The organism is Viridibacterium curvum (assembly GCF_039544165.1).
Taxonomy (GTDB): Bacteria; Pseudomonadota; Gammaproteobacteria; order Burkholderiales; family Rhodocyclaceae; genus Viridibacterium; species Viridibacterium curvum.
In genome coordinates, this window is the sequence record NZ_BAABLD010000011.1 from 57,672 (window position 1) to 114,000 (window position 56,329).

At 61.5% G+C, this 56,329-nt stretch carries 53 protein-coding genes, 3 tRNA genes and 1 pseudogene (2 of these 57 only partly in view); 27 read left to right on the top strand and 30 right to left on the bottom strand.

Annotation, left to right across the window (positions count from 1 at the left end; genetic code table 11):
• From ABEA02_RS14760 to ABEA02_RS14785, 6 genes are all read right to left on the bottom strand, one after another.
• Nucleotides 1–2,385: the 5' portion of a methyl-accepting chemotaxis protein gene (locus ABEA02_RS14760; protein WP_345533860.1), read on the bottom strand. The gene continues 15 nt to the left of window position 1, outside the view; only the first 2,385 of its 2,400 coding nucleotides appear in the window; it begins with the start codon at nucleotides 2,383–2,385; its stop codon lies beyond the left edge, outside the window.
• Between the two features lie 173 nt (nucleotides 2,386–2,558).
• Complete coding sequence (locus ABEA02_RS14765; protein ID WP_345533861.1) at nucleotides 2,559–3,614, bottom strand: VWA domain-containing protein; 1,056 nt, start codon at nucleotides 3,612–3,614, stop codon at nucleotides 2,559–2,561.
• Nucleotides 3,611–4,567: a DUF58 domain-containing protein gene (locus ABEA02_RS14770; protein WP_345533862.1), complete on the bottom strand. Its 957-nt coding sequence runs from the start codon at nucleotides 4,565–4,567 to the stop codon at nucleotides 3,611–3,613. Before ABEA02_RS14770 ends, ABEA02_RS14765 begins: the two co-directional genes overlap by 4 nt.
• On the bottom strand, nucleotides 4,551–5,555 hold the full coding sequence (locus tag ABEA02_RS14775; RefSeq protein WP_425584682.1) for an AAA family ATPase: 1,005 nt from the start codon (nucleotides 5,553–5,555) through the stop codon (nucleotides 4,551–4,553). Before ABEA02_RS14775 ends, ABEA02_RS14770 begins: the two co-directional genes overlap by 17 nt.
• A gap of 16 nt (nucleotides 5,556–5,571) precedes the next feature.
• Nucleotides 5,572–6,579 carry a S1C family serine protease gene (locus tag ABEA02_RS14780; RefSeq protein ID WP_345533863.1) on the bottom strand — a complete coding sequence of 336 codons (1,008 nt, stop codon included), beginning with the start codon at nucleotides 6,577–6,579 and terminating at the stop codon, nucleotides 5,572–5,574.
• 173 nt (nucleotides 6,580–6,752) lie between these two features.
• Nucleotides 6,753–6,971 (bottom strand): DUF2789 domain-containing protein, encoded by a 219-nt coding sequence (locus ABEA02_RS14785; protein WP_345533864.1) that lies wholly within the window; start codon nucleotides 6,969–6,971, stop codon nucleotides 6,753–6,755.
• Nucleotides 6,972–7,252: 281 nt separating this feature from the next.
• Here ABEA02_RS14785 and ABEA02_RS14790 point away from each other — a divergent pair, with 281 nt between their 5' ends.
• The 4 genes from ABEA02_RS14790 to aroG all read left to right on the top strand — a co-directional run bounded on the left by ABEA02_RS14790 (nucleotide 7,253) and on the right by aroG (nucleotide 10,680).
• On the top strand, nucleotides 7,253–7,651 hold the full coding sequence (locus ABEA02_RS14790; protein ID WP_345533865.1) for a YkgJ family cysteine cluster protein: 399 nt from the start codon (nucleotides 7,253–7,255) through the stop codon (nucleotides 7,649–7,651).
• A 1-nt stretch (nucleotide 7,652) separates the two neighbouring features.
• Complete coding sequence (locus ABEA02_RS14795; protein ID WP_345533866.1) at nucleotides 7,653–9,128, top strand: alpha/beta fold hydrolase; 1,476 nt, start codon at nucleotides 7,653–7,655, stop codon at nucleotides 9,126–9,128.
• Nucleotides 9,125–9,364, top strand: a complete 240-nt coding sequence (locus ABEA02_RS14800) for a DUF1653 domain-containing protein (RefSeq protein ID WP_345533867.1) — start codon at nucleotides 9,125–9,127, stop codon at nucleotides 9,362–9,364. The genes ABEA02_RS14795 and ABEA02_RS14800 overlap by 4 nt, the downstream gene beginning before the upstream one ends.
• Nucleotides 9,365–9,597: 233 nt before the next feature.
• Complete coding sequence (gene aroG / locus ABEA02_RS14805; RefSeq protein WP_345533868.1) at nucleotides 9,598–10,680, top strand: 3-deoxy-7-phosphoheptulonate synthase AroG; 1,083 nt, start codon at nucleotides 9,598–9,600, stop codon at nucleotides 10,678–10,680.
• 55 nt (nucleotides 10,681–10,735) lie between these two features.
• Here aroG and ABEA02_RS14810 read toward each other — a convergent pair whose 3' ends face one another.
• Genes ABEA02_RS14810 through ABEA02_RS14820 form a run of 3 tightly spaced genes read right to left on the bottom strand, consistent with a single transcriptional unit; the run spans nucleotide 10,736 to nucleotide 14,136 of the window.
• Nucleotides 10,736–11,740 (bottom strand): hypothetical protein, encoded by a 1,005-nt coding sequence (locus ABEA02_RS14810; protein ID WP_345533869.1) that lies wholly within the window; start codon nucleotides 11,738–11,740, stop codon nucleotides 10,736–10,738.
• An 11-nt stretch (nucleotides 11,741–11,751) separates the two neighbouring features.
• Complete coding sequence (pgi, locus tag ABEA02_RS14815; protein WP_345533870.1) at nucleotides 11,752–13,386, bottom strand: glucose-6-phosphate isomerase; 1,635 nt, start codon at nucleotides 13,384–13,386, stop codon at nucleotides 11,752–11,754.
• 39 nt (nucleotides 13,387–13,425) lie between these two features.
• On the bottom strand, nucleotides 13,426–14,136 hold the full coding sequence (locus ABEA02_RS14820; protein ID WP_345533871.1) for a type 1 glutamine amidotransferase: 711 nt from the start codon (nucleotides 14,134–14,136) through the stop codon (nucleotides 13,426–13,428).
• 72 nt (nucleotides 14,137–14,208) lie between these two features.
• Here ABEA02_RS14820 and ABEA02_RS14825 point away from each other — a divergent pair, with 72 nt between their 5' ends.
• From ABEA02_RS14825 to ABEA02_RS14835, 3 genes are all read left to right on the top strand, one after another.
• Nucleotides 14,209–14,802: a retropepsin-like aspartic protease family protein gene (locus tag ABEA02_RS14825; protein WP_345533872.1), complete on the top strand. Its 594-nt coding sequence runs from the start codon at nucleotides 14,209–14,211 to the stop codon at nucleotides 14,800–14,802.
• Between the two features lies 1 nt (nucleotide 14,803).
• Nucleotides 14,804–15,397: a CoA pyrophosphatase gene (locus ABEA02_RS14830; protein ID WP_345533873.1), complete on the top strand. Its 594-nt coding sequence runs from the start codon at nucleotides 14,804–14,806 to the stop codon at nucleotides 15,395–15,397.
• 85 nt (nucleotides 15,398–15,482) lie between these two features.
• Entirely contained in the window at nucleotides 15,483–16,409 is a 927-nt protein-coding gene (locus tag ABEA02_RS14835; RefSeq protein ID WP_345533874.1) for a CobD/CbiB family protein, read from the top strand.
• Here the strand turns inward: ABEA02_RS14835 and miaA are convergent.
• Entirely contained in the window at nucleotides 16,390–17,352 is a 963-nt protein-coding gene (gene miaA / locus ABEA02_RS14840) for a tRNA (adenosine(37)-N6)-dimethylallyltransferase MiaA (RefSeq protein ID WP_345533875.1), read from the bottom strand. The genes ABEA02_RS14835 and miaA overlap by 20 nt on opposite strands.
• A 72-nt stretch (nucleotides 17,353–17,424) precedes the next feature.
• Between miaA and ABEA02_RS14845 the strand changes: the two genes are divergently transcribed.
• Complete coding sequence (locus ABEA02_RS14845; protein WP_345533876.1) at nucleotides 17,425–18,273, top strand: TraB/GumN family protein; 849 nt, start codon at nucleotides 17,425–17,427, stop codon at nucleotides 18,271–18,273.
• A gap of 65 nt (nucleotides 18,274–18,338) precedes the next feature.
• Here ABEA02_RS14845 and ABEA02_RS14850 read toward each other — a convergent pair whose 3' ends face one another.
• Both ABEA02_RS14850 and pmbA read right to left on the bottom strand, forming a co-directional pair.
• Nucleotides 18,339–19,430 carry a TRAP transporter substrate-binding protein gene (locus ABEA02_RS14850; RefSeq protein ID WP_345533877.1) on the bottom strand — a complete coding sequence of 364 codons (1,092 nt, stop codon included), beginning with the start codon at nucleotides 19,428–19,430 and terminating at the stop codon, nucleotides 18,339–18,341.
• A 115-nt stretch (nucleotides 19,431–19,545) separates the two neighbouring features.
• Nucleotides 19,546–20,904 carry a metalloprotease PmbA gene (gene pmbA, locus ABEA02_RS14855; RefSeq protein ID WP_345533878.1) on the bottom strand — a complete coding sequence of 453 codons (1,359 nt, stop codon included), beginning with the start codon at nucleotides 20,902–20,904 and terminating at the stop codon, nucleotides 19,546–19,548.
• A gap of 91 nt (nucleotides 20,905–20,995) precedes the next feature.
• Here pmbA and yjgA point away from each other — a divergent pair, with 91 nt between their 5' ends.
• The 3 genes from yjgA (at nucleotide 20,996) to ABEA02_RS14870 (ending at nucleotide 22,606) form a co-directional block, all read left to right on the top strand.
• Nucleotides 20,996–21,553 (top strand): ribosome biogenesis factor YjgA, encoded by a 558-nt coding sequence (gene yjgA / locus ABEA02_RS14860; protein ID WP_345533879.1) that lies wholly within the window; start codon nucleotides 20,996–20,998, stop codon nucleotides 21,551–21,553.
• Nucleotides 21,546–22,163 carry a molybdopterin adenylyltransferase gene (gene mog / locus ABEA02_RS14865; protein ID WP_345533880.1) on the top strand — a complete coding sequence of 206 codons (618 nt, stop codon included), beginning with the start codon at nucleotides 21,546–21,548 and terminating at the stop codon, nucleotides 22,161–22,163. The genes yjgA and mog overlap by 8 nt, the downstream gene beginning before the upstream one ends.
• Nucleotides 22,164–22,402: 239 nt before the next feature.
• Nucleotides 22,403–22,606: a cold-shock protein gene (locus ABEA02_RS14870; RefSeq protein ID WP_345533881.1), complete on the top strand. Its 204-nt coding sequence runs from the start codon at nucleotides 22,403–22,405 to the stop codon at nucleotides 22,604–22,606.
• 109 nt (nucleotides 22,607–22,715) lie between these two features.
• On the opposite strand, the gene ABEA02_RS14875 is transcribed toward ABEA02_RS14870, so the two are convergent.
• The 6 genes from ABEA02_RS14875 to ABEA02_RS14900 form a co-directional block, all read right to left on the bottom strand.
• Entirely contained in the window at nucleotides 22,716–23,630 is a 915-nt protein-coding gene (locus ABEA02_RS14875) for an SIS domain-containing protein (protein WP_345533882.1), read from the bottom strand.
• A complete protein-coding gene (locus ABEA02_RS14880; RefSeq protein WP_345533883.1) occupies nucleotides 23,563–24,531 on the bottom strand; it encodes a glucokinase in 969 nt (322 codons plus the stop codon). The genes ABEA02_RS14875 and ABEA02_RS14880 overlap by 68 nt, the downstream gene beginning before the upstream one ends.
• Nucleotides 24,532–24,538: 7 nt before the next feature.
• Entirely contained in the window at nucleotides 24,539–25,642 is a 1,104-nt protein-coding gene (locus ABEA02_RS14885) for an ABC transporter ATP-binding protein (RefSeq protein ID WP_345533884.1), read from the bottom strand.
• A gap of 3 nt (nucleotides 25,643–25,645) precedes the next feature.
• Nucleotides 25,646–26,518: a carbohydrate ABC transporter permease gene (locus ABEA02_RS14890; protein WP_345533885.1), complete on the bottom strand. Its 873-nt coding sequence runs from the start codon at nucleotides 26,516–26,518 to the stop codon at nucleotides 25,646–25,648.
• Complete coding sequence (locus ABEA02_RS14895; protein ID WP_345533886.1) at nucleotides 26,511–27,428, bottom strand: carbohydrate ABC transporter permease; 918 nt, start codon at nucleotides 27,426–27,428, stop codon at nucleotides 26,511–26,513. The genes ABEA02_RS14890 and ABEA02_RS14895 overlap by 8 nt, the downstream gene beginning before the upstream one ends.
• A gap of 75 nt (nucleotides 27,429–27,503) precedes the next feature.
• The gene (locus ABEA02_RS14900) at nucleotides 27,504–28,745 is read right to left on the bottom strand and encodes an ABC transporter substrate-binding protein (RefSeq protein WP_345533887.1); all 1,242 of its coding nucleotides are present in this window, start codon (nucleotides 28,743–28,745) and stop codon (nucleotides 27,504–27,506) included.
• 326 nt (nucleotides 28,746–29,071) lie between these two features.
• On the opposite strand from ABEA02_RS14900, the gene ABEA02_RS14905 reads away from it, so the two are divergent.
• The 12 genes and pseudogenes from ABEA02_RS14905 to ABEA02_RS14960 all read left to right on the top strand — a co-directional run bounded on the left by ABEA02_RS14905 (nucleotide 29,072) and on the right by ABEA02_RS14960 (nucleotide 42,341).
• Complete coding sequence (locus tag ABEA02_RS14905) at nucleotides 29,072–30,046, top strand: glucokinase (RefSeq protein ID WP_345533888.1); 975 nt, start codon at nucleotides 29,072–29,074, stop codon at nucleotides 30,044–30,046.
• A gap of 915 nt (nucleotides 30,047–30,961) precedes the next feature.
• Nucleotides 30,962–31,576: pseudogene (locus ABEA02_RS20180) on the top strand (methyl-accepting chemotaxis protein); the annotation flags it as partial.
• 33 nt (nucleotides 31,577–31,609) lie between these two features.
• Nucleotides 31,610–31,978, top strand: a complete 369-nt coding sequence (locus ABEA02_RS14915) for a response regulator (protein WP_345533890.1) — start codon at nucleotides 31,610–31,612, stop codon at nucleotides 31,976–31,978.
• A 12-nt stretch (nucleotides 31,979–31,990) separates the two neighbouring features.
• Entirely contained in the window at nucleotides 31,991–32,308 is a 318-nt protein-coding gene (locus tag ABEA02_RS14920) for an STAS domain-containing protein (RefSeq protein WP_345533891.1), read from the top strand.
• A gap of 2 nt (nucleotides 32,309–32,310) precedes the next feature.
• On the top strand, nucleotides 32,311–34,455 hold the full coding sequence (locus ABEA02_RS14925) for a chemotaxis protein CheA (RefSeq protein WP_345533892.1): 2,145 nt from the start codon (nucleotides 32,311–32,313) through the stop codon (nucleotides 34,453–34,455).
• 35 nt (nucleotides 34,456–34,490) lie between these two features.
• The gene (locus ABEA02_RS14930; RefSeq protein WP_345533893.1) at nucleotides 34,491–36,134 is read left to right on the top strand and encodes a methyl-accepting chemotaxis protein; all 1,644 of its coding nucleotides are present in this window, start codon (nucleotides 34,491–34,493) and stop codon (nucleotides 36,132–36,134) included.
• 60 nt (nucleotides 36,135–36,194) lie between these two features.
• A complete protein-coding gene (locus ABEA02_RS14935) occupies nucleotides 36,195–38,126 on the top strand; it encodes a HAMP domain-containing methyl-accepting chemotaxis protein (protein ID WP_345533894.1) in 1,932 nt (643 codons plus the stop codon).
• 21 nt (nucleotides 38,127–38,147) lie between these two features.
• Nucleotides 38,148–38,702, top strand: coding sequence for a chemotaxis protein CheW (locus ABEA02_RS14940; protein ID WP_345533895.1), 555 nt, complete (start codon nucleotides 38,148–38,150; stop codon nucleotides 38,700–38,702).
• A 22-nt stretch (nucleotides 38,703–38,724) separates the two neighbouring features.
• Entirely contained in the window at nucleotides 38,725–39,522 is a 798-nt protein-coding gene (locus ABEA02_RS14945; RefSeq protein ID WP_345533896.1) for a CheR family methyltransferase, read from the top strand.
• Between the two features lie 4 nt (nucleotides 39,523–39,526).
• A complete protein-coding gene (locus tag ABEA02_RS14950; protein WP_345533897.1) occupies nucleotides 39,527–40,054 on the top strand; it encodes a chemotaxis protein CheD in 528 nt (175 codons plus the stop codon).
• Nucleotides 40,051–41,121 carry a protein-glutamate methylesterase/protein-glutamine glutaminase gene (locus tag ABEA02_RS14955; protein ID WP_345533898.1) on the top strand — a complete coding sequence of 357 codons (1,071 nt, stop codon included), beginning with the start codon at nucleotides 40,051–40,053 and terminating at the stop codon, nucleotides 41,119–41,121. The genes ABEA02_RS14950 and ABEA02_RS14955 overlap by 4 nt, the downstream gene beginning before the upstream one ends.
• A gap of 5 nt (nucleotides 41,122–41,126) precedes the next feature.
• Nucleotides 41,127–42,341, top strand: a complete 1,215-nt coding sequence (locus ABEA02_RS14960) for an EAL domain-containing response regulator (protein WP_345533899.1) — start codon at nucleotides 41,127–41,129, stop codon at nucleotides 42,339–42,341.
• 49 nt (nucleotides 42,342–42,390) lie between these two features.
• Here ABEA02_RS14960 and ABEA02_RS14965 read toward each other — a convergent pair whose 3' ends face one another.
• A complete protein-coding gene (locus tag ABEA02_RS14965; protein WP_345533900.1) occupies nucleotides 42,391–43,500 on the bottom strand; it encodes an aromatic ring-hydroxylating oxygenase subunit alpha in 1,110 nt (369 codons plus the stop codon).
• A gap of 195 nt (nucleotides 43,501–43,695) precedes the next feature.
• On the opposite strand from ABEA02_RS14965, the gene ABEA02_RS14970 reads away from it, so the two are divergent.
• The 4 genes from ABEA02_RS14970 to folE2 all read left to right on the top strand — a co-directional run bounded on the left by ABEA02_RS14970 (nucleotide 43,696) and on the right by folE2 (nucleotide 47,672).
• Nucleotides 43,696–43,968: an exodeoxyribonuclease VII small subunit gene (locus ABEA02_RS14970; protein ID WP_345533901.1), complete on the top strand. Its 273-nt coding sequence runs from the start codon at nucleotides 43,696–43,698 to the stop codon at nucleotides 43,966–43,968.
• Entirely contained in the window at nucleotides 43,965–44,867 is a 903-nt protein-coding gene (locus ABEA02_RS14975; RefSeq protein ID WP_345533902.1) for a polyprenyl synthetase family protein, read from the top strand. Before ABEA02_RS14970 ends, ABEA02_RS14975 begins: the two co-directional genes overlap by 4 nt.
• Before the next feature lie 50 nt (nucleotides 44,868–44,917).
• Nucleotides 44,918–46,783, top strand: coding sequence for a 1-deoxy-D-xylulose-5-phosphate synthase (gene dxs / locus ABEA02_RS14980; RefSeq protein ID WP_345533968.1), 1,866 nt, complete (start codon nucleotides 44,918–44,920; stop codon nucleotides 46,781–46,783).
• Between the two features lie 73 nt (nucleotides 46,784–46,856).
• Nucleotides 46,857–47,672, top strand: a complete 816-nt coding sequence (gene folE2, locus ABEA02_RS14985) for a GTP cyclohydrolase FolE2 (protein ID WP_345533903.1) — start codon at nucleotides 46,857–46,859, stop codon at nucleotides 47,670–47,672.
• A gap of 138 nt (nucleotides 47,673–47,810) precedes the next feature.
• Here folE2 and rpsI read toward each other — a convergent pair whose 3' ends face one another.
• The 11 genes from rpsI to phaC all read right to left on the bottom strand — a co-directional run.
• Entirely contained in the window at nucleotides 47,811–48,206 is a 396-nt protein-coding gene (gene rpsI, locus ABEA02_RS14990; protein WP_345533904.1) for a 30S ribosomal protein S9, read from the bottom strand.
• A 14-nt stretch (nucleotides 48,207–48,220) separates the two neighbouring features.
• Nucleotides 48,221–48,649 carry a 50S ribosomal protein L13 gene (gene rplM, locus ABEA02_RS14995; protein WP_345533905.1) on the bottom strand — a complete coding sequence of 143 codons (429 nt, stop codon included), beginning with the start codon at nucleotides 48,647–48,649 and terminating at the stop codon, nucleotides 48,221–48,223.
• Between the two features lie 616 nt (nucleotides 48,650–49,265).
• Nucleotides 49,266–49,342, bottom strand: a tRNA-Asp gene (locus ABEA02_RS15000).
• 78 nt (nucleotides 49,343–49,420) lie between these two features.
• Nucleotides 49,421–49,496, bottom strand: a tRNA-Glu gene (locus ABEA02_RS15005).
• Nucleotides 49,497–49,545: 49 nt separating this feature from the next.
• Nucleotides 49,546–49,621 (bottom strand) — tRNA-Ala (locus ABEA02_RS15010).
• A gap of 78 nt (nucleotides 49,622–49,699) precedes the next feature.
• The gene (locus ABEA02_RS15015) at nucleotides 49,700–51,121 is read right to left on the bottom strand and encodes an FAD-binding oxidoreductase (protein ID WP_345533906.1); all 1,422 of its coding nucleotides are present in this window, start codon (nucleotides 51,119–51,121) and stop codon (nucleotides 49,700–49,702) included.
• 11 nt (nucleotides 51,122–51,132) lie between these two features.
• Entirely contained in the window at nucleotides 51,133–52,491 is a 1,359-nt protein-coding gene (gene rimO / locus ABEA02_RS15020) for a 30S ribosomal protein S12 methylthiotransferase RimO (RefSeq protein ID WP_345533907.1), read from the bottom strand.
• 139 nt (nucleotides 52,492–52,630) lie between these two features.
• Nucleotides 52,631–53,185, bottom strand: a complete 555-nt coding sequence (phaR, locus tag ABEA02_RS15025; RefSeq protein ID WP_345533908.1) for a polyhydroxyalkanoate synthesis repressor PhaR — start codon at nucleotides 53,183–53,185, stop codon at nucleotides 52,631–52,633.
• Nucleotides 53,186–53,414: 229 nt separating this feature from the next.
• Nucleotides 53,415–54,155 carry a beta-ketoacyl-ACP reductase gene (gene phbB / locus ABEA02_RS15030; protein ID WP_345533909.1) on the bottom strand — a complete coding sequence of 247 codons (741 nt, stop codon included), beginning with the start codon at nucleotides 54,153–54,155 and terminating at the stop codon, nucleotides 53,415–53,417.
• Between the two features lie 87 nt (nucleotides 54,156–54,242).
• On the bottom strand, nucleotides 54,243–54,983 hold the full coding sequence (phbB, locus tag ABEA02_RS15035) for an acetoacetyl-CoA reductase (RefSeq protein ID WP_345533910.1): 741 nt from the start codon (nucleotides 54,981–54,983) through the stop codon (nucleotides 54,243–54,245).
• Between the two features lie 77 nt (nucleotides 54,984–55,060).
• Nucleotides 55,061–56,329, bottom strand: partial view of a class I poly(R)-hydroxyalkanoic acid synthase gene (phaC, locus tag ABEA02_RS15040; protein ID WP_345533911.1) — the 3' portion only. It continues 480 nt past the right edge of the window; only the last 1,269 of its 1,749 coding nucleotides appear in the window; its start codon lies beyond the right edge, outside the window; the stop codon is at nucleotides 55,061–55,063.

Consider the following 56,329-nt stretch of genomic DNA (forward strand, 5'->3'; position numbering starts at 1 on the left):
GTTCTTGCTGATTGCGTCGATCTCGGCCAGCACAGCGGCAATCTGGCTGGTGCCGCGTGCCGCCTCGTTGAGCACGTTGGAGATCTCGTTGGTCGAGGTCTCCTGCTCGGTGATGGCATTTGAGATGCCGGCCGACAGCTCGGACACCTTCTTCATGATCTCGTCGATGCTGGCCATCGAGGCATTCACTTGACGCGTGTTGTCCTGCACGCTCCCGATCATCGAACGGATGCTGCTCGACGAGGTAACCGTGTTGACGGCCAGGGTCTTGACCTCCTGCGCCACCACGGCGAAGCCCCGGCCAGCCTCGCCTGCCCGCGCCGCTTCGATGGCGGCGTTGAGCGACAGCATGTTCGTCTGCTCGGCGATCTCGGTAATCATGCTGAGGATCTTGCTGATCTCGGTCGCCTGCCTGTTGAGCACGGCGATGTCACGCCCCGCCGCCGTCGTGAGGTTCACCGCATTTTCGATGACACTCATCACCTCGCGGATGTGGCGCGAAATGTCGGCGATGCTGCCGGCGACGCCTTCCATGGCCGATGAACCGCCCTGCACACTGACGTTGATCTTCTCGGAGTTACCCGACACCTCTGACACCTTGCTCTCCATGATGCTGAGCGTGTCTTTGAGGGTCTGGCGCAGCAAAGCGCCATACAGCGAGCTCGACAGCTGAACCTTGATGGCCTCGTAGACACTGCCATCACGTGGCCCGAAACCGAACACTGCGATGCCGATCTGCGTTTCGTTGAAATGCAACGGCAAGGCCATCAGCGACTGCCGGTTGCTGGCCATCGCCACGATGCGCGGTATGAATTCACTTGAGGCGACGCCACCCTGTCCGTTGTCCAGACGAACCTGGCCCTGCGCATTGAACGCCGTAAGCACTTTGACGCGCGACGGAATACTTTTTCGATCCCAACCGTCTTCTGCCTCGTACACGCCGAGGTAGAACGAATGGATACCCAGCTTGGGCAGGTCGCTCTGCAGGATCTTCACGATGGCTGCCGTTTCATGCGTCGTCACGAGCTTTGCGCCCAACGCGCTGATGCTGCGTTCTGTTGCAACCGACTTGAGGTTGGCGGCATCGCGCAACCGGCCAGCGTGTTCGCTAAGCATCACACGGGCTTGCGCCCATATGTCTTCAGCCTTGATCACGCTGGAACGCATGTGGATCGTCGGCAGCGCATACCGACGCAGGTGCGAGATGTAGTTGTGCAACATCTCGACGGGCAGTTTTTCAGCTGCAAAACGCTTGATGGCAAGGGTCAGGGCCGCACCGAATTCGCCGGCATTGCGCCGCCAGCGCAACTCCTTGTAGAACGCCGTGATCAACTGATCCGCCACCTCGGCCAGCACGTCGTCCTTGATATGCCCCTTGAGGCTGCTCACAACTGACGCTTTCATGGCTTGCATGGCGGCACCGCGCCGGAACATGCCGAAGCGCTGCACCACGCTTGCCACGCGATCCAGGACGCCATAGGGCTGGCCGACCGGCACCAGGCCCGACACGGCCGCCTCGACCTTGTGCGAACGACAGCCGCAAGACTGACCCACCACCAACTTGGCAGGAAGTTTCGTCATGTCGGCAGGGCGCTGACCCGACGCGGCCTGATTGACGATCTCCAGTGCCTTGACGATCTGCTCGTCACTCGGCAGCGCCACGGTAGTCACCGGAGGTGTTAAGGCGCGCGCCTCGGTCACATCGTTGCAGCCCGTTACCGCCACGTCCTCAGGCACTCGGATGCCGCGCTTTTGCAGGTCTTCGATAAGTCCGATGGCGATGTTGTCATTTACGCAAGCCACCGCGTCGAAATCCCGACCGGGTTGCATGCCCTGTTCATCCAGGAGGAAGCGCGCCATCGCCACGCCTTCATCCTTGCCCCAGGTGCAATGGCGCGACACCAGCCGCTCATCAAGCGCCAAACCATTCTCGCGCAGCACGTCGCAATAGGCCTGGTAGCGTTCGCGCGCCAACACGTGACTCTCCGGGCCACGAATGAAGACGATCTTCTTCTTGTTGTGCACCTTGATGAGATGCTCGATCACGGCACGCATGCCGGCGTAGCTGTCTGTCGCCACCACGGGGAACGGCGGGATCTGCAGGGTCAGCGTCACCACTGGCACGTCGCCATAACGCTTGTAATAACTGTTCGTAAAGGCGTCAGCATCAGACGACGCCCAGGTGATCACACCGTGGTAACTGGTATTGACCAGGTTGTAGATCGCCGAGCCCGGATCCTTGCCCAGTTGCCCGCCACGGAACACAACGAGGTGCTGGCCTTGCGCCGCTGCCTCATCGAGGATGCCTTCCAGCATCATTTCCTGCGCGCTGCCGCCGGATGCTTCGCGGATCAGGAATGCCACAGGTTTGTTCGAGAAAGCCATTGTCCCCACCTTGTCGAGTACTGGTGCTTCACGCCCGCCCACCGATTCAGGGCGCAGACGCAAAGGTCGTCTCAGGGCGTAACGGCCTTGCAGGAAAAAACTTTACGAAAGAGGTAGAGACCCAGCATTGGCGCGGCCTTCCGCGGGTCTTTCCGGACAGCCTGGCGCGCGGATCAGAACACCCGGTGGTGCCACCACAGCGACAGGGCGGCCGCCAGCGTCGCCAGTAAAGCCGCCAGGGCAGCGAAGAGCGCCGTAACTTCGGTCTGGCGCTTTTCCATCGAAATGCGGGCGTTCAGGGTCTCATAGATCTTCTTCAGATCGACGGCATTGCCGGCATAGAAGTACTCGCCCCTGGTCATCTCGGCGATCTTCTTGAGGCTCTCCTCGTCGAGGCGCACGCGCATCGACCAGCCCTCGAAGCCGATGTTGCTGCCCTCCTTGGTGCCCACACCCACCGTGTAGACCCGCACACCACGGTCAGCCACCATCTTTGCTGCCTCCAGCGGGTCGGGCCCGGTGGTGCGTTGGCCATCAGTCAGCAGGATCACCACCGCCGAGGTATAGGAGCCAGGTTCAACCGGCGTGAACTCACGCTTGGGCCCTTCGCGGCTGCCCAGCGGTGCGTTGGCATCGTTCTCGTTCGACGCATTGGCAGCGCCGTAAATGAGCCGGCTGACGTCAATACCCGCGTCGGGAAAGATCGTCGCCAGCGACACGATCAGCCCGCTGCCGATGGCGGTGCCGCGTTGAAGCTGGAAGCGGTCGATGGCCGCCACCAGATCTTCGCGCGACGAGGTAGGCGCCTGCACGACCGAGGCGGTTGCGGCGAAAGACACGATGCCGACCTTGGTCCGCGCCGGCAGCCCTTCAAGGAAGGTCTTGGCCGCCGCCTGCGCGGCCTGCAGGCGGTTAGGTTCGACATCGGTAGCACGCATGCTGCCCGAAACGTCCATGGCGAGAATCACCGCATCCTGCTGGAGCGGCAGATACACCGTCGCCACCGGGCGCGAAATCGACGCAATCATCACGGTCAACGACAACAGGAACAGCAGCGGCGGCACGTGGCGACGCCACTGATGGCCCCGCCCCAGTGCCTCCTGCACCAGGCCCAGGCTGGCATAACGCACCGCTGCGCGCTGACGCTTGCGCAAAATCAGCCAGTACAACAGCACCAGGGCCGGCACCACCAGCAGCAGCCAGAGCATCAGGGGCCATTCGAAAGTCATGTGCGAGCCTCCGTCTTGTCGCCCGTTTGCAGATGAGAGAGATGGGCTGGCATGCCACCGCCGGTCGCCGCGCGGCTGCGCAGCGCCCGCAAATCGGCAAAGCGCAGCAGCGCTTCGATCAGTTCGCCTTCGGTCGACAACTCCAGCGCATCAACACCGGCCAGCGCGAACTGCTCGCGCAAGCTCGTCTCACGCGCCTGCGCGAGTTCGGCGAAGCGCCTGCGAAAGCCCTTGTCGTGCGTGTCGACGAAGAGTTGCTCACCCGTCTCAGCGTCCTGCAACAGCAGCATGCCTATGTCAGGCAGCTCATGCTCCAGCGGGTCGGACAATTGCACAGCCACCACCTCATGCCGCTGCGCCAGCCGCCCCAGCGCCTCACCCCAACCGGGTGCGCTGATGAAGTCGGACACCACGAAGATCAACGCGCGACGCTTCACCAACTGTTCTGCGTGCGCCAGCAAGGCATCCAGCTGCGTCGGCGCGGGTTTGGTGACAGGTCGCTCCAGCATCGCGTGCAACAAATGCAGCACCTGGCGACGCCCGCTGCGCGCCGGAATCACCTTGTCCACCGCGCTGCCGTAGCACAGCGCGCCGATGCGGTTGCCATGCCGCGTCAGCAGGCGCGCCAGCACACCGACGAACTCGGCCGATACGGCCTGCTTCTTGACGCGCGCGCCGAAGTCCAGCGACGCCGAGAGATCCAGCAGGAACCAGGCTGTGAGGTCACGGTCCTCGTTGTACTCGCGCACATGCGGCACCTGGTGACGCGCCGTCACGTTCCAGTCGATGTGGCGCACGTCGTCGTGGTACTGGTACTCGCGCAGGTCAGCCAGATCGAGCCCGGGGCCACGGAAGAACGTGCGGTAATCGCCATGCAGCAGGCCGTCGAGCCGCCGGATGACGGTCCACTCCAGGCGCGTCAGCAACTGCTCCGGATCAGGTCGTTGCGACATGCTTTTCCAGCGCCTTGGCCGGTGCCGGCAGGTGTTTCATGATTTTGAAGATCAACGCGTCGGCATCCAGCCCCTCGGCCATCGCCTGATACGACAGCACGAGGCGGTGACGCAACACGTCTGGCACCAGATCGACCAGGTCTTCGGGCAGCACGTAGTCCCGACCACGCAGAAAGGCCAGCGCGCGCGCACCCTCGACCAGATGAATGCTCGCGCGCGGACTGGCGCCGAAGTTGAGGTAGGGCGCAATCTCCTTGAGACCGTACTTCTCCGGGTCGCGCGTCGCCGCGACCAGCTTCACGGCGTGCTGCATCAGCGCGGGCTCGACGAAGCCCTTGCGGCACTCGGCCTGCAAAGCCGCCAGTTCCTCGGGCGTGGTGATGGCGGCAAGCTGCGGCACCTCGCCCGTCACGCGCTGCACGATGACGAACTCCTCCTCCGGCGTCGGGTAACCGACCAGCACTTTCATCATGAAGCGGTCGACCTGCGCCTCGGGCAGCGGATACGTGCCCTCGGTCTCGATGGGGTTCTGCGTCGCCATGACGAGGAAGGGTGCGGGCAGACGGTGCGTCTCGCCGGCAATCGTCACCTGGCGCTCCTGCATCACTTCAAGCAGCGCGCTCTGCACCTTGGCCGGCGCGCGGTTGATTTCGTCGGCCAGCAGCAGGTGCGTGAACACCGGCCCCAGCGTGGTCGTGAATTCCCCCGTCTTCTGGTTGTAGATGCGGTTGCCGACGAGGTCGGCCGGCACCAGGTCGGGCGTGAACTGGATGCGCCGGAAGCCACCGTTGATGGTGTTGGCCAGCGCCTTGACGGTCAGCGTCTTGGCCAGCCCCGGCACACCTTCGACGAGCAGATGACCCTGCGCGAGGATCGCCACCATCACACGCTCCAGAAACACGTCCTGCCCGACGATGAGCTTCTTCACTTCATACAGGATGCGCTCCATCAGGGAGGCGACTTCTTCACTGCTGCCGGCTTGCATCATCAGAGCTCCTGTCAGGTCAGAAAGGCGGAACACCCACGGCCGCCGCCGCATTCTCGATAGGCACCGCAAAACCCAGGCCGACGAAGAAACGCTGGTCGACCGGATTGAGAATGGCCGTGACGATGCCGACCACGGCACCGTCCATGGTCACCAGCGGCCCGCCGGAATTGCCGGGATTGGCCGCCGCATCGAACTGGATCAGGTTGGAGAGCACATTGCCCGTCGGCGAACGGAACTCGCGCTTGAGGCCCGACACGACGCCTGACGAAGTGGATGGCCCGAAGCCGAAGGGGAAGCCGACTGCAATGACCTCATCGCCGGGCCGAAGGTCGCGTGTCGAAGCGAGCGTGGCGGGCTTCAGATCATCGGGCAAGGTGCTCGCGCGCAATACGGCAAGGTCATTGCGTGGGTCGCGACCTACCACCATTGCCTCGGATTCGGTGCCATCGGCAAACAGCACCTTGATGCGCGAGGTGCCGCTGACCACATGGAGATTGGTAAGGATGGCGCCCTGCTCGGTGATCACCACGCCGGTGCCGATGGCGGTGCCCTCCTCGCGCTCGTCGGACGACTCGTCTTCCCCGGCCTTGCCCTTGGCTGCGTCCTTCTTCGCTTTGTCGACAGCCTTGCGGACGGGCTTCACCTCATCAGCCTGTCCATAGCCATACACCCGCACAACCGAGGCACTGACGGCCTCGTAGGCCTTGGCCGCACGCGACGGCAGAGGATGCTTTTCCAGGGACTGACGCACGGCGTTGTCTATGTCGCCCTGGGTCACGCGCCAGGGCGCCGGTTGCGCGAACAGCGCCAGCACAAAGCCCAGCCCGCCACACAGCAGCAAGGCAAGCCCGGCAGAAACGCGCGGATGCCGCGATAGCCAGCCCAGCAGACGGGGACGCTTCGGAGACGGAAACGGAGAAACCGTGGATGCCGCATCCGCTGCGGTGGGCGCGGGCTCCGTCGTCACCGTTGCCACTTGCGGCAACGAGGTACGACTACTGCTGTACAAGGCAACCCGCTTCATGCGCCCCCCTTGCACCGCCCACCACAGACGGCTTCAAACCTGTGACAAGTCAGCCCGGACAAGTTCCATCACTGCCGCGATATATCAGTTCATGCTGGCACGAAATACTGGCGCCGGCCAGTGGCCAAAGCCGGCAAAACGCGGGCTTTTCGGGCCGGGGCCGCACTATTCCCTCAAGCAGCGAGAAGAACGTTGAGCTGATCGACAACGCCAGCCCAGTCGGCGTCAATGCAGATCTCGTTCTGCAGCAGTGCGCGTTGCGATGGGGTCCAGAAGTTGCCGTCCTGCAACAGGGTGCCCGGCGGCAGGGTATGGGTGCGGACGAAGCTGGCTATGGCCGCATCATCCGCGGGCAGACCGAGTTGCGCGAACAGTGCGTTCAGGGAATGCATCGGGGGTTCCATGGTCTCGACCTCCTGGATGAACCTGCGTCGGGGCAACGCGGACTTTCACGTTACCCGCCCGCCGATGACACGGCAAGCCTGCGCCTGGCTGGCGCCAGCAGCGCCTTGCGCAGGCTTCGCCTATACTCCGCCGCACCGCCACGAAGCGTGTTGAAGCGCCTTGATGTCAAGGCCGCCGGGTATTCCGTCCCCCTCGCAGGCGGCAGCTTCAATTTCTACCAGCGCGTGCGCATCAAGCAGGGGCCCCTGAGCACAGCCTACTGAGCAAAATGTCTGACGCTTACGATCGCGACAACCCCGACCTCAACCCTTGCCTCAGCTGCGGCGCCTGCTGCGTGCAGTACCGCGTGTCCTTCTACTGGGGCGAATGCGACGACGCTGGCGGCTGCGTACCCGCCGCGCTCACCGAACAACTGACACCGCACCGCCGCGCCATGCGTGGCACGCTTGTGCCCCCCGTGCGCTGCGTTGCCCTGACAGGTGAAGTGACGAAGCACATCGGCTGCAGCATCTACGACCAGCGCCCTTCACCCTGCCGCGAATTCTCGGTGTGGGAAGAAGACGGCACCCCCAACCCTCGCTGCACGCAGGCGCGCGCCAGAATCGGCTTGCCCGAGCTGGCGCCGATCCACGCGAATGCGTCCGACGACGAACGTCGCGTCAACTGACATGCCACACTCTATCGCCAGCTCCCTGCGCACGCTTGCTGCCCTGTTCATCCTGCTCGGCGCGACCGCGGCGAACGCCCAGACGCCGGAAGCCAGCGCGCCACAAACCAGCCCCGGCAATCTCGACGCGCTGCGTAGCCAGGTGCCGGCAGACTGGAACCTGCAACGCGTGCGCGAACCGATCTTCAACAGCCAGATCGTCACGCTCGAAGGCGGCCAGCCAGGCGCGCCGCTCATCTTGTTCGTGCACGGTCTTGGCGATGGCGGCATGAATGACTGGCTGCCAACCATGCGCCTGCTGGCCGAACGCTACCGCGTGCTGGCGCTTGATCTGCCGGGCTTCGGCCGTTCGGAAAGCCCGCTTGGCAAGTACTCGCCGACGCGGTACGCCGAACTGCTGAGCTGGCTGCTCGGCAAGTCGGCCAAAGGCCCTGTCACCGTGGTCGGGCATTCGATGGGCGGCGCCGTCGCGCTGCGTTTCGCCAATATGCACCCCGAACAGGTTTCGCGCCTGATCCTCGTTGATGCAGCGGGCATTCTGCATCGCACAGCCTTTGTCAAACATTCCGCCACCTTGCCGCTGAGCGTGGATGCCGCACCCGAGGCGCTCAAACCTTCCGTGGCGAGCCTGCGCAATTTCGGCGGCGTACTGGTCGAAAAGGTGCTGGGCATCCCGCTCGACCCGACCGAGGTGCTGCGTCGCAGTGACCTCGCCTGGAGTCTGTTGCTGCATTCCCGCAGCAACGTCAACGCGGCGATGGCCATGATCGACGAAAACTTCAGCCAGGCCGTCTACGAAACCCGCACGCCGACCTGGATCATCTGGGGCGAGGCCGATACCGTCACGCCGCTGCGTACAGGCCAGATGCTCGCTGCACGCCTGCCTCGCGCCAGTCTGGCCAGCATTCCCGGGGCCGCACACTCACCCATGCTGACAGCGACATCGCAGTTCATGCCCCTGTTCGAACGTGCGCTCACCGCGCCAGACAGCGAACTCCCCTCCGTAACCAAAGGCCCGGCAGCGAATGCCAAGCCCGGTACCCTGCGCTGCACGGGCGAGACCGGCAAGCTCTACACCGGCACCTGGCGCGAGATCATCATCGACGGCTGCACTGCCGTGCGTCTCGTCGATGTGCAGGCCGACCGCATCGTGCTGCGCGACGCCATTGTCGAGATGACACGCGTCAGCGTGCGTGGCGACAAGGTCGCGCTGGAAGTCACCAATGGTGACCTGCGCGCCACCGCCAGCGACTTCTCGGCCGCTACCGCCATCGTGGCCGACGGCGCACGTCTCGACTTTGCGGGCGTGCATCTGAAAGCCACGCGAGAACTCCTGCAGGCCAAACGCCACACGCGCCTGATCGCCTCCATCAGCCAGGTCGACCGCCCGGGCTGGCAAGGCTACCTGCACACCAGCGTCGAACTGGTCGATGCACCTCTTCGCCCCGACACACCCCCTGCACCGGACAAACCATGAGCGACGCCCCATTGGCCGATCTGCCCTCCCTGCCCACCGGGCGCTATCGCCACTACAAGGGCAAGGAATACGAAGTGCTGGGCGTCGTGCGCCACAGCGAGACCCTCGAAGCCCTCGTGCTCTACAGGCCGCTCTACAACGACAGCGGTCTATGGGTGCGCCCCTTCACCATGTTCTGCGAGAACGTGACGATAGAGGGCGTCGAACAACCCCGTTTCGCACGTGTGTCGGCATAACCTCCCTTTCCCCCACGTGCCCCATCCCGGCGGGTTGAGACCGGCCCTACGAAACCGGCACGACCCGGCTATGTAGGTGCGGATTGATCCGCACAACAGCACGCCAAAAACCGCCCGCGCCGCCCACGCCGCTCACGCAAGAGGCTGTCGCTATCGGCTGCATCGAACAGGCGGCAGGGCCTTTCCGCTAGAATCGGACTCCCTTTTGAGTGCCGAACACCGGAACCCCTGCCATGCCCACCGCCGCCCAAGCCCACATTGACGACGTCCGCATCCGCGAGATCAAGGAACTCGCCCCGCCCGCTCATGTGATGCGCGAGTTTCCGGCGACCGAAGCGACGGCACAGACCGCCTTCGACACGCGCAGCGCGATCCATCGCATCCTGCACGGTGCCGATGACCGCCTGCTGGTCATCATCGGCCCCTGCTCGATCCACGATCCCGATGCCGCCATCGAGTACGCCCGCAAGCTCAAGGCCGAAGCCGCCCGCGTCAAGGATGACCTGCTCGTCGTGATGCGCGTCTACTTCGAGAAGCCGCGCACCACGGTCGGCTGGAAGGGCCTCATCAACGACCCGCGCCTCGATGGCAGCTTCCAGATCAACGAAGGCCTGCGCATCGCGCGCAAACTGCTGTGGCAGATCAACGAAATGGGCGTGCCTGCCGCCACCGAATTCCTCGACATGATCACACCGCAATACATCGCCGACCTGATCAGCTGGGGCGCCATCGGCGCGCGCACCACTGAGAGCCAGGTGCACCGCGAACTGGCCTCCGGCCTGTCCTGCCCCGTTGGCTTCAAGAACGGCACCGATGGCAACATCCGCATCGCCATCGACGCCATCAAGGCTGCGCAGTCACCGCACCATTTCCTGTCGGTTACCAAGGCCGGCCACTCGGCCATCGTGTCGACGGCCGGCAACGAGGACTGCCACGTCATCCTGCGCGGGGGCAAGGAGCCCAACTACGACGCTGCCAACGTCGACCGCGCCTGCAAGGAACTCGCCTCGGCTGGCGTGCCCGCCAAGCTGATGGTGGACTTCTCGCACGCCAACAGCCGCAAGCAATACCTGCTGCAGATCGAAGTCGCCGACGACGTCGCCACCCAGCTCGCCAACGGCGAAGACCGCATCATGGGCATCATGTGCGAATCGCACCTCGTCGAAGGCCGCCAGGATCTTGCCCCAGGCAAGCCCCTCACCTACGGCCAGAGCATCACCGATGGCTGCATAGGCTGGGACGCGACGATCAACGTGCTCGACCTGCTCGCCGAGGGCGTGCGCAAGCGCCGCCAGACGCTGGCTGAGCGCGGCTGAGACTTGCTGGTTTGGCCCGGACCCTGCGCCTTGGCCAAGCCTGCACGCGATACCATTAGCGGGAAAAAAGCCTCGCGGCATCCATCACCAGCACGATCGGCGTCAGGATCTGGAATACACCATCCAGCGGTCTTGCAGGTCGAAGATTCTTTGTTCCGTGGCTCGGTCGCAGCAGCCAGCGCCCGACGAAATCACCGGAATCCTCGGCAAAAGATGTCAGCGTCTTGCACTCGCTCCAGCTGCCGCCATTCTGCAGCTGCCATGTAAATGAGGCTGTCACGAACCCATGGTCGATCAGGTCTCCGCTGACGATGATCCACTTGGGGCCGGTAAACTGCTGACCGCCGACAACGTGTCCGTCATCAAGACGCAGCAGCAATTTGCGTCCTTCCCACTCCCGGACATCCCCCTGCCTGAACACCAGCGCTGGCGCTGACTCCGCGCGATCACCCTCATACTTCTTTGCGATCCGGTCAATCAGTGTCTTTTCCCAGCCGCAACCAGCGCCAAAGCTTTGGAGGCGCTCGGGCCTGACAAGACTGGGCGACATGGCGATGGGTTCGTCCGGATGCATGTCTGTGCAGCCTTCACCGCACTCGACAAATCTTGTGTATCGGAGCCAATCCTCGAACTCCGCAGCCGCTTTGCGTGCCACCTTGCTGAAAACCGGACACGGCGCTTCATTGCTCTCGATCGAGAATTCGCGTTTGTAATCGAGAAAGCCCACAAGCTTGCCGCGATGCTGGACGTGGGCGCGGAGCACCACGAGGTAGTCGCGCTCCCGGCCATCCGGCGTGACCTCGAAACGCTGTACGCGGACGGAGATCAGATGTCGGTCCGGCTGATCTGCAGCGGGCGGTGCCAGCATGCCCTTGGCCTCTTTCTGCATGGTTGCCGGCACCACCGGCAACCAGTTGCAGCTCGCAGCCACCTCATCGGGTTGAACGCCTTCAGCAATCTCTACAACCGGCGCCAGTGCGAGCGTCGGCGGCGGCTTGCGGGAAAACGTACCGCAAGCGCTAAGGCACAGAAGACAAAGCAGGATTGCGAAACCACGCATTCACACGCCTCTCAGGATGTCGTACTCCGGGCAATCAGCGCTTGCGTCGAAGCGTCATAAGCCGACGCATCGGCTGTTCCCGCAAGCACGGCTTCGATACCCGAAGCCAGCTGCTTGCCCAGCTCCACGCCCCACTGATCGAAAGAGTTGAGGCCCCAGATCGCGCCTTGCACGAATACCTTGTGTTCGTAGAGCGCGACCAGTGCGCCGAGATGGTAGGGATCCAGCGCTTCGAGCAGCAGTGTATTGCTGGGCCGGTTGCCGGAAAAGACGCGATGCGGAATCGCAGCTTCGAGCGCATCACCGCTCATGCCGCGGGCATTCAGTTCGGCGCGCACCTCGTCGGCCGTCTTGCCGCGCATGAGCGCTGCCGACTGAGCGAAGCAACTCGCGGCCAGCGTGCGTTGGTGGTTCGGCAAGGTGCCTCGCTGACGCAGCGCGAGGATGAAGTCGACCGGAATCAGGGCCGTGCCCTGATGCAGCAACTGGAAGTAGGCGTGCTGACCGTTGATACCGGGCTCGCCCCAGATGACCGGACCCGTCGAATACGCAATGCGCTCGCCCTCACGACGCACGCCTTTGCCATTTGACTCCATGTCCAGCTGTTGCAGGAAGGCCGGCAGACGATGCAGGGTCTGGTTGTAGGGCGCGATGACCTGCGAACGTGCGCCAAGGAAATTCACATACCAGATACCCAGCACAGCCAGGAGCACCGGCAGGTTCTGCGCGAAGGGGGCCGTACGGAAGTGCTCGTCCATGTCGTACGCACCACGCAGCAGCTCGTCGAATGCCTGCGGGCCGATGGCGATCATGATGGGCAGGCCGATTGCACTCCACAGCGAATAACGGCCACCGACCCAGTCCCAGAAGCCGAACATGTTGTCCGGGTCAATGCCGAATGCGGTGACTTTCTCGCGGTTGGTCGAGACGGCCACGAAGTGCCTGGCAATTGCCGCTTCGTCACCACCGGCAGCGTCCAGCAACCATTGGCGCGCCGTGCGCGCATTGGTAAGGGTCTCGATGGTGGTGAAGGTTTTGGACGCAATGATGAACAAAGTGCGCGCTGGATCCAGACCCTTGAGCGCGCCGACGATCTGCGCGCTATCGACATTGGAGACGAAATGCAGTCGTGGCCCGTCAGCCTGCGGCTTGAGCGCTTCGCAAACCATCAGCGGGCCGAGGTCGGAACCACCGATGCCGATGTTCACGACGTCGGTGATCGTCAGCCCGGTGTAGCCCAGCCAGGCCCCACTGCGCACGCGCGTCGCAAAGTCGTAGCAGCGCTGGCGTACCTCGCGCACACCAGGCATCACATCCTGCCCATCCACCAGCACGCTGCCGTCGCCTTGCCTGCGCAGGGCAATGTGCAGGACAGCGCGGCCCTCGGTGTTGTTGAATGGCGCTCCGGCGTACATCGCGTCACGCTGCGCGGCGACCTGACAGGTCTCGGCCAGCGCGAGCAATGCCTTCAGCACTTCGTCATTGATGCGATTCTTCGAGTAATCGAGGTGGATGCCGCAGGCTTGGGTGGCGTAGCGCGTGGCGCGCTGCGGATCAACCTGGAACAGCTCGCGCATGTGGGTGCTGCCGGCATCGGCAGCCATCGAGGAAAGGGTTTGCCATGCGGGAGTCAGTGTGGGATTCATTGGTGAGAGCCCTCGGAAGTTGTGGTGATTATGCCGGCTTCAGGCACGCAGGTTCCGTGCCCAATGGGTATAAAGGCGCTCAGCTACCGTGCGCATGATGGGCAGCTTGTGTGGCAATTGCTCGAACTGGGCTCCCGGCGTCTGCACGGAAGGCGGCAGGCAACTCTCGCCTGCAAACTCGTCTCGCCATTCGCCGTTCCATTCCGTGATCAGCTCTTCGGTCATCTCGATGTGGAACTGCATGGCCAGATGCGGGCCCATGACCCAGGCCTGGTTGACGCACACCTCACCTTCGAGGATGCGCACGGCACCGGGCGGCAGCGCGAAGGTTTCGCCATGCCACTGGTACACATCGAATGGCGCCTGCCCGCCCAGCCAGCTTTGCGCCTCGGGCGTTGCCGTGGGCACAACCCTGCCCCAGCCGATTTCCTTGACCGGATTGCGCGTAACAGGCACACCCAAGGCTTTCGACATGAGTTGCCCGCCAAGACAGTGGCCAATCACAGGCATGTCCGCCGCAACGGCTGCGCGGATCAGATCGAGTTCCTGCACGATCCAGGGCAACTCGTCATTGACGCTCATCGGCCCACCCATGAAACAGAGCCCGCTGAATGCTTCAATGCTGGCAGGGAGAGAATCACCCCGGTCGATCGCAAACAGCTCGAACGGGATGCCGCGCGTCTGCAGGAAGCTGGCAAAATGCCCCGGGCGGACGTTATGACAATGCTGGACAACGGCAACTGGCTTCATGGGACCACTATAACGATGCAAACATGGCAAGCAGGACTTCGCGCCCTCATTCTATGTGCCGCAGCCACAAGCGTGCACGCCGCCGAGGTGGGACTCGTCGGCATCTTCCCCGGCAAGGCCGTCATCAGCATTGACGGGGGCGCGCCACGCATCGTCGCGGTGGGCCAGACGCTCAACGGGGTCAAGCTCGTCAGTATCTCGGGTGACACAGCCATCATCGAAGTCGGCGGCAAACAGGAGCGCATCGTGCTGGGAGCCCAACCCCTCAACGCAGGTGGCGGTGACGACGCCCAGGGCCAGCAAAGCATCACACTGATCGCCGATTCGCGCGGGCACTTCGTCACCACCGGCAGTCTCAACGGCGCCCTGACGACTTTCGTCGTCGACACCGGGGCTTCGTCGATTGCCATGGGGCCGGGCCAGGCGCGGCAGGCCGGCATCGATTACACCAAAGGTGAAGCGGCCATGGTGGGCACAGCCAACGGCGTTGCCAAAGCCTGGCGCGTTCGCATCGACCGCGTCACCGTCAATGGGCTGACCCTGCGTGACGTGGAAGGCATGGTCCTGCCGCAGGACATGCCCATCGTGCTGCTGGGCATGACCTTCCTGAATCGCATGAACATGACACGCGAAGGCAACACCATGGTGCTCAAGCGGCGCTATTGAGATGCCCGACACAGAGTTGCTGGTGCGACTGCGCGCGCTGCTGCCCGGGGCGCAGGACTTTGCCTGGTCCTCGGAACGGCAATCCGGCGAGCCGGGCCGGGCCGCGGCGGTACTGATGCCTATCCAACAGCAGGCCGATGGTCTGCACTTGCTGCTGACCCGCCGCACCGATCATCTGCATCACCACCCGGGCCAGATCAGCCTGCCCGGTGGCCGCATCGACGCGGGCGATGCCGATGCCCGTTCTGCAGCCCTGCGCGAATGCGAGGAAGAAATCGGCTTGCGGGCTGCACAAGTGGAGCTGTTGGGGCAACTGCCCGACTATGGCACCTGGTCCGGATTCCACGTCACGCCCTTCGTGGGGCTGGTGTCTGCAGACTACGTGCCCAAGCTGGACAGCTTCGAGGTTGCCGAACTGTTCAGCGTGCCGCTGGCGTTCCTGCTTGACCAGGGCAACTACCAGCACCACCGCGTGGAGCGTGACAACGCGCGCCGACACTTCTTTGCCGTGCCCTGGCAGGGCCGTTTCATCTGGGGCGTGACGGCGGGCATGCTCGCCATGCTGTCCGCGTTCGTCGCCCGTAACGGGCGCTGACAGGCCCTGTGGGAGCCGCCTGGCTTATACTGGGCGCCTGCCTGAGCCGATTTTCGCCATCCTTCCCCGCCCTCTCTCCCAAGTCATGACGCTGTTTTCACTCGTCTTCGCACTGGTTCTCGAACAGTTCCGTCCCCTCAACGCTGCCCGCCTGCTCTATCCGCCGCTGGAGGCGCTGGGCGACTTCTTCGAAAAGCGTTTCAACGATGGCGATGCGCGCCACGGCATGATTGCCTGGCTGCTGATGGTGCTGCCGCCGGTGTTGCTGTCAGCCCTGCTGTCCTTCGTCCTCTACCACGCCGTACACCCGCTCGCCGCCTTCGTCTTCAACATCGCGGTGCTGTACTACACGATGGGCTTTCGCCACGTCAGCCACTTCTTCACGCGCGTGCACGCTGCCCTGCGTGAAGGCGATCTGACCGCCGCCCGCAGCCTGATCGGCGAGTGGCGCGGCCAGCTGCACGACCAGAGCAGCACGCAGGAAATCACTCGCCTGGCGCTCGAAGGCGGCATCGTCGGCGCTCACCGCCAGGTGTTCGCCATCGTCGTGCTGTTCGTACTGCTGCCCGGCCCCAGTGGCGCCGTGCTGTACCGCATGGCCCATTTCTATCGTCAGCAATGGGGCCAGAGCAAGGCGCTGGGCATGGAGGGTTTCGGACGCTTTGCCAATCGCGCCTTCAGCATCATCGACTGGCTGCCGGCACGCGTGACCGCCATTTCCTTCGCGATCGTCGGCGACTTTGAAGATGCCGTGTATTGCTGGCGCATGCAGTCCGCCAGCTGGACCGACCCCGACGACGGCGTGCTGCTGGCCAGTGGAGCCGGCGCGCTGGGCGTACGTCTGGGCCAGCCCGTGCATCAGAACAACCTGATCGTCGAACGGCCGGAAATCGGCACTGGTGACGAAGCTGAAGTCGAGTACCTGCAGAGCTTCATCGGCCTCGTCCGGCGCGCGCTGGTGCTCTACGCGCTGGTCATGCTGATGATGGGCATCACGCGGCTGGTGAGCTGAACCCTTCCGCCAGCGCAATCACCTGCGCCACGGCATCGGCAGCCAGACTGTCGACTTCCACGTATTCCGGCCATTTGTCGCGGAACTGCCGCTGCCAGGTGATTTGCCGCTTGGCGAGCTGGCGCGTGGCGGCGATGCCCTTCTCGCGCATACCGGCAAAGTCGTCACGGCCGTCGATGTAGTCCCACATCTGGCGATAGCCCACGCAACGCATGGACGTCATGTCCGACTCCAGCCGATAGCGCTGGCGCAGACTGCGCACCTCATCCTCGAAACCCTGTTCCAGCATGCGATCGAAACGCTGCGCAATACGTTGATGCAGCACAGCGCGGTCAGACGGCGTCATGGCCACCGCCTTGAAGTCCAGGTCCGGCGGCTCGGCAGCCTTCCGCGCATAACTCTCGGCCAGTGGCCGCCCCGTCAACAAGACGATTTCCAACGCGCGCTGAATGCGCTGTGCATCGGTGCTGTGCAGGCGCGCCGCAGCGTCGGCATCCAGCGTTGCCAGCCGGGCATGCACGGCCGGCCATCCTTCGCTCGCGGCCTGCTGCTCGATCTCTTCACGCAGCCCTGCATCGGCCGACGGCATGTCTGACAGACCATCGCGGAGCGCTTTGAAATACAGCATGGTTCCGCCGATAAGAAGGGGAAAACGCCCCCTTGCGTGCACTTCGTGAATTATTCGCTGGGCATCCACGGCGAATCGCGCCGCAGAATAGGCTTCCTCCGGACTTACCACGTCGATCAGGTGATGCGGGCAAACCGCCAGCTCCTCAGGTTCCGGTTTGGCCGTGCCGATATTCATGTCACGAAAGACCAAAGCCGAGTCGACGCTGATGATTTCGACCGGCATCACACGCGCCAAGGCCAATGCAGCGGCAGTCTTGCCGCTGGCGGTGGGGCCCATCAGGAACAGGGCGCGCGGCGGGTGAGGAACATCCATGGGGTGGCTATGAAAACGGTTCTGACAAAGCTTCTGACACCAGTCCTGACAGGCATGCGGGCAGCACTGCTCATGCTCCTGCCCCTTTCCGCAACCCACGCAGGCCAACTGCCAATGTGGGAGGTGCGTGACCCGGTGTCGGGCGGCACAGTGTATCTGCTCGGCTCCATCCACGTCTGCAAGGCCAGCTGCCTCAACTTCCCGGAAGCCATCACACGCCGCTTCCGCGACAGCCAGGCGCTGGCGGTGGAACTCGACCCCGGCGCACCACACACGGTGCAAGCCATCCAGCAAGCCATGCTGCTGCCCGAGCAGCAATCGCTGTGGCAGCAACTCGATGGCAAAAAACACGACGCCCTGCAGTCTGCCCTGACCGCCGCAGGCCTGTCGCCAGAGGCCGTCGGCCGCGTTCGCCCGCCCATGCTCGCCGCGATGATGTCGGCCATGGTCTGGGAGAAACTCGGCTACAGCCAGCGCTTCGGCGTCGATCAGTGGTTCATGCAGAGCGCGCGGGACGCCGGCAAGCCCCTGCGCGAACTGGAAACCATCGAACAACAGCTCGGCGCCCTGCTCAGCGGCAGCGAGCAGGAGCAGCTGCGCGCGCTCATGCACGACGCCGACACCATCCTCAGCGGTCGCGCCGAGGCCTACCTGGGCAGGCTTGTTGCGGCCTGGCAAGCAGGTGATCTGGCTGCGCTGGACAGGCTGACGCTGGAGGAATTCGGCGACTACCCCGAGATCCACAGCGCCCTGCTGATGCGTCGCAACCGTGACATGGCAGCCAAGGTGGCGGGCTGGTTGCGACAAGGCGAAAGGGTCTTCGTCGTGGTCGGCGCAGCCCATATCGCTGGCGACCAGAACATTGCCGCCCTGCTGACCCAGGCTGGCTTTACTACGCGCCAGCTCAGCGATAGCGATTGAGCCGACGGCTGCCCGAATGAAAAAGGCCCTGCAATGCAGGGCCTTTTCTTTTTCGGCGTGCCGGATCAGCGGCGCGACGACTGGATGCTATGCACGAAGTCGTCGAAACTCTTTTCTGCGACGCGGAACCACAGCAGTTCATCGTCGCGGAATTTCTTCCACTGATCGTAGATCTTCTTCCACTTCGGATTCTTGGCCGAGTACTCGTCGTAGAGCGTGAATGCGGCCTTGCTGGCGGCGGTCATGATCTCCTTGGAGAACGGTCGCAGCTGGGTACCGGCAGCCACAAGGCGACGCAGGGCGTTCACGTTCTTGACGTCGTAGCGCGCCTGCATTTCCAGGTGGGCATAGGCGCATGCATCTTCCAGCGCTTGCTGGTACTCGCGCGGCAGCTCCTGATACTTCTTCTGGTTCACGTAAATCGACAACTGCGCGCTGCCTTCCCAGAACCCGGGGTAGTAGTAGTACTTGGCGACCTTGTTGAAACCCAGCTTCTCGTCGTCGTAGGGGCCGACCCACTCGGTCGCATCGATAGTGCCCTTTTCCAGCGCGGGGTAGATGTCGCCGCCGGCAATCTGCTGCGGCACCACGCCCAGTTTGGCCAGCACGGGGCCGCCCAGGCCACCGATACGCATCTTGAGACCTTCGAGGTCCTTCAGTGTCTTCACTTCCTTGCGATACCAGCCCCCCATCTGTGTGCCGGTGTTACCGCAGGGAATATTGTGAATGTTGTAGTCCTTGAAGAACTCGCGCAGCAGTTCCATACCGCCGCCTTCCCACAGCCAGGCGTTTTGCTGGCGACTGTTGAGGCCGAAGGGAATCGCCGCATCAAAGGCGAATGTCGGATCCTTGCCGATGAAGTAATAGCCCGCCGTATGGCAGCAATCGACCGTGCCGTCCTTGACGGCATCAACGACGCCCAGCGCCGGCACCACTTCGCCTGCAGCGAAGATCTGGATTTCGAACTTGCCACCCGTAGCCGTCTTGACGTGCTGGGCCACGACTTCGGCCGCACCGAAGATCGTGTCGAGACTCTTGGGGAAACTGGATGCCAGACGCCACTTGATCGTGGGGGCGGTCTGCGCCACGGCCGGAGCTGCCACCGCACCTGCGGCGAGTCCGACGCTTGCCTTCTTCAGAAATGAACGACGTTCCACTTGTCTTGCCTCCTCTTGGTGATCTGCATTCAACGACAACCGCTGGCGAGTATAGAAACAAACGGCCGCAAGCCACTCGCGGGTTAACCCGCAAAGTATCTGGAAAGACGCCTGTTCAGCCTCCAGCGACCGTCATGCCTTCAATGCGCAAAGAGGGCACCTGCCGACCACCACGCACCACCACGTCGTTACCGAGTTCGGTGATCTGCTTGAACATGTCTCGCAGGTTGCCGGCAATGGTGATCTCCTGAACCGGATACTGGATAACGCCGTTCTCGATCCAGTAGCCCGCCGCGCCGCGCGAATAGTCACCGGTCACGTAGTTCACACCCTGACCCAGCAACTCGGTCACCAGCAGGCCACGCGACATGCCGGCGATCAGTTGCTCCAGGCTCTTGCTGCCAGGTGCCACGATCAGGTTGTGCGCACCACCCGCGTTGCCCGTGGTCTGCATGCCCAGCTTGCGGGCGGAGTAACTCCCGAGGAAGTACCCCTGTAGCACACCATCCTTCACCACATCACGCTTCCCCGTGGCCACGCCTTCATCGTCGAACGGCGTGCTCGCCTGCCCACCCACAACGTGCGGGTCTTCGACAATCGAGATATGCGGCGCGAAAATCTGTTCGCCCAAAGCATCAAGGAGAAAGGACGAGCGGCGGTAAAGGCTGCCACCGCTGGCAGCCTGCACAAAGCTGCCAATCAGGCCACAGGCCAGCGGCGCTTCGAAAATGACCGGCACGCTGGTCGTCGGCACCCGACGCGCCCCCAGACGCGACAGTGCGCGACGGGCCGCGTAGTCACCAATCTCGGCAGGTGCCGCCAGTCGGCTCGCATCGCGACGCGAGCTGTACCAGTCATCGCGCTGCATGTCGTCGCCTTCGCCGGCAATCACCGAGCAGGAAATCGCGTGACGCGAGCTCGCAAAACCATCCATGAAGCCAGCCGAATTGGCCGAAATGAAATGCGACTCCTGGCGCGACACGGTCGCCCCTTCTGAATTCTTGATCAGCGGGCTTACGGCAAACGCAGCGGCCTCACAATCGCGCGCCAGTGCAGTCGCCTCCTCGATCGACACCGACCACGGGTGATGCAGACTCAGGTCGCGGGCCACGCTCTGCGCGCCGCGCCACAGGCGCTCAGGATCTGCCAGACCAGCGCAGGCATCCTCGGCCGTAAAGCTGGCAATCGACAGTGCGGCATCGACAGCCGCGTGAATCGCCGTCCGCGAAAAGTCCGACGAACTCGCATGCCCCTTGCGCTGCCCGAGGTAGACAGTGACGCCAAGGCCCTTGTCACGGTTGTACTCGATGGTCTCGACCTCGCCGCGCCGCACCGACACGGAGTTACCGAAACCTTCCGACACGTCGGTCTCACAAGCACTGGCGCCGCGGCTGCGGGCGTAATCCAGCACTTCACTGGCAATTTCTTCGAGCTGTTGACGGCTGAAACCGAATCCTTCTGTGTCGCGTGGCATTGTCTCGGGTCGGGGAATAAGCAAGGGCTATAATTAGACCCCAATTCACGACTCCCTGCGCGGTTTGGCCACGAGCGGCCACGCGCCCGCCATGCAAGAAAAAACCAAACCCGAATACGACGGCCCCAGCAAATCGCAGCGCAAGCGCGACATGCACTCACTCCAGGCGCTGGGCGAAGAACTGGTCAAGCTGAGTGGCGAACGCCTCGCCAAGATCGACATCGACGAACGCCTGCGCGAAGCGATCCGCGACGCCCACCGCATGCAACCGCGCACCGAGGAATTCCGCCGTCAGATGCAGTTCATCGGCCGACTCATGCGCGAAGCTGAGACCGGCCCGATCCGTGCCGCACTGGATGCCGTTAACGGCAAGTCGCGCGCCGAAACAGCCCGCATGCATCGTCTGGAAGCCCTGCGCGAACGCTTCCTTGAAGACGAGCAGGTCGCCAGCGAAATCGCAACCCAGTACCCGGGCGCCGACCTGCAACACCTGCGCCAGCTGCGCCGCAACGCCCTCAAGGAACGCGAACAGAATCGCCCGCCACGCGCCTTCCGCGAGCTTTTCAAACTGCTGCGCGAACTCGAGACGGCCGGCACCGAAGCGGCAGCTCCCGAATTCGATGAGCACGACGAGGGCGACGATGAGTGATGGCCTGCCCATCGCGGCCAGCGTCGAGCATCCATTCGTCATTGGTATCGTCTCGATCAGCGACCGTGCCTCTCAGGGGGTCTATGAAGACAAGGGCATTCCAGCCCTGCGTGACTGGTTCGGCAGCGCCATCGCCTCACCCTGGCGCGCAGAAGAGCGCCTGATTCCCGACGAGCGTCCGACCATTGAAGCGACGCTCATCGCACTGGCCGATCAGGTCCACTGTCATCTGATTGTCACAACCGGCGGCACAGGCCCCGCCCCGCGCGACGTCACGCCGGAAGCCACGCTGGCCGTTGCCGAACGCGAAATGCCCGGCTTTGGCGAAGAGATGCGCCGCATATCGCGGCACTTTGTGCCAACCGCAATACTCTCGCGGCAAACAGCGGCAGTACGCGGCAAGTCCTTGATCATCAACCTTCCGGGGCAGCCCAAAGCCATTCGCGAGACGCTGGAAGGCCTGCGCAACGATGCCGGCGAACTATTGGTCGAAGGCATTTTCAGTGCCGTGCCCTACTGCATCGACCTCATTGGTGGCCCCTATATCGAAACCCACACAGCGGTGAGCAAGGCCTTCCGCCCCAAAAGCGCGCCCCGCCCTGCCGGCTGACGAGCCTCGCGCCCACTGTTGCGCGTTTCACCTACCCGCACGGGCAGCCAACAAACCTCGTGGCAAATAATGCTTGCCAATTGCTGGAGAGCGCGCCATAGTCGCGAACACGATTTTCAAGCAGTAGTTGCGTAGTGCTTTTCTCCAGCGTCATTCACGCTCCGGTTGGCCATCCCCTCTCTTGATTGTCGTTCTCGGGTTCGCCCGGCTTTTTTTTGTTTTTTTAGGACTTATCAAACATGGCAACTGGTACCGTCAAGTGGTTCAACGATTCCAAGGGTTTCGGCTTCATTACTCCTGATGGCGGCGGTGAAGACCTCTTCGCCCATTTCTCCGCAATTCAGTCGCAAGGTTTCAAGACCCTGGCTGAAAATCAGCGCGTCTCGTTCGACATCACGCAAGGCCCGAAGGGCAAGCAAGCTTCGAACATCCGCCCGGAGTAATCTGAGCGCTTGACGAAGAAAGCCCGGCACACGCCGGGCTTTTTTTCGCCTGAAGCTTCTGCAGGAATTCCGCGATCCTTATCAGCAAAGCTGCTGATGACTGTGCAGATCAGCTGACGTGGGATATCTGTGCGGAATACTCGTCGTCCAGCGCCGCTGCATCAGGACGATGCAGTGACAGGCTCACCGTCAGGATGTCGATGACCAGCAGATGCATGATCCGCGACAGCATCGACACAAAGCGCGCGCTGTCCTCACCGTGGTCCACGGCAATCGTTACATCGGCCCGCTTCGCCAGCGGTGAAGCGCTCGACGTGATGGCAATGACCGAAGCACCGGCGCCTTGCGCCAGACTCACCGCTTCCAGCAGATCAGTCACGCGGCCTGAACTGGAGATGGCGATCACCACGTCACCCGCCTGCAGAGTCCGTGCCGACAGGCGTTGCAGGTGCGTATCCGCAAAGGCCACGCAGGGGACGCCGAAGCGGAAGAACTTGTGCTGGCCGTCCTGCGCCACGACGCCTGAATTCCCCACCCCATAGAGTTCGATACGGCGCGCATCGCGCAACAGGGCGATGGCCGCGTCGATGGCGGCCATATTGAGCGAGTCGCGCAGCCGCAGGATCGCCGATGTCGTGTTGTCGAGCACCTTGGCGCTCAGATCCGGCAAGCCATCGCTGTGACGCACCTGGCTATGGCGTATGGGCAGCGTACCGGTGAGCCCCGAAGCGAGCTTGAGCTTGAAGTCCTGCAAGCCCTCGAAGCCCAGCGAGCGACAGAAGCGGATCACCGTCGGCTGGCTGACGTCGACCTGCCTGGCAATCACAGCCACCGCGTCGCTCAGCACACTGCGAGGCTGGCGCAACACGAAGTCGGCCACCTTCTGCTCGGCACGCGACAACTGATCGCGCTCGGCGCGGATGCGCGCCAGCAGATGATTCTCACCGTGGCGCGTGCTATCGGTACGCAGCGGACAGGATGGCGGACACGCCGCTGAGCGCGGGGTGCGGCGCGTTGATGACATAGGTCGGTATGCGCGACAGGTAGTCCGCGAAGCGCCCCTTGGCTTCGAAACGCGCACGGAAGGCAGATTTGCCAAGATACGCCGCCAATCGCGGCGCAATGCCGCCCCCGATGTAGATGCCACCCACAGCACCCAGCGTCAGCGCCACATTCCCTGCGACAGACCCCAGCATCGCGCAGAAGCACTGCAAGGCCTCCTCGCACAAGGGATCTTCACCAGCCAGTGCGGCTGACACGATGCGTTGCGCATCGCGCGGCTCCTCACGCATGCCGGTATTCTCGACCAGCGCCTGATGACACAATTCCAACCCTGACCAGGAAAGCAGGCGCTCAGCCGAGACGTGCGGAAACTGCTTCCAGGCATGCCGCAGGATCACGATCTCGCGCTCGTCCGACGGCGCAAAACTGACGTGCCCCCCCTCGCTCCCCAGCGTCACCCAACGATCCTCCGTGGGAATCAGACCAGACACCCCCAAGCCCGTACCGGGGCCTATCAGGCCGATCACGGCACTCTCCTGCGCCGTGCCGCTGCCGATCTGTGTGCGCTGTGCTGCTTCGAGTCGCGGGATGCTCATCGCGAGCGCGGTGAAGTCGTTCACTACCAGCAAGGTATCCAGCGAAAGCGCCTGTCGTAGCAGTTCAATCGAGAACGACCAGCTGCGATTGGGCATACGCACTGCGTCGCCCTCCACAGGATTGGGCATCGCCAATGCGGCGTGACGTACCGCATGGCCTTCAGGCTGCAAAGCGAGGAAGGCCTGCGTCATGCTCTGCACGCCATCGTAGGCATCGCAGCGCAGGACGCTCACTTCGCTCCGCAGTCCGTTGCCGAACTCCAGCGCGAAGCGTGCAAAGGTGTTTCCGACGTCTGCCAGCAGACGCGGGGATTCGTAACGTGTCATCGGGTATTCAGCGAATCCTCTGCTCGGTCGCCGGGTCGAAGTAGACGACCTTGGAAAGATCGAACAGCAAACGCATCTTCTCGCCACTGCGCACGGCGAAATCCGGGCAGACACGGCAGGTCACCTTGGCTCCGTTGATGATCGCCAGCAATAACGTGTCCGGCCCAGTCGGCTCGGCCAGATCGATCCTAAGGCTCTGCTGCACGGCGTACTCCGCCGCACCATGCGAATCGACCACCTCGGTAATCTGTTCCGGGCGAATACCGACAATGACGTCCTGCCCCAGACGCAAAGCTTCACCGCGTATCGCTGGAAAGACGAATTGCTCGCCGTGGTTCTCCATCGCCAGACCAAGGCCGCTGCCCAACTCGACGACACGCGCCGGAATGAAGTTCATCGCCGGCGACCCCATGAAGCCAGCCACGAACAGATTCGCCGGATCACGGTAGATTTCCTGCGGCGTACCGAACTGCTGAACTTCACCCGTCTTCATCACGGCAATCTTGTCCCCCAGCGTCATGGCTTCGATCTGATCATGCGTGACATACACGATGGTCGTACCAAGACGCTGGTGCAGCAGCTTGATCTCGGTGCGCATCTCGACGCGCAGCTTCGCGTCGAGGTTGGACAAGGGCTCGTCGAACAGGAACAGCGCCGGGTTGCGCGCAATCGCGCGCCCCATCGCCACGCGCTGACGCTGCCCGCCTGACAGCTGCGAGGGGCGCCGGTCAAGCAGATGCTCGATCTGCAGAATTTTCGCCACACGCGCCACCGCCTCTTCACGCTCGGCCTGCGGCACCTTGCGGATCTCCAGTCCGAACGAGATGTTCTTGCGCACCGTCATCGACGGGTACAGCGCGTAGGACTGAAACACCATGGCGATGTCCCGATCCTTCGGCGACAGATCATTCACCTTGCGGCCGGCAATGTGCACCTCGCCCGAGGTGATGTCGTCGAGCCCGGCGATCATCGCCAGCAAGGTGGACTTGCCACAGCCTGATGGGCCAACGAGGATCAGGAACTCCCCCTGTTCCACCTCCAGGTTGATGCCCTTGAGGATTTCGTTACCCGCGTAAGACTTGCGGACGTTACGGATGGATAGAGCGCCCATTGTTCAACCCTTGACTGCACCGGCCGTAAGGCCGCGCACGAAGTATTTGCCTGCCACCACATACACAATCAGCGTCGGCAGGGCGGCAATGATCGCCGCCGCCATGTCCACGTTGTATTCCTTGACGCCCGTCGAGGTATTGACGAGGTTGTTGAGCGCCACCGTGATCGGCTGACGCTCGCCCGACGAGAACACCACGCCGAACAGGAAGTCGTTCCAGATCTGTGTGAACTGCCAGATGATGGTCACCACGATGATCGGCCCCGACAGCGGCAAGACGATCCGCCGGAAGATGGTGAAAAAGCCCGCTCCGTCTATGCGCGCAGCCTTCACCAGCTCATCCGGAATGGTCACGTAGTAATTACGGAAGAACAGCGTGGTAAAAGCGATGCCGTACACCACATGCACGAAGATCAGGCCCGGCACCGAGTTGGCGATGCCCAGCATCCCCAGTGTCTGCGCCATCGGCAGCAGGATGGCCTGGAACGGAATGAAGCAGCCCAGCATCAGCGCCATGAACAACCAGTCCGACCCACGGAAGCGCCACATCGTCAGCACGTAACCATTGAAAGCCCCCACCAGCGTCGAGATCAGGACAGCCGGCACGACGAAGGACACCGAGTTCCAGAAGTAACCCTTGAGCCCTTCGCACTGCACGCCAGTGCAGGCGCTGTCCCAAGCCTTGATCCAGGGTTCGAAAGTCACACTCTGCGGAAAGGCCATGAGATTGCCCGACTTCAACTCGTTCAGATCCTTGATCGAGTTGAACAGCATCACCGTCAGTGGCAGCAGGTAGTAAAGGCAGCAATAGGTGATGAAGGCATAGAGCGCAACGCGCCCGAGGGTGATGCCCTGTTTTGCCACGGCCTCACTCACGATTGGCACTCCTCAGCTCTGAATACATGAAGGGCACGATCACGGCGACCACAATCATCAGCATCACGGTCGCCGATGCCGCCCCCAGCCCGATCTGGTTGCGCGTAAAGGCAAACGAATACATGAAGGTCGCCGGCAGGTCGCTGGCGAAGCCCGGACCGCCGCCCGTAAGCGCCATCACAAGGTCGAAACTCTTGATCGCAATGTGCGCGAGAATCATGAAGCTGGAGAAGAACACCGGCCGCAGGCTGGGCAGGATGATGCGACGGTAGATGGTGGGCATCGAAGCGCCATCGACCTTGGCCGCCTTGATGATGCTGTCGTCGATACCGCGCAGGCCGGCAAGGAACAGCGCCATCACGAAACCCGAGGACTGCCAGATGCCTGCGATGACGACCGTGTAGATCGCCATCTCGGGATCCTTGATCCAGTCGAAGACGAAGCTCTCCCAACCCAGATCGTTGACCACTTTCTGGAAGCCGATGGAGGGATCGAGAATCCACTTCCAGGCCGTACCCGTCACGATGAATGACAGCGCCAGCGGGTACAGGAAGATTGAGCGGATGAAGCCCTCTGCACGGATGCGCTGGTCAAGCAGGATCGCCAGCAGCAGCCCCATCGCCAGACAGGCAAAGATGAACAGGCCGCCAAACGCAGCAAGATTCTTGAGTGCCAGCCACCAGCGGTCGTTGTCGAACAGGCTGATGTATTGCTCGAAGCCAACGAACTCGTAGCGCGGCAACAAGCGCGAGGGCGTCATCGACAGCACGGCTGTCCAGATGATGAAGCCGTAGAAGAACACCACGCAGACGACGAAGGTAGGCGACAGCACCAGCTTGGGCAAAAAGCCTTCAAGCGTGTCGAGCCATTGGCGACGAGCCGGTGACGAAAGTGCGGGGGTGGAGGACATGCGAGCTCTTGGAAGTCAGGACAGGCGGCCCTCCCCCGTCTGTACGGGAGAGGGAGTGCGTAGCAAGGCCCGCGCTTACTTCGTCTTCGCTGCTGCAGCCAGTTTCTTCACGGCATCCTTCGAGGACTCATTAGAGTTGAAGAAGGCCGTCACCACGTCCTGGATCGCACCGGTCGTTGCCGCCGGCACGGCCATCTGATGCGCGATGGAAGGCACCAGGCCGCCGCCCTTGGCGGTGTCGGCAAAGTCCCTGGACGACAACTTGGCACAATCGTCGAACTTGTCCATCGACACGCCACTGCGTACCGGGATCGAGCCCTTGTTCAGGTTGAACACCTCCTGGAACTCGGGGCTCATCACCGCGTTGGCAAAGTTCGCCTGAGCCTTGCCTGCATCGGCAGCGGACTGCTTGAAGACGATGAAGCTGTCGATATTGAAGGTGAAGGACTTGGCCGTGCCCGGCGCAGCGAGGCACAGGTAATCTTTGCCCGGCACCTTGCCCGCCGCCGTGAATTCACCCTTTGCCCAGTCGCCCATGAACTGCATCGCCGCCTTGCCATTGATGACCATCGCGGTCGCCAGGTTCCAGTCACGGTTGGCTGCATCCTTGTCGACGTACTTGCGCACCTGGCGGAAAGTGTCGAAAGCCTTCTCCATGGTCGGGCTACTCAGCGCCTTCTGGTCCAGCTTGACCAGCGCGTCGTTATAGAACTGCGCGCCGCCCACGCCCAGCACGACCGACTCGAACACCGTGAAGTCCTGCCAGGGCTGCCCACCGTGCGCCACGGCGATGAAGCCCGCCTTCTGGATTTTCTCTGCAGCTGCGGGGAAGTCCGCCCAAGTCTTGGGCACTTCGGCTCCGGCCTTCTTGAATACGTCCGGATTCACCCACATCCAGTTCACGCGGTGCACATTCACCGGCACCGCTACGTAGTTGCCCTTGTACTTCATCACGTTGGCCACAACGCCCGGCAGCAACCCATCCCAGTTGCCGGCCTTGGCCGTGTCGTTGAGGTTGGCGAGCACGCCCTCGGCGCCCCACTCCTGAATGCTCGGCCCCTTCACCTGCGCTGCAGTCGGCGCCTTGCCCGACACCACGCGGCTCTTCAGCACGGTCATGGCGTTTTCGCCGCCGCCACCGGCCACGGCAAAGTCCTTCCACTTGTCGCCCTTGGCCTCGATCATCTTCTTCAGCTCGGCGGCTGACTTGGCCTCGCCACCCGAAGTCCACCAATGCAGCACTTCGACCTCAGCAGCCTGTGCTCCGGCCACACCCAAGGCCAGCAAGGCCACCGCCAGCTTATTCATCCTGATCATCTTCAGTCTCCTTCGGGTTGGAATGCGTCACAGAATGCCCAGCCTTGGGCCGGACAGCCCGTACCGCTGTCGTAATACGTGCGCCAATTGTAGTAATGCTACAAACCATATTTCCGTGGGTGTTTTCCCTTATCGAACACAAGCCAATGTTTGTGACAGCCTGCGGCGCAAGGCCGGAAGCCGGTTTCAACAAACCGGCACACGCCCATAAAATGTAACTCCGCTACACACATTCAACTCCCAGCGGGAGCAACATATCGCTGGGCCGCACAGACTGCCTCCTATACTTGGCGACGACATCAGACGGCACATCACAGGATCCCGACATGAGCACCCACGAACTCAGCCCCTGGATCGCAGGCGACATTGGCGGCACCAACGCGCGCTTCGCCCGTATCGACAAGAAAGGCGGACTGTGCGACATCGCCATCCTGCGTTGCGCCGACTACGCCGGACCGACCGAGGCGTTGCAGGCCTATCTCGCCGCACATCCCGGCCCCGCACCGGTCGCCGCCACCATAGGCATCGCCAACCCGCTGGATGGCGACCGCGTGCAGATGACCAACCACAGCTGGAACTTCTCCATCGAGGCGATGCGCAGAGCCATCGGCCTCACCCGACTCGACTTCCTCAACGACTTCACCGCGCTGGCCATGTCCTTGTCCGAGCTGGGTGACAAGGACCGTAGCCAGATTGGTGGCGGCAAAGCCAAAGCACGTGCCGCCATCGGCGTGATCGGCCCCGGCACCGGACTCGGAGTCTCCGGTCTGATCCCCTGCCCCGGCGGTTACGCGCCCATAGAAGGCGAAGGCGGCCACGTATCGATTGCCGGGCAGACGGCTGAAGAACTGGCCGTCATCACTGCGCTGTACCGCATGTTTCCGCACGTCTCAGCCGAGCGTGCCGTGTCGGGCACAGGCCTGCCCTCGCTCCACCAGGCACTGGCCGAAGTACGCGGCACACGCGCCGACCCGCTCACCCCGCCTGAGATTGCAGAGCGTGCGCTCAACGAGAGCGACGCCCTGTGCGTCGCCACCATGCACATGTTCTGCTGCCTGCTCGGCACAGCTGCAGCCAATCTCGCCGTGACGTTGGGCGCGCGTGGCGGCATCTACATCGGCGGCGGCATCGTGCCCAAGCTGGGCGACTTCTTCCTGCGCTCCGGCTTCCGCCAACGCTTTGAAGACAAAGGACGCTTCTCGGCCTACCTCGCCGACATCCCGACCTGGATCATCACCTCCCCCGTAGCGGCGCTGATCGGCGCGGCAGCGCATCTGCGCCAGCATGCCGACGCGCGCTGACCTCCGGGCGCAACACAAACCCTCCCGCACGGCACGACTGCCCTTTGCCCGACTCCGCAAATAGCTGAGGCTGCAGAACGCACTGGCCAATCCCCCCGGCTGGCGCCTCGGCACTCTCCGCCATTCAAACGCACGTCTACGCACGCCTGCCGCGCCGGCTGTTCATTACCGGGACAACGGCCCCGCTCACCAGAAATCCGCCAGCACGCCCCCTGGCGCGGGTGTCAGCCCCGTCCCCGCTGCGACATCTGCCTGCGCCCGCCTACTCAAACGCGCCCAATCGAGTGACATAAAGTTTTACGGCACACGGTCGTTAGCTGCATACAGGCAAGTGCCCATCAGGCAGGCCTGTATCCGTAAACCCTAACGGGCCTCGCGCTCACGGTGGACGAACGACTGATCATGACGACATCGACCCAACGCAACGCAATACTGGCCATCGCCGCCATCAACTTTGTCCTGCTGGCCATCGTGGCCCAATCCACCTGGGTCGGGCTCTTTATCGGCGCAGGTGTTGCCGCAGCGCTGTTCACGTACAGCAAGCGACAAGAAACACCCCCTGCCACCGTGCAACCGCTGAGTATGCGCGAGCCCGAAGCACGCACCGTCGAGCGCATGCCCGAGCTGGTGGCCGAGGTCGTCCCGCTGTGGAACCGCCACGTCGCACTCGCGCAAAACCAGATCAAGGACGCCATCGACTCGCTCGCCTCTCGCTTCAGCACACTTGCCAACCGTCTCTCGCACGGGTCGGGCCAGCAGCAGAACGACGGTCAGGCCTTCGTACTGCAGACCATCCGCGAGGCTGAGGGGTCGCTGCGCGGCATCGTCGCCAAACTCAACGCAACGCAGGAATTCCGCACCACTCTGATCAGCGAGATGAACAACGTCGCCTCGCAGACCGACGGCCTGCGCCGCATGGCCGAAGAAGTGGCCGATATCGCCAAGCAGACGAACCTCTTGGCACTCAACGCCGCCATTGAGGCCGCGCGGGCTGGCGAAGCGGGTCGCGGTTTCGCCGTCGTCGCGGACGAGGTGCGCAAGCTCTCCAGCCAGTCCGGCGAGACCGGCAAGCGCATTCACGAGACGGTCAGCACGGTCAGCAGTGCCATTGCGCAAGCCCTGCAGCGCTCCGAACAGTTCGCCACCGAAGAAGCCGAGGCGATCAGCGCATCGCAAGACAGTGCCGAGCACATCATCACCAGCTTCAACCGCACCGCTTCCGAGCTGGGCGCATCCCTTGTCGCGATGCAGGAGGAACGCCGTGCCGTCGAGGCCGACGTGCACGATGTGCTGATCAACCTTCAATTCCAGGACCGTGTCCACCAGATCTTCGACCACGTCCTCAACGACATGTCACGCATGTCCCAGGCCGCGCAGCAACTCCAGCGCGATCCGAAGGCTGCAACTCCGGACACGCGCCGCTGGCTGGACGATCTGTCCAAAACCTACACCATGCTTGAACAGCGGCAAACCCATGGTGGCGACCACGCCAAGAGCGCGGCTCCGCAAACCGGCATCACCTTCTTCTGAGCCCGCCCAGCCACACCCGAAAGCGAGTCCCCCATGAGCAAGACCATCCTGATCGTTGACGATTCTTTCAGCCTGCGCCAGACCCTTGCCATCGCCCTGCGCGAGGCAGGCTACACCGTGCAGGAAGCTGTAGACGGCAAGGACGGCCTCGCCAAACTCGACGGCACCAAATACAACCTCATCATCTCCGACGTGAACATGCCGAACATGGACGGCATCAGCTTCGTCAAGGCGGCCAAGCAGCTGCCGAACTACAAGTTCACCCCGGTGATCATGCTCACCACCGAGAGTGACCCCGCCAAGATGCAGGCCGGCAAGGACGCCGGTGTCCGCGCCTGGGTGCTCAAGCCTTTCCAGCCGCCCGCACTGCTCGATGCCGTCTCCAAACTGGTCATGAACTGAGCGGAGGGCAACATGAGCGACTTCACACTCCGCCAGGACGGCAAGGGCCGCGTCGCCGCAATCGGCGACATGACGATCTTCCATGCGCACCAGATGAAGGAGGCGCTCATGACCGAGCTGGGTGCCAACGAACGACTCGAAGTCGACCTCTCGGAAGTCAGCGACATCGACACCGCCGGCCTGCAGCAACTGCTGCTGCTGCACAAGGAGGCGGCCCACGGCAACAAGCCCTTGCGCTTCCAGGGCCACAGCCCTGCCGTGCAACAGGCCGTGCAAATGCTCAAGCTCGAAGCCCTGCTGGGCCCCACCGTTTCAGTCGTCTGGAGCTGACAATGGATCTCTCTGCCGCCCGTGGTGCCCTGGTACAGGAAGCCCGCGAACTCCTCACCGCGATGGAAGCCGCCCTGCTCGAAATCGAAGCCCAGGGGCAGGACAGCGAGCGGGTCAATGCCATCTTCCGCGCTGCGCACACCATCAAAGGCTCTGCAGGCCTCTTCGGACTGGACCTCATCGTCAGCTTCACCCACGTCATGGAAAGCGTGCTGGATAAAGTGCGCGCCGACGAACTCGCACTCGATGAAGCACTCGTCTCCGTCATGCTGCGCTGTGGTGACTACCTGGGCCAGCTGATCGATGGCATCGAGCACAACGAAGACCTGGCCGACCCCGACCCCTCCACCCGCTCACACCTGCTGGATACGCTGAACGCCCTGCTCGGAGTCCCCAACAGCGCCCTCGCAGCGGCGATCAGCAACAGCGAAGAGCCGATTCATCGCGAGGACCCCGCAACCGGCGGTAGCGAGCAATGGCACCTGTCACTGCGCTTTGCACCAAGTGTGCTCACGCACGGCCTTGATCCAATGTCGTTCATCAACTATCTCTCCGGACTCGGCGAGATGACCAGCGTCTATGTCCTCACCGACGGTCTGCCCGACCCCGAGCACATGGACCCCGAGCAGTGTTATCTGGGCTTCGAAATTGATCTGAAGACCGACGCTGACAAGAAACAACTGGAGAGCGTTTTCGACTTCGTCCGCGAAGACAGCCAGATCCGCATCCTCCCGCCCAGCACCAAGGTGCAGGAGTACATCGACCTCATCGGCAGCCTGCCCGAGTCACCACAGAAACTTGGCGAGATTCTCGTCGCCGGCGGCTGTCTCACCCAGAAAGAACTGGACGAAGCACTCTCCATCCAGGCCGCCAACAAAAGCGTCGGTGCCGAGGCCGCAAAACTGGGCGAAGTGCTGATCCAGGAAAACATGGTGCAGCCCACCGTTGTGGCGGCTGCCCTCACCAAGCAAAAGCGGAATGAGGAGCGACGCAGCCAGGAACAGCGCGTCATCAAGATCGAGGCCGGCAAGCTCGATCAGCTCATCACCCTGGTCGGCGAACTTGTCATCGCAAGCGCCGGAGCCGGCATCACCGCCAACAAGCTGCGCCAGAGTGCAATGATCGAGGCCGTCAACGAAGTGAGTGGCCTCGTCGAGCAGATCCGCGACTGCGCGCTCGACCTGCGCATGATCCCGATTGGCGAAGTCTTCCAGCGCTTTCCTCGCGTCGTACGTGATGTCTCGCAAGAGCTGGGCAAACGCATCAACCTTGTCATCACAGGCGCGGATACCGAGCTCGACAAATCCATGGTCGAGAAACTTGGCGACCCGCTGCTGCACATCGTCCGCAACGCCATCGACCACGGTATCGAATCGGTGGAGCGGCGCGAAGCTGCCGGCAAGTCAGCCGAAGGGCAGATCAAGCTGCACGCCTTTCACGAATCGGGCTGCGTCGTCATCGAAGTCAGCGACGACGGCGGGGGTCTCAACACCGAGCGCATTCGCGCCAAGGCCGTCGAACGCGGCATGATCAGCGCAGACGCAGTCATGAGTGACAGCGAGATCCATCAGCTCATCTTCGCCGCCGGTTTCTCGACCGCCGAGCAAGTGACCAACCTCTCCGGCCGCGGCGTCGGCATGGATGTCGTCAAGCGCAGCATCGAGCAGCTACGCGGCGAAATCGAGATCAACAGCGTCCAGGGTCAGGGCTGCTGCCTGCGCATACGCCTGCCTCTCACGCTGGCCATCATCGATGGCTTCCAGGTTGGTGTCGGCCCGAGCACCTTTGTCATCCCGCTCGACATGATCGACGAGTGCATCGAGTTTTCTTCCGTCGAAGGTCACGACTACACCGACCTGCGCGGACAGGTGCTGCCCTTCATACGACTGCGCGAGTACTTCGAACTCCCCGCAGTCGCCACCAAGCGCGAGAACATCGTCGTCGTCAAACACGGCAGCCGCAAGTTCGGCCTCGTCGTCGACCGTCTGATGGGTGAGGCCCAGACGGTCATACGCCCGCTTTCCAAAATGTTCAGCCACGTCAAGGGAATCAGCGGGTCCAGCATTCTGGGCAGCGGTGAGGTCGCACTCATCCTGGACATCACATCAATGACGCACGAGCTGCGCAGCACAACATCTCAAGCTTGAAGCAGCCCGACTCAATACGCAAAAAGGAGTTACTCATGTTTACAGAAATGAAAGTTGGCACGCGCCTCTACCTCGGATTCGGAGTCGTACTGCTGCTTCTGATCACCCTGGGCATCACCTGCATACTGAAGCTCGCCGGGCTCAACGCTGTGATGACAGAACTTGTCGATGACAGAGCGGTGAAAGTGCACCTAGCTACGGACATGACCAAGAGAACCATCGACAACGGCCGTCAGATTCGCGCAATGATCATGAGCACAAATTCGGCCGAGATTGCACGCCGCAAAGCGCTGATGGAAGAGAACCGCAAGAAGAACAGCGAGGATATGGAACGCCTCGACAAAATGATCAGCACCGAAAAGGGACGCGCCTTATTCAAGAACGTGACAGACAAACGCGCCACGCTAAGCAAAGAGTATGACGCGATGTACGCGTTGGCCGAGGCATCAACCAACGCCGCAGGCATCGCAAAGGCGCAGCAACATCTCGAAGACAAATTCAGTCCAGCCAACCTGGCCTTCGAAGCTGCACTGAATGAAATGGTGCAGTTTCAGACAGAGCTGATGGAAAAATCCAAGCGAGACGCTGCTGAAGACTACACAAACACCCGATTGATCGTTATCGCTTTGCTCTCCATCGCGACGCTTCTAGGCGCTGCAATGGCCTTCCTGATCACCCGCAATCTACTCAAGATACTGGGCGGAGAACCTGCCTATGCCAAGGAGATTCTGGGCAAGGTCGCAGCAGGCGACCTGAGCGTCGATGTTGCAGTCAAAAATGGTGACCAGAGCAGCATGCTGTTTGCTGTACGTAACATGGTGATGAAGCTTTCACAGGTTGTCGAAGATGTGAATGGCAATGCAGAGTCCCTTGCCAGCGCATCCGAGCAAGTGAATTCGACCGCGCAGTCACTCTCGCAAGCGGCGAGCGAACAGGCTGCCGGCGTCGAGGAGACCAGCGCTTCGCTCGAACAGATGACGGCGTCGATTGCGCAGAACACCGAGAATGCCAAGGTTACCGATGGCATTGCAGGTCGCTCCTCGGGTCAGGCCGCCGAGGGTGGCGAGGCCGTCAAGGCCACGGTGGCCGCCATGAAACAGATCGCGCAGAAGATCGGCATCATTGACGACATCGCCTACCAGACCAACCTTCTGGCCCTGAATGCCGCCATCGAAGCAGCCCGTGCGGGCGAGCACGGCAAAGGCTTTGCCGTGGTCGCGGCCGAGGTCCGCAAGCTGGCCGAACGCAGCCAGATCGCCGCACAGGAGATCGGCACCGTAGCCAGCAGCAGCGTAGACCTGGCCGAACGCGCAGGGGGATTGCTGGACGAGATGGTCCCCAACATCAAACGCACATCTGACCTGGTACAGGAGATCACGGCAGCATCCGAGGAGCAAAGCTCGGGCGTAGCCCAGATCAACGCGGCTGTCATGCAGCTGAGCCAGACCACGCAACAGAATGCATCGGGCGCCGAAGAACTCGCCGCCACCGCCGAAGAGATGAGTGGTCAGGCCGAACAGCTGCAGCAGCTGATGTCGTTCTTCAAACTGGATGGCGGCAGCCGGCGCGGTGGCAACCGATCTCGCAAGCCCGGCACCAGATCAGGCAAGGCCGCAGACATCGCGCAACACAGCGGTGCCAATGAGGAAGTGGCCGAGAACGATTTCGCGCGCTTTTGACGCTGACACATCGCACTACCGGCAGTGGTAATACATGCCCCCCTCCAAGGAGTAAGCATCATGAAATGGTTTCTCAATCTCAAACTGGCGCAGAAGCTGATCACGACTTTCCTCGTGTGCTCGGTGCTGACGGCCATCGTGGGCGGGCTCAGTCTGTATCGCCTCAACCAGCTCGGCAAAACGATTCACGACATCTACTTCAACAACGTCCTGCCAGCACAGTCCATCTCCGAAGCGGCGGCGCGACTCACCGCACACTCGCGCGCGTATGTGCGGCTGCCCGCAATGAAAGATCCCGAAGTCATCAAGGACACGGTAAAACGCGCAGCGAGTCACATGGAGAAGTTCTACGCCGCGTTCAAGGAATACCGCGAGACCTCGCTGGCACCAGAAGAGGCCAAGCTGGTGGAAGAGATCGACAAGCTGATCCCGGTATACCTCCAACAATCCGACAAGGTCGCTCAGCTGGCACTCGACAAGAAGTTCGATCAGGCCGCCGAATTCAGCAATGGCGATGCACGCAAGACCATCAACCAGCTTGAAGCTGCGATGGCCAAACTCATCCAGACGCAATCTGAACAGGCCAGCACTTCGAACAAGGAAGCGGAGAGTGGACTCGCCACGACACGCATCGTCATGGTGACGGTGCTTCTGACGTCGATTGCAATCGCCGTTGCCTTGGGCTTGATGGTCACGCGCATCATCTCGCGCCAGATTGGCGGAGAGCCGGAAGATGCAGCGCGTACCTTGCACAGCATTGCCAACGGCGATCTCGGCACAGACATCCCGCTACGCCCGGGTGATGCACAGAGCATGCTGTACGCCGTCAAGCAGATGCAGGACCGTCTGCAGCGCGTTATCGAAGGCCAACGTATGCTCGTCACGGCGGCCAACGCGGGCGACTTCAGCACACGCGTCCCGCTCGAAGGGCTGCAGGGATTCCAGCACGAAATGGGCGAAGGCCTCAACAATCTGGCCGAAACAACCGGTCAGAGCATTGCCGACGTCGTGCGCGTGATGGGCGCCCTGTCCAATGGTGACCTCACACAGAGCATCGATGCCGAATACGAAGGGGCATTCGGCGAGATGCGCGAGTACGTGAACAACACCATCGCCAAGCTTGCCGAAGTGGTCGCCGAAGTGAACACCAGCGCCGAAGCGCTGGCCAGCGCCTCTGAACAGGTGAACGCAACGGCACAGAACCTGTCGCAAGCCGCCAGCGAACAGGCCGCCGGCGCTGAAGAGACCAGTTCGGCCATCGAAGAAATGACCTCCTCGATTGCTCAGAACACCGAGAACGCCAAGATCACCGACGGAATGGCCACCAAGTCGTCCGAGGAAGCGGCAGAGGGCGGTGAAGCGGTGAAGGCAACGGTGGTTGCGATGAAACAGATTGCGCAGAAGATCGGCATCATCGACGACATCGCCTACCAGACCAACCTGCTGGCGCTGAATGCTGCCATTGAAGCCGCTCGCGCCGGTGAGCACGGCAAGGGCTTCGCCGTTGTGGCCGCCGAGGTGCGCAAGCTTGCCGAGCGCAGTCAGGTGGCTGCGCAGGAAATCAGCACGGTCGCCGAGAGCAGCGTCGAGCTGGCCGAACGTGCCGGCACCCTGCTCGACCAGATCGTGCCGAACATCCGCAAGACCTCCGACCTGGTGCAGGAGATCACTGCAGCATCCGAGGAACAGTCGACAGGTGTCAGCCAGATCAATACGGCAGTGAGTCAGTTGAGCCAGACGACGCAGCAGAACGCCGCGAGCTCCGAAGAGCTTGCCGCCACCGCTGAAGAAATGAGCGGCCATGCCGAGGGACTGCAAAGGGCAATTGGCTTCTTCACCACCGCAGAACAGGCACCACGCCCGTCAGCCCGCGCGGAACGACGCAAACCCGGTAGTGCTAAGACAACTGCGCCCACAGCCAGGGCGCGCAAACCGCAGCCGGTCGAAGACGACCTCGCGCTGGACGATCACCCCGCCTTCACACGCTTCTGATTCACGATTGAAGAGGACGCCATGAGCAAACTCGTTACCACAAGCTCCGCCACTGGCCTGCCAGCCAGCGCCGGTGTGCCGACCGAACCCCTGCAATGCCTCACCTTCCAGCTGGGCAGTGAAGTATTCGGCCTGGGAATCCTGAGCATCAAGGAGATCATCGAGTACCCGAGCATCACGCAGGTACCGATGATGCCGAGCTTCGTGCGCGGCGTGATCAACCTGCGCGGCGCCGTGGTGCCGGTCGTCGACATGCAGTCGCGCTTCGGCAGAGCGCCTTCCGAGGTCACCAAGCGCAGCTGCATCGTGATCGTCGAAGTCAATGATGCGCAGCAGGACGAGCACCAGACCATCGGCGTCGTGGTCGACACCGTCAACGAGGTCATCGACATCGCCCCCGGAGACATCGAGCCACCGCCCGCGTTTGGGGCCAATGTTCAGTCTGAATTCATCCGTGGCATGGCCAAGGTCGGCGGCAGGTTCATCATCCTGCTGGATGCGGATCGGGCGCTGAATGCCGCCGAGATCACTGCCATCAGCCAGGCCACCGGCCAGAGCGCCACCGTCACACATTGATGCAGCCCGTCGGGAGTTTGTCGTGATCGGGATCTCGGATGGCGAGTTCCGCCTGTTCCAGCAGTTCATCCTCAATGCAGCCGGCATCACGCTGAGCGACGCCAAAAAGGCGCTGGTCTGCGGCCGGCTGGAGAAGCGGCTGCACGCCCACTCGCTGAACAGTTATCGAGACTACCTGTCACTGATCACCAGCGCCTCGCACAAGGCGGAGCAGCAGATCGCGATTGATCTGCTGACCACCAACGAAACCTACTTCTTCCGCGAACCCAAGCATTTCAACCTGCTCGCCAGGTGCGCATCGGAGTGCCCTGCGAGTCGGTTGTTCCGCGTCTGGAGCGCTGCAAGTTCCAGCGGCGAAGAGGCCTACAGCATGGCGATGACGCTGGCCGATTGCCGCCCGCACGGCGAGTGGGAGATTTTTGGCTCAGACATCAGCACCAGGGTGCTGGAGAAAGCCCGGCGCGGTCACTACCCGATGGAGCGCGCGAAGAACATATCACCGGATTTTCTGAAGCGATTCTGCCTCAAGGGCACGGGCCCGCAGGCAGGCACGCTACTGGTCACGCGCGAGCTGCGTGAGCGGGTGCGCTTCGGGCAGATCAATCTGAACGAAGCCCTGCCGAACATTGGCGAGTTCGATGTGATCTTCCTGCGCAACGTAATGATCTATTTCAGCAACGACACGAAGCGGCAGATCGTCTCGCGCATCGTGGGCTGTCTGCGCCGTGGCGGCTATCTGTGCATCGGTCATTCGGAAAGCCTCAACGGCATCTGCGACACCCTGCAGGCGACCGCACCGTCCATTTATCGCAAGCCGTAACGCCATGAGCGCCAACTCAGCAAGCGGAATGCACAAGACCTTCCTCCAGCCCGGCGAGTACTTCGTGGGTCACCGGCCCCATCGCGTCAGCACCCTGCTCGGCTCCTGCGTCTCCATCGTGATCTGGCATCCGCGCACGCGCGCTGGTGCCATGTCGCACTGCCTTTTGCCCACGCGTGGCAAGCGGCGCGAAGAGGATGATGTGCCCGACGCACGCTACGCTGACGAGGCCATATGGTTGATGCTGCGCGATCTGCGCCAGTACGGCGTCAGTCCCGAGCAATGCGAAGCCAAGATATTCGGCGGCGGGAACATGTTTCCAGGAGTATCCGTCCGCGAGGCCTGCAACATCGGTCGTCGCAATGGAGAAGCCGCGCAGCAACTGCTTGCCAGACACGAGTTGCGCATCGTGTCGTCCAGCCTGTACGGGCCGGGCTATCGACGCATCGTGTTTGACCTGGCGACAGGCCATGTCTGGTCGCGACAGACCTCAGTCGTGCCTCCTCAACACCTGACCGGAAACTCACCATGAGCGCCATCAAGGTCCTGATCGTCGACGACTCTGCCGTGGTGCGCCAGGTGGTCACCGGCATCCTGAAAGAGGCTCCGGGTATCGAGGTCCTGGCTTCGGTCGCCGACCCCCTGCTGGCCATGGAACGCATGAAGCAACAATGGCCCGACGTGATCCTGCTCGATGTCGAGATGCCGCGCATGGATGGCATCACCTTCCTGCGCAAGATCATGACCGAGCGCCCTACTCCCGTGATCATCTGCTCGACCCTGACCGAGAAAGGTGCGCAGACAACGCTGGAAGCGATGTCGGCCGGCGCCGTGACCATCATTGCCAAGCCCAAGCTGGGTCTCAAACAGTTCCTCAGCGAAGCGGCTACCGAACTGATCACCGCCATCAAGGAAGCAGCGGGTGCGCGGGTCAGGCGTCTCGCCGCAGCGCGCTCAGAGCCGTTGCAGGTACAGCCCAAGCTGACGGCAGACGCCATCCTGCCCGCTGGCGGCAAGGCGATGACACAGACCACCGAACGCGTGGTGGCCATCGGCACATCGACGGGAGGCACCCAGGCACTTGAAGCCGTGCTCACCGCGCTGCCTGCCAACTCGCCCGGCATCGTCATCGTGCAGCACATGCCCGAGAAGTTCACCGCTGCATTCGCGCAACGCCTCGACTCGCTCTGCCAGATCACGGTCAGGGAAGCGCAGAACAATGACCGGGTGCTGCCCGGTCGCGCCCTCATTGCGCCAGGGGGGCGGCACATGGTCGTCAAGCGCAGCGGCGCGCAGTACTACGTCGAGGTCGTGGATGGCCCGCTGGTATCGCGTCACCGACCTTCAGTGGATGTGCTGTTTCGCAGCACAGCCAAAGCAGCGGGCAAGAATGCGCTCGGCATCATCATGACCGGCATGGGTGACGATGGTGCGCGAGGCTTGAAGGAGATGCACGAGACAGGAGCCCGTACGGTAGCGCAGGACGAACAGAGCTGCGTCGTGTTCGGCATGCCAAAAGAAGCCATCAAGCTTGGCGGCGTGGACGAGCAGGCTTCGCTCGATGCGATCCCCGCCCTTATCCTGCGCTATGGACGCTGACTGACATGTACGTACTTCCTGCCTCGCTTGCCGAACGGGGGGTCATGGTCGTCGAGGACAGCGTTGTGCAACGCGCTTTCACGGTTGCACAGCTGCGCGAGCTAGGCGTTACTCAGGTCAGCGAAGCGCAAGATGGTGCCGACGCCTTGCGCAAGCTCGGCGAGCTGTCGCCGCAACCAGCGGTACTGATCATCGACCTGGAAATGCCCATCATGGACGGCGCCGAACTGATCCATCGGCTGGCAGGAATGGAGGGGTGCCCTGCCCTGATCGTCGCCAGTTCTCGCGAACGTAGACTGGTGGAGTCAGTCGTTGCGATGGTCAACGAGCTAAACATGCCGCTGCTGGGGATCATTCAGAAACCGGTTGACGGGGCTCAGCTTGGGCACTTGCTGACCGGTCTGGATAGCATCAAACCGACCACGAAGGCGGTCAAGCCGAGCAATGATCAATGCCTCACTCGGGATGAGTTGTCGAAGGCGATCGCAACACAACAGATCGTGCCGTACTTTCAACCCAAGATCAGTTTGCGCAGTGGGGCGATGACCGGAGTTGAAGCACTCGCTCGCTGGGTGACACCAGATGGTTCCATCATCACGCCAAACCGCTTTATCCCGCTGGCAGAAAAGAGCGGCCTGATGAACGAGATGACGCTCTGCATCCTGGAGCAGTCTCTGATTGCGATGCAGGACTGGGAAACGGGCGGCCTGATGCCCTCGGTGGCCATCAACCTGTCAGCATCCTCGCTGGGCGACATGGTGATGGGCAATGCCATTCTGGAGCGCATTGAGAAGGCCGGAGAACCCTATGAACGTATCGTGCTGGAGATCACCGAGAGCGTGCTCGTTGATAGCCACGAAGCGGTGCGCGACCTGATCCGTCTGCGGCTGCGCGGCTGTTGCCTGGCGATTGATGATTACGGAACGGGCTTTTCGTCGATGGCCCAACTGACACGCATACCATTCAGCGAATTGAAGCTTGATCGGTCATTCGTCAATGGCGCGGCTGAAAACCCGAGTCTGCGTGCCATGCTGGAGTCCTCGATTGCGCTGGCCCGGCAACTGGGACTGGAAACAGTTGCTGAAGGTGTGGAATGTGCGACTGACCTGGCGCTGCTGAGACGGCTGGGTTGCGATGTGGCACAAGGCTTCTTCCTTTCTCGCCCATTGCCGGCCTCCCGCATCCCGGAGTTTGCGGCATCGCTCGCAGTTACGTCCTGAGCGGCAAGGTTCGCAGACCTCAGAAGCCCACCCGGCGACTCCGCCACACTCAGTCCAGGTCCAGCGCCTCGCCCATCACGCGGCGATAGAACTCGTGAAAATGCTGCATGCCGTCTTCCATCGGAGACTGGTAGGGCCCCGCATCGCTGCGGCCTTCCTTGTACAGCGCCAGACGGCCGCGATCCATGCGCTCGCCGATTTCGTCGTCTTCGACGGCAGTTTCCATGTAGGCCGCCTGCTCGGCTTCGATGAAGTCGGGCTCGAATGCCGCGATCTCTTCGGGATAGTAGAACTCGACGACATTGAGCGTGCGGTTCACGTCCTGCGGGATGAGGTGCGAAACCACCAGCACATGCGGATACCACTCGACCATGATGTTCGGGTAGTAGGTCAGCCAGATCGCGCCTTGCGGCGGGTGCTGGTCGCCATAGATGTCGCGTACGGCCTTGTGCCAGCGCTCGTAGGTCGGGCTGCCGGGCTTCTGCAGCGAGGTGATGCCGACCTTCTGCACCGAGTACCACTCGCCGAACTGCCAGGACAGATCGTCGCAAGTGACGAAGCCGCCAAGCCCAGGGTGGAACGGTGCAACGTGGTAGTCCTCGAGATAGACCTCGATGAAGGTCTTCCAGTTGTAGTTGCACTGGTGGTGCTCGACCTTGCCCAGGACGTAGCCCGAGAAATCGAGCTGATCGGCCACCTGCATGCCTGCGAGATCGGCATTCGCCGAGCGCGGCCCCCTGAACTGCAGCCCATGCCAGGACTCCAGCGACTGGCGGTCAAGGTTCAGGCAAGGCTTTTCCGGAAAGTGCGGCGCACCGATCAACTGACCTTCGTTGCTGTAGGTCCAGCGATGAATCGGGCAAACGACATTGCGCGCGGAACCCGCGCCTTCCAGCATGATGGCCTGGCGATGGCGGCAGATATTGGACATCAGCTGAATGCCACTTTCGGTGTGCATCAGCATACGGGCGTGATCCTGCCAGCCCAGCGTGCGGTAGTTGCCGGGTTCCGGCACCATCAGCTCGTGGCCTACGTAGCCCGGCCCTGCATCGAAGAGCAGGCGCTTTTCGAGCTCGAAAAGCTTCTCGTCGAAATAGGCGGAAACCGGCAGCTGGCTTGCGGCCGGAGCAAGTCGGGAACGCGAATCGATCTGGGACATACGCCTTGGGAAACCTCCAGGACCCCCGTCCGCGGGTACAGGCCCGACAGGGTTTCTGCAATCGGACGGAGTCAGGAACGGGCTCCGGATTGCAGCCGGAAATGCAAAGCATTGAATTATAATCTGAGGCCCCGCTTTTCGTCAGCCTGATGGCCCCCCTGCCCAGTCTGGCAGACGCACCCGGAACCCTCCTCGATGAAATCCGCAGACGCAGCCGGCAAGCGCGTGAACGACGCCGACTCAAGCATTCCGTCCCGCTTCGAAGATGCCGTAGCCGAACTCGAAGCCCTCGTTGTCGCCATGGAAGGCGGCGATCTGTCGCTTGAGGACTCGCTGCGCGCGTTCGAACGCGGCAGCGTACTGTTGCGCCACTGCCGCTCAACGCTGGAATCCGCGGAACAACGCATCCGTGTCCTTGAAAACGACGCCCTGAAGGATTTCGACCCCGGGCAGAACAACAACTCATGACCGCCACACCTGCCACAAGATTTCCTGAATGGATGGCCAGCATCCAGCGTCGCACTGAAGAAGCGCTGGCGCGCCTGTTGCCTCCTGCCAGCATTGCCCCGACCCGCCTGCACGATGCCATGCGCTACGCGACGCTGGGGGGTGGCAAACGTGTCCGTCCGCTCCTGGCCTTCGCCGCTGGCGAAATCGCCGGGGCATCGCTTGAGCGAATCGACACCCTTGCCTGCGCACTCGAATGCATCCATGTCTATTCGCTGGTGCATGACGACATGCCCTGCATGGACGACGATGTCCTGCGTCGTGGCAAGCCCACTGTACATGTGCAGTACGACGACGCCACCGCCCTGCTGGTTGGCGACGCCTTGCAGACGCTGGCGTTCGAGCTGGTCAGTCAGCGCGGCCTGTTCGACGACGCGCAGCGCCAGCTGCGCGCTGCCGCCGTACTGGCCAAGGCCAGCGGCTCACGTGGCATGGCCGGTGGCCAGGCCATAGACCTTGCTTCTGTGGGTCACGCGTTGAGCCGCGAAGAGCTTGAGTTCATGCACATCCACAAGACCGGCGCCCTGATCCGGGCGGCCGTACAGCTGGGGGCACTGGCAGGTGATCTGGCGGATGCCGAACTGGAGCGCCTCGACCACTTCGGCAAGTGTATCGGCCTGCTGTTCCAGGTCGTCGACGACATCCTTGATGCTACCGCCGACACCGCCACCCTGGGCAAGACCGCAGGCAAAGACGCCGCCAACGAGAAACCCACCTACGTCAGCATCATCGGTCTGAACGCTGCGCGGGAGTTGGCAGACGAACTGGCCACCGAGGCCCGCAACACGCTCACCCCCTTTGGCAACGCCGCCAGCCGGCTGCAGGACATCACCCAGTACATCGTCAGCAGGCCCTTCTGATAACAACGACAACATATCGAACCCGACTGATGGACCGCTCACACAACGCCATGCCCACCTTCCCACTGCTCGAAGCTGTCAACTCCCCTGCTGAACTGCGTGCGCTGGAGCGCAAGCAACTACCCCAGCTTGCCGAAGAGCTGCGCGCTTTCCTGATCGAGTCCGTCTCGCGCACCGGCGGCCACCTGTCGTCCAACCTCGGCACAGTTGAACTGACCATCGCCCTGCACTACGTTTTCAACACGCCGGAAGATCGCATCGTGTGGGACGTCGGCCATCAGACTTACGGCCACAAGATCCTCACCGGTCGCCGCGAGGCCATGGCTGGGCTGCGCCAGTTCGAGGGGATTTCCGGCTTCCCCCGCCGTAGCGAAAGCGACTACGACACCTTCGGCACGGCGCACTCATCCACCTCGATCTCTGCAGCTCTGGGCATGGCTGTCGCAGCCCAGCGCAAGGGCGAAGATCGTCACGCCATTGCGGTGATCGGTGATGGTGCGATGTCTGCCGGCATGGCTTTCGAAGCCCTCAACAACGCCGGCGTCATGGACGCCAATCTGCTGGTCGTACTCAACGACAACGAGATGTCGATTTCGCCGCCGGTGGGCGCGCTCACCAACATCCTCGCTCGCCTGCTGTCCGGCAGGACCTATAACTTCGCCCGTCGTGCCGGCGAAAAAGTGCTGGGCGGCACCCTCGGCGACTTCGCCAAGCGCGTCGAAGAACATGTGAAGGGCCTGGTCACTCCCGGCACCCTGTTCGAAGAATTCGGCTTCAACTACATCGGCCCCATCGATGGCCATGACCTGGACACGCTCATCCCCACTCTGCAGAACCTGAGCGAGCTCAAGGGTCCTCAGTTCCTGCACGTCGTAACGCGCAAAGGCCAAGGCTACAAGCTTGCGGAAGCCGACCCCATCCTCTATCACGGCGTTGGCAAGTTCGATCACAGCGCCGGTATCCAGGGCGGCGGCAAGTCTTCCGGCAAGCTGAGTTACACGCAGGTATTCGGCGACTGGTTGTGCGATATGGCCAAGGCTGACGAGCGCCTTGTAGCGATTACGCCGGCCATGCGCGAAGGCTCGGGCCTCGTGCGCTTCGAACAGGAATTCCCGCAGCGCTACTTCGATGTCGGCATCGCTGAACAACACGCGTTGACTTTCGCGGCGGGTCTCGCATGCGAAGGCCTCAAACCTGTCGTCGCGATCTACTCAACCTTTCTGCAGCGCGCTTACGACCAGCTGATCCATGACATCGCGCTGCAGAACCTGCCCGTCATGCTCGCCATTGATCGCGCTGGTCTGGTTGGCGCTGACGGTGCCACGCACCACGGCGCATTCGACATTTCCTACCTGCTGTGCGTACCCAACCTTGTCATCATGGCCCCCGCTGACGAAGCTGAATGCCGCCAACTGCTCAGCACGGCATTCAAGCTCGATGCCCCGACGGCGGTGCGCTACCCGCGCGGCAGCGGCCTCGGCATCACCCCGTCCAGCGATCTCGCTACCCTGCCCGTCGGCAAGGGCGAAGTGCGTCGCCAGGGCAGGAAGGTCGCCCTGCTCGCCTTCGGCAGCATGCTGGGCGCAGCCTTGCAAGCGGCAGACCGCCTCGACGCAACGGTAGCCAACATGCGCTTCATCAAGCCACTGGATGCCGCACTGACCTGCGAACTCGCGCGCCAGCATGAGCTCATCGTCACACTGGAGGAAAACGCCGTGATCAGCGGCGCCGGCAGCGAAGTCAGCCGCGTGCTCGCCGAGGCCGGCATCCAGACGCCGGTCCTGCATATCGGCCTGCCCGACCACTTCATCGACCATGGCGACCAGCAGCAGCTGATGCAACTTATCGGGCTCGATGCGGCCCACATCACAACTGCAGTCTCCAATCGTCTCGATACCCTCGGGCAATCGGAATAATAGTTGAGCAAATTGCTCAACTATAATAGTCTGCGGACTATATGCTCCTTATCCGGATTTCACGCTGCAAAACATGACCATTACCACCGAGACCCGTCCCACGACGATGCCTGACGTTCAGGGCTTTGAAGATCGTCGCCACATCGCCATCGACAAGGTCGGCATCAAGTCGATCCGTCACCCCGTGCGCGTCAAGGATCGCTCCGAAGGTGTCCAGCACACCATCGCCACGTTCAACATGTACGTCGGACTGCCCCACAACTTCAAGGGCACCCACATGTCTCGCTTCGTCGAGATCCTCAACAGCCAGGAGCGCGAAATCTCGGTGGAGTCCTTCGAGCCCATGCTGCGCTCAATGGTCAAGCGACTCGAAGCCGAAACCGGCCTCATCGAAATGCGCTTCCCCTACTTCATCAACAAGACCGCCCCGGTTTCAGGTGTGCAAAGCCTGCTCGACTATGAAGTCACCTTTATCGGCGAGATAAAAGCCGGCGGTGTGTATGAACTCAAGGTGTCGGTGATCGTCCCTGTCACGAGCCTGTGCCCCTGCTCAAAGAAGATCTCGGACTACGGCGCGCACAATCAGCGTTCGCACGTGACGGTGACCGCCGTGCTCAACAGCCACATCTGGCTCGAAGAAATCATCCAGAAGGTTGAAGCTCAGGCATCTTGCGAGCTCTACGGTCTACTCAAGCGCCCGGACGAGAAGTACGTGACGGAACGTGCCTACGACAACCCCAAGTTCGTCGAAGACATGGTGCGTGACGTCGCTGGCGCTCTCAACGAAGAGTCGCGCATCGACGCCTATGTCGTCGAATCCGAGAACTTCGAATCCATTCACAACCACTCGGCTTACGCGCTGATCGAAAACGACAAGCGCAAGCGCTAAGTGTATTTGCTCCAACAAAAAAGCCGCAGGCATGCCTGCGGCTTTTTTGTTGCCGGCTTTGTCACACGAATACTTCGATCAGCGCACAAGCAAAGAGCCCGCATCGCTGCGGGCTCTTTACTGAAGATCGAAAACGGATTAGCGCTTCGAGAACTGCTTGCGACGACGTGCACCGTGCAAACCGACCTTCTTACGTTCGACTTCGCGTGCATCACGCGTCACGAAACCGGCCTTCTTCAGCGGCGACTTCAGCGCTGCGTCGAAGTCGATCAGGGCGCGGGTGATACCGTGGCGCACAGCACCAGCTTGACCCGACTCGCCACCACCGGTGACGTTGACCATGATGTCGAAACGATCAACATTCTGGGTCAGTTCGAGCGGCTGACGCACAATCATGCGACCAGTTTCACGCGAAAAAAATTGGTCCAGAGGCTTGCCGTTCACGACGATCTTGCCAGAACCTGCCTTGATGAAAACACGGGCAATCGCAGTTTTGCGACGACCAGTACCGTAGTTGTATTGTCCGACGGGCATCATGCGCTCCTGGTTCAGAATTCGAGGGTTTTGGGCTGCTGTGCTGCGTGCGGATGTTGACCGCCGGCATAACACTTGAGCTTCTTGAGCATGGCGTAGCCAAGCGGGCCCTTCGGCAGCATGCCCTTCACAGCCTTCTCGAGCACGCGCTCAGGATGACGCTGCTGCAGCTTGGTGAAGTTGGTTTCGTAGATGCCGCCGGGATATCCGGAGTGACGGTAATACTTCTTGTCCAGCGCCTTGTTGCCCGTCACGCGCAGCTTGTCGACGTTCACGACGATGATGAAATCACCCGTGTCAACGTGAGGCGTATAGATGGCCTTGTGCTTGCCACGCAGGCGGCGCGCGATTTCACTGGCCAGGCGGCCCAGCACCTTGTCATTTGCATCCACCACGTACCAGTCGTGAACGACCTCGTGGGGCTTTGCGGAAAACGTACCCATCATGAAATTCCTTGAGATTGAGTTTCTTGGAAACCTTGTTGTTGTCGCTTCACCAGGCGCAACCCAGATGAAGCAAAGCCACACCCCCCGCCAAGGCAGAGAGCCAAGCACTATAGAGGAAAAATGACTGGCCAGTCAAGACCTTGCGCAGACGGCCGCACCGGAAGCACAAACACCGCGTTCGCAACGGGCAAAAAAAAACGCAGCTCGGTTGGAGCTGCGCCAAGTCCACACCAAAGGAGGAGGGTGGAGGAGACACCGGTAAGATTCCTGCTAACAAACAGTTCAGCAAGAACCTGTGTACGGTTTTCATTATGCAAATCGAACTTGTGCGGCGCAAGGATTATTTGCGGCGGCGCACTCAATTCTTTCTATGCCATCATCAATGTCGCTTATACAAAGAATCGATGCTAACCATTTCACTACAAAGACATTTTCTTGACGCCGCGCATCCGTTTTGCGAAGCGCAACTCAGAGGCACCTCAAAACCAACCCAGCTATGCTGCAGCGCACACAAACGCAATCTGCTGTTTTTGTTGTATTTATTGAATTTAAGGGGAAGACAAAACCCCCTGCGGCTCAAAATGAAAATGCCCCTTTCGGGGCATTTTCGGTTTGGCGGAGTGGACGGGACTCGAACCCGCGACCCCCGGCGTGACAGGCCGGTATTCTAACCGACTGAACTACCACTCCACGCAACCAGTCTTTTTCAAGACCAGCTGCTTTGCACTACAACTTGTCGGGTCGGTTAAACCGACAAGCCATCAAAACTGGCGTCCCCACGGGGATTCGAACCCCGGTTATCGCCGTGAAAGGGCGGTGTCCTAGGCCTCTAGACGATGGGGACAGAGGCAAATCTTTACTACTTGCTTTCGTTCAGCCGTCCACCGTTTTATTGGTGGAGGTAAGCGGGATCGAACCGCTGACCTCTTGCATGCCATGCAAGCGCTCTCCCAGCTGAGCTATACCCCCGCGAACGAAGAAGCAGAATTATAGACCCCCCCCCACACTGCGTCAACATCGAATTGCAGATTTTTTGCAGAAACAGCATCACAACAACTTGCCGGGATTCATGAGATTTTCCGGGTCCATGGCGCGTTTGATCTGCTGCATGAGTTCAATCTCTACGAAACTCTTGTAATGCTTGAGCTCTTCGCGCTTGAGAATGCCAATACCATGCTCCGCAGAGATCGACCCTCCTAGTGACATGACAATATCGTACACGATGCGGTTGACCTCACGTGTTTGCGCAATGAACGCCGGATTGTCGGCGGCATCCGGTTGCGACAGGTTGTAGTGAAGATTTCCGTCACCTGCATGACCGAAACAAACGATGCGCAGTCCCGGAAAAAATTTGCGCAATGCCATGTCTGCCTGCTCTATGAATGCCGGGACTGCACCGACTGGCACCGACACATCGTGCTTGATGCTGATGCCCTCTCGCTTCTGCGCCTCCGAAATGTTTTCACGCAAGGCCCATAGCTCGCGCACCTGCGCCTCGCTGCTAGACACCACAGCATCGAGCACCCGCCCAGCCTCAAGCTCCGAAGCCAAAGCCGATCCTAATAGACCAGCAAGATCTGCGTTCGATGCGCTGTCGCTCAGCTCGACCAGAAGAGCCCAGTCACCGCATCGGGTTAGTGGGCTCCGCGCCCCCGGTATATGTCGCAGGACCAGTTCGAGCGCAGACCCTGCAATCAGTTCGAAAGCACTCAAACGCTCCCCACAGGCGTTACGCAGATGGGCAAGCAATTCGATCGCTGTCGCGGGGCCAGGAATGGAGAGCCAAGCAACCGTTCTCGACAGGGGCTGAGGAAACAATTTAAGAACCGCAGCGGTGATGATGCCCAGTGTGCCTTCCGCTCCAATGAACAACTGCTTGAGGTCGTAACCAGTGTTGTCCTTGCGCAAGCCACGCAAACCATCCCACACCTGCCCGTCGGGCAATACGACTTCCAGCCCCAACGTCAGCTCACGCATGTTGCCGTAGCGCAGGACATGCACGCCGCCTGCATTGGTCGCGAGATTGCCGCCGATCTGGCAGCTGCCTTCTGAAGCCAGTGACAGCGGGAACAGACGCTGCGACTCTGCTGCCGCTGCCTGCACAGCAACGAGCGTGCAGCCTGCCTCAGCAATCAGGGTGTTGTTGTGAGCGTCGATGGAGCGGATTCGATTCAGGCGAGAAAGGCTTACGACGACCTCCTGCCCGCCTTGCCCCGGCACGCCGCCACCAACCAGGCCAGTATTGCCGCCTTGCGGCACCATCGCCACGCCAGCAGCGTAGCAGGCCCGTACGACGGCAGACACCTCATCCGTATTTCCCGGGCGTACGACACACGCCGCTTTGCCGTGGTAGCGACCACGCCAATCCTGCACATGGGGGGCGCAATCGTTATCCGAGGTTAAAACGTATGAGCCGCCGACAATTGCAGCAAGTCGGGCGATCAGGGCCTGATTGTCAGCGCCACTCACGCCCAATCACCTCAAGCCTGCGGTGCTTCGTCGGCATACACCGGTTCGGCGTAAAGATCGTGCACATCGCAATCGGTGACACGCACGCGATAGAAACCACCGACCTCCATTTCCTGTCCGTCCGGAATCATGACGAGGCCGTCAATCTCGGGGGCATCGCCCTCACTGCGCGCAATAGCACCTTCATCGTCAACATCGTCCACTAGCACAACAATCTCTTTGCCGATCTTGGCTTCGAGGCGACGGGTACTGATGTCTTCCTGAAACTCCATGAGGCGATGCTTACGATCTTCGCGCACCTCGTCCGGCACCGCGTCGGGCAAAGCGTTGGCTGTAGCGCCTTCGACAGGCGAATAGGCAAAGCAACCAACGCGATCAAGCTGGGCCTCGCCCAGGAAGTCGAGCAGTTCGTTGAACTCGTCTTCGGTCTCGCCAGGAAACCCGGCGATGAAGGTACTGCGAATTGTCAGTTCCGGGCAGATCTCACGCCAACGTTTGATGCGCGCCAGATTGTTTTCCGAGCTTGCGGGACGTTTCATCAGCTTGAGAATGCGCGGGCTGGCGTGCTGGAAAGGCACGTCAAGGTACGGAAGGATCTTGCCCTCCGCCATCAAGGGAATCACATCATCCACACTCGGATAGGGATAGACGTAGTGCAGGCGAACCCAGACATCAAGCTCGGACAACGCATTGCACAAATCGTAGAGTTTCGTCTTGACCGGTTTGCCGTTCACGAAGCCCGTGCGGTATTTGACGTCGACGCCATAGGCACTCGTGTCCTGGGAGATGACCAGCAACTCCTTCACACCCGCATCGACCAGCGACTCGGCTTCGCGCATCACATCGTGGATTGGGCGCGAAACGAGGTCGCCGCGCAAGGATGGAATGATGCAGAAGGTGCAACGGTGATTACAGCCTTCAGAAATCTTCAGGTAAGCGAAATGGTCGGGCGTCAGTCGCACGCCCTGCGGCGGGACGAGATCCGTGAAGGGATCGTGCGGCTTGGGAAGGTGGAAATGCACCGCGTCCATGACCTCTTCGGTCGCATGCGGCCCGGTAACAGCCAGCACCTTGGGATGCACGCTTTGCACGATGCCCTGCCCTGCCGCGTCTTTTTTTGCGCCCAGGCAGCCGGTCACGATGACTTTACCGTTCTCCTTGAGCGCCTCACCAATGGCGTCGAGTGACTCCTCGACTGCTGCATCGATGAAGCCACAGGTATTCACGACCACGAGGTCAGCGCCTTCATAGCTGGCCGAAATGTCATAGCCTTCGGAACGCAGGCGGGTCAGGATATTTTCGGCGTCGGATGCTGCCTTGGGGCAACCCAGAGAAACGAAGCCAACGCGGGGAGTCTCGATCTTGCTCAATTGAACCACTCTCTGAAAGTACAAAGGCGCTGCAAGCGTGCAGCGCCATGGCTGGCATTTTAGCAGGCCAGCAAGATCCTCTCGTCAAGACAAACGGCGCCAATAGGCGCCGTAATGTCCTGCCAACCGTAACCAGCCCTTATTTCTCGCCAGGCCCCTTGCTACCGGGGAACGGAAAAGTCGAGAACATGCTGCGCGTCTGGGTCTCGATCTGTTCCTGCATCTGCGAGAACATGCGGCGGCTCTGCTCGACGTAGGCCGTCATCATGCTGTTGAGCGCCGGCCCCTGGAAGTTCAGGAACTGGGCCCAGAGATCCTTGCTCATCGGGTTGTTCTCACCGTAGAGTGACTTCGTCTGCTCCTGCAGCTTGGACTGCATGTCGGTGAAAGCATTGATGTTGTTTTCGAGGTAACGCCCCATGAAACCCTGCATGGCGTTGCCGTAGAAACGGATCATCTGCGACAGCACATCACTGGAGAACATCGGTGCGCCACCGCTCTCCTCTTCGAGAATGATCTGCAACAGGATGCTGCGGGTCAGATCTTCGCCGCTCTTGGCGTCGATTACCTGGAATTCTTCCTGCCCCAGCACCAGATCGCGTACGTCTGCGAGAGTGATGTAACAGCTCGAAGCCGTGTCATACAGCCGACGGTTCGGGTACTTCTTGATGAGTCGCGAGTGATGCTCCGCCATGTCGTCCTCCGGAGGCCTGCCGATTGTTGCGATCTGCACCCCTTGATGCGCGTGCCACCAAGCGTAACACGGGGCTGCGTCGTCTTCTGTGGTTTTGCTGCGAGTATAACAGCGCGAAAACCCGCTCCGCGCAAAGTGAAACGTCCGTCAATGCGGCACTATTTCTCGCCTCGCAACACACTCATGCTGCAGTGAATGTTGCACCACTCACTGCAGCATAGTGCAGCGATCAGCACATGTGCAGGCCACCGTTGATATTGATTGTTGCACCGGTGATATATCCCGCCTTGTCTGAGGCCAGATAGGCACACAGGTCACCGATTTCCTCGGGCTTGCCGAGACGACCGGCAGGCACTTGCGCAACGATCTGCTCACGCACTTCTTCCTTGATGGCCATGACCATGTCGGTGCCGATGTAGCCGGGAGCGATGGCATTGACGGTCACGCCCTTCTTGGCCACTTCCTGCGCCAGCGCTTTGGTCAAGCCAAGAATGCCGGCCTTCGCGGCCGAATAGTTGGCTTGGCCAAACTGGCCTTTGACGCCGTTAACCGACGAAATGTTGATGACACGACCGAAGCCACGCTCGGCCATGCCCGGCAGGATGTGGTGCGTGACGTTGAAGACGGAATCGAGGTTGGTTGCCAGCACCGCATCCCATTGCCCCTTCTCCATCTTGCGGAACATGCCGTCGCGCGTGATGCCGGCATTGTTCACGATGCAATCGATGGGGCCAAGCTCGGCCTCGATCTTCTTGACCATCGCGCCGCACTGCTCGTAGTCCGTGACGTCAGCCTCGCCGATGTGAAACTCGAAACCATCGGCCTTGGTCTTGGCCAGCCACTCGGCGGCGGGCGGAAATGCCGGCAGACAGTTGGCGACCACCGTCCAACCGTCGTTAGCCAGGGCCTTGCAGATTGCCGTGCCCAGACCACCCATGCCACCCGTTACCAACGCTACTTTTTTTGCCATGCTGCACTCTCGCTTTCTGGAACAATTTTCCGGCCGCCCTGGGGGAATGCGCGGCCGGGCTGGCGTCTCGCTTGTGGCAGGACGCGCTCAGTACATGTGCTGCCCCCCGTTGATCGAGATGTTCGCACCGGTCAGAAAGGCGGCTTCTTCCGAGGCGAGGTACGCCACCAGACCCGCTATCTCTTCGGGCTTGCCCAATCGGCTGACGGGGATCTGCGGAAGGATCTTCGACTCAAGGATCTCCTGCGGGATCGCAGTCACCATTTTTGTACCGATGTAGCCCGGCGAAATGGTGTTTACCGTCACGCCATGCTTGGCCACTTCGAGCGCCAGTGCCTTGGTGAAGCCGTGCATGCCTGCCTTGGCTGCCGAATAGTTGGTCTGACCAAAAGCCCCCTTCTGACCGTTCACCGAAGCGACATTGATGACGCGCCCCCAACGACGTTCGACCATGCCGTCCATAACCTGCTTGGTCATGTTGAAAACGGAGTCGAGGTTGGTGTGGATCACAGCGTCCCAATCGTCCTTGTTCATCTTTTTGAACGTCTTGTCACGCGTGATGCCGGCGTTATTGACCAGCACATCGACAGGTCCCATTTCCGCAACCAGCTGCTCGATACAGGCATGTGCCGAATCGAAGTCAGTGACGTCACACTTGTAGCCCTTGAAGCCATAACCGAGGTGATGCATCTTCGTCAGCCACTCGTCCGCAGTGGTGTTGCCCGGGGAGTAGGTGGTGGCCACCTTGTAGCCCAGCGCCGCCAGCTTCATGCAGATTGCCTCGCCCAGACCACCCATGCCGCCGGTTACCAGTGCATTACGTGCCATTCGTTGTCTCCAGTTTTTGTGCCCGATCAATTGATTGAGTCATACGCCGGCCGGGCTACTGGCGCGTGACAGAGGGTTCAGAGCTTTTCCTTGACGTAGCTGCCCGGGGCCGCTTCCATCTGTTTGTAAGTACGGTTGCCCAGACGCGAACGCGCGCCAATCTGCTTACCGCTGCGCGCCTTGAGCCACTCGATCCAGTTCGGCCACCAGCTTCCCTTCTGCTCTTGAGCAGACGCCAGCCATTCTTCCGAGGCCACGTCGTCAGCACTGTTAACCCAGTAACTGCGTTTGTTCTTGGCCGCAGGATTGACGACGCCCGCAATGTGACCCGATGCACCCAGCACGAAGGTGGTTTCGCCACCGAGCAGACGACGGCCAAGGTAGGAGGTTTGCCAGGGCACGATGTGGTCTTCGCGCGCGGCCATGAAATATGCGGGCGCCTTGATGCGGCCGAGATCGACTTTCTGGCCGAGCATTTCAAGCTTGCCGGGGATGCGCAGATTGTTCTCAAGGTACATGTTACGCAGATACCAGGCGGCGAACGGACCGGGCAGGTTGGTACTGTCAGAGTTCCAGTACAAAAGATCGAATGCCGGCGGCTTGTTGCCCTTGAGGTAGTTGTCGACGACGTAGTTCCAGATCAAGTCGTTGGGACGCAGGCTGGAGAACACGTTGGACAGCTCGCGGCCGTTCATGAGGCCGCTCTTGCCGATAGTGGCTTCCTTGGTTGCGACCGAGCCTTCATCGACGAGGCACTGGATCTCACCGGTATCGGAGAAATCCAGCAGCGTGGTCAGGAAGGTGACGCTGTTCACCGGATCCTCGCCACGCGCATAGGCCACGGCCAGCGCACTGGCGACCAGAGTGCCGCCAATGCAGAAGCCGAGGATGTTCGGCTTATCGACCTTGCCGATGTCACGGACGACTTCGAGGGCCTGCAGCACGCCGTCGCCAACGTAGTTGTCCCAACCCAGGGTCGACTGACCCGCCTTGGGGTTGCGCCAGGAAACGAGAAACACCGTGAAGCCCTGCTCGACGATGTAGCGAACGTAGGAGTTCTCGGCCTGCAGGTCGAGAATGTAATACTTGTTGATACACGGCGGCACGATCAGCAGCGGTACCTCGCAGACGTTCTCGGACAACGGCGAGTACTGAATCAGCTGCATCACGTCGTTTTCGTAGATCACCGAGCCCTTGGTAACGGCGAGATTGACGCCCACTTCAAAAGCGCTGTCATCGGTCATGGAGATACGGCCCTTCTCCATGTCGGAAATCATGTTCATGACCCCGGCCGTGATGCTCTCACCCTTGGTATCGAGCGCACGCTGGATGAATTCGGGATTGGT

Excerpts from the sequence above, each read along its gene's own strand:
- ABEA02_RS14765 (WP_345533861.1), bottom strand. The coding sequence starts at position 3,614 with ATGACTTTCGAATGGCCCCTGATGCTCTGGCTGCTGCTGGTGGTGCCG.
- ABEA02_RS14830 (WP_345533873.1), top strand. The coding sequence starts at position 14,804 with ATGCCCGACACAGAGTTGCTGGTGCGACTGCGCGCGCTGCTGCCCGGG.
- ABEA02_RS14885 (WP_345533884.1), bottom strand. The coding sequence starts at position 25,642 with ATGGGCGCTCTATCCATCCGTAACGTCCGCAAGTCTTACGCGGGTAAC.
- ABEA02_RS14975 (WP_345533902.1), top strand. The coding sequence starts at position 43,965 with ATGACCGCCACACCTGCCACAAGATTTCCTGAATGGATGGCCAGCATC.
- ABEA02_RS14940 (WP_345533895.1), top strand. The coding sequence starts at position 38,148 with ATGAGCAAACTCGTTACCACAAGCTCCGCCACTGGCCTGCCAGCCAGC.
- rplM (WP_345533905.1), bottom strand. The coding sequence starts at position 48,649 with ATGGGTACGTTTTCCGCAAAGCCCCACGAGGTCGTTCACGACTGGTAC.
- pgi (WP_345533870.1), bottom strand. The coding sequence starts at position 13,386 with ATGAATCCCACACTGACTCCCGCATGGCAAACCCTTTCCTCGATGGCT.
- ABEA02_RS14925 (WP_345533892.1), top strand. The coding sequence starts at position 32,311 with ATGGATCTCTCTGCCGCCCGTGGTGCCCTGGTACAGGAAGCCCGCGAA.
- ABEA02_RS14775 (WP_425584682.1), bottom strand. The coding sequence starts at position 5,555 with ATGATGCAAGCCGGCAGCAGTGAAGAAGTCGCCTCCCTGATGGAGCGC.
- ABEA02_RS14895 (WP_345533886.1), bottom strand. The coding sequence starts at position 27,428 with ATGTCCTCCACCCCCGCACTTTCGTCACCGGCTCGTCGCCAATGGCTC.
- ABEA02_RS14770 (WP_345533862.1), bottom strand. The coding sequence starts at position 4,567 with ATGTCGCAACGACCTGATCCGGAGCAGTTGCTGACGCGCCTGGAGTGG.
- ABEA02_RS14875 (WP_345533882.1), bottom strand. The coding sequence starts at position 23,630 with ATGTCATCAACGCGCCGCACCCCGCGCTCAGCGGCGTGTCCGCCATCC.
- ABEA02_RS14965 (WP_345533900.1), bottom strand. The coding sequence starts at position 43,500 with ATGTCCCAGATCGATTCGCGTTCCCGACTTGCTCCGGCCGCAAGCCAG.
- ABEA02_RS14785 (WP_345533864.1), bottom strand. The coding sequence starts at position 6,971 with ATGCATTCCCTGAACGCACTGTTCGCGCAACTCGGTCTGCCCGCGGAT.
- ABEA02_RS14795 (WP_345533866.1), top strand. The coding sequence starts at position 7,653 with ATGCCACACTCTATCGCCAGCTCCCTGCGCACGCTTGCTGCCCTGTTC.
- ABEA02_RS14780 (WP_345533863.1), bottom strand. The coding sequence starts at position 6,579 with ATGAAGCGGGTTGCCTTGTACAGCAGTAGTCGTACCTCGTTGCCGCAA.
- ABEA02_RS14915 (WP_345533890.1), top strand. The coding sequence starts at position 31,610 with ATGAGCAAGACCATCCTGATCGTTGACGATTCTTTCAGCCTGCGCCAG.
- mog (WP_345533880.1), top strand. The coding sequence starts at position 21,546 with ATGAGTGATGGCCTGCCCATCGCGGCCAGCGTCGAGCATCCATTCGTC.
- ABEA02_RS14905 (WP_345533888.1), top strand. The coding sequence starts at position 29,072 with ATGAGCACCCACGAACTCAGCCCCTGGATCGCAGGCGACATTGGCGGC.
- ABEA02_RS14810 (WP_345533869.1), bottom strand. The coding sequence starts at position 11,740 with ATGCGTGGTTTCGCAATCCTGCTTTGTCTTCTGTGCCTTAGCGCTTGC.
- ABEA02_RS14960 (WP_345533899.1), top strand. The coding sequence starts at position 41,127 with ATGTACGTACTTCCTGCCTCGCTTGCCGAACGGGGGGTCATGGTCGTC.
- ABEA02_RS14950 (WP_345533897.1), top strand. The coding sequence starts at position 39,527 with ATGAGCGCCAACTCAGCAAGCGGAATGCACAAGACCTTCCTCCAGCCC.
- ABEA02_RS14835 (WP_345533874.1), top strand. The coding sequence starts at position 15,483 with ATGACGCTGTTTTCACTCGTCTTCGCACTGGTTCTCGAACAGTTCCGT.
- phbB (WP_345533910.1), bottom strand. The coding sequence starts at position 54,983 with ATGGCACGTAATGCACTGGTAACCGGCGGCATGGGTGGTCTGGGCGAG.
- dxs (WP_345533968.1), top strand. The coding sequence starts at position 44,918 with ATGCCCACCTTCCCACTGCTCGAAGCTGTCAACTCCCCTGCTGAACTG.
- ABEA02_RS14820 (WP_345533871.1), bottom strand. The coding sequence starts at position 14,136 with ATGAAGCCAGTTGCCGTTGTCCAGCATTGTCATAACGTCCGCCCGGGG.
- ABEA02_RS14790 (WP_345533865.1), top strand. The coding sequence starts at position 7,253 with ATGTCTGACGCTTACGATCGCGACAACCCCGACCTCAACCCTTGCCTC.
- miaA (WP_345533875.1), bottom strand. The coding sequence starts at position 17,352 with ATGGATGTTCCTCACCCGCCGCGCGCCCTGTTCCTGATGGGCCCCACC.
- rpsI (WP_345533904.1), bottom strand. The coding sequence starts at position 48,206 with ATGCCCGTCGGACAATACAACTACGGTACTGGTCGTCGCAAAACTGCG.
- ABEA02_RS14800 (WP_345533867.1), top strand. The coding sequence starts at position 9,125 with ATGAGCGACGCCCCATTGGCCGATCTGCCCTCCCTGCCCACCGGGCGC.
- ABEA02_RS14845 (WP_345533876.1), top strand. The coding sequence starts at position 17,425 with ATGCTCCTGCCCCTTTCCGCAACCCACGCAGGCCAACTGCCAATGTGG.
- ABEA02_RS14955 (WP_345533898.1), top strand. The coding sequence starts at position 40,051 with ATGAGCGCCATCAAGGTCCTGATCGTCGACGACTCTGCCGTGGTGCGC.
- ABEA02_RS14935 (WP_345533894.1), top strand. The coding sequence starts at position 36,195 with ATGAAATGGTTTCTCAATCTCAAACTGGCGCAGAAGCTGATCACGACT.
- ABEA02_RS14930 (WP_345533893.1), top strand. The coding sequence starts at position 34,491 with ATGTTTACAGAAATGAAAGTTGGCACGCGCCTCTACCTCGGATTCGGA.
- folE2 (WP_345533903.1), top strand. The coding sequence starts at position 46,857 with ATGACCATTACCACCGAGACCCGTCCCACGACGATGCCTGACGTTCAG.
- ABEA02_RS14900 (WP_345533887.1), bottom strand. The coding sequence starts at position 28,745 with ATGATCAGGATGAATAAGCTGGCGGTGGCCTTGCTGGCCTTGGGTGTG.
- pmbA (WP_345533878.1), bottom strand. The coding sequence starts at position 20,904 with ATGCCACGCGACACAGAAGGATTCGGTTTCAGCCGTCAACAGCTCGAA.
- phbB (WP_345533909.1), bottom strand. The coding sequence starts at position 54,155 with ATGGCAAAAAAAGTAGCGTTGGTAACGGGTGGCATGGGTGGTCTGGGC.
- aroG (WP_345533868.1), top strand. The coding sequence starts at position 9,598 with ATGCCCACCGCCGCCCAAGCCCACATTGACGACGTCCGCATCCGCGAG.
- ABEA02_RS14970 (WP_345533901.1), top strand. The coding sequence starts at position 43,696 with ATGAAATCCGCAGACGCAGCCGGCAAGCGCGTGAACGACGCCGACTCA.
- ABEA02_RS14920 (WP_345533891.1), top strand. The coding sequence starts at position 31,991 with ATGAGCGACTTCACACTCCGCCAGGACGGCAAGGGCCGCGTCGCCGCA.
- ABEA02_RS14870 (WP_345533881.1), top strand. The coding sequence starts at position 22,403 with ATGGCAACTGGTACCGTCAAGTGGTTCAACGATTCCAAGGGTTTCGGC.
- ABEA02_RS14880 (WP_345533883.1), bottom strand. The coding sequence starts at position 24,531 with ATGACACGTTACGAATCCCCGCGTCTGCTGGCAGACGTCGGAAACACC.
- phaR (WP_345533908.1), bottom strand. The coding sequence starts at position 53,185 with ATGGCGGAGCATCACTCGCGACTCATCAAGAAGTACCCGAACCGTCGG.
- yjgA (WP_345533879.1), top strand. The coding sequence starts at position 20,996 with ATGCAAGAAAAAACCAAACCCGAATACGACGGCCCCAGCAAATCGCAG.